We start from the raw sequence: 56,748 nt of genomic DNA, 5'->3' as shown, positions 1-56,748 counted from the left end.
GACGAGACCTACCCCTACTGGCTGTTTGAACCTCCCACAGAACCCTGCCCGCCGTTCGACCTCGACATCCCATAGGCATGGATCGCGTTCGATAAGGCGGTAAGTGATGCCATAACCGGTGTTGGAAACCAAGCCACATACGGGGAACGACGTACCCGGTACTGGCCGCAGTCAACTGACCTGCAGCAGGCGCTGCGACAGTGGGTTTCGGGTTTTCGCGGAATTGTCTGCTGGCAGAATGAAGCCATGTGTGGACGTTACGTAAACGCTAAGGCCCGGGGCGATTTGCTGGCCTACTACGATGCGCAGGAGAACGAAGGCAAGGATAGGCCGCCGTCGTGGAACATCGCACCGACACAGGACGTTCCGATCGTGGCCGAGCGGCTGGACGATCAGGGCGAGCTGCATCGCCGGCTGATCACCGCCCGTTGGGGTCTGGTCCCATCTTGGGCAAAGGACATCAAGATCGGCTCGAAGCTCATCAATGCTCGCAGGGAGACAATTCTGGAGAAGCCTTCGTTCCGGAAGGCCGCGGTGAAGCGACGCATGTGTCTGCCAGCTGAAGGTTACTTTGAGTGGCAAAAGACCCCGGACCGCAAGAAGATCCCGACATACCTGTTTTCGGAAGATGAAGAGCTGCTTAGTTTCGCGGGACTGTACGAGTTCTGGGCGGACCCCTCGGTGCCGGAGGATGATCCAGGCAAATGGCTGATCTCCTGCACGGTGCTGACCACGACGGCCCAGGACTCCCTGGCCGGGTTACCACCGGCCAGCCATATCCGCCGATTTTCGGCTACTACGGCGACCCCAAGTAGTCGAGGCAGCTGCTCGAAAGGTTAGGGCAAGTCAGGAACGGCAGTCCTCGCATCGGCCATCAACGACAAGGTGGGGCTGGAACTGGAGGAAGCATCTTGTGCAGGCAACTTCGCACAGGATCTGACGCTGGCATTTACAGTGCTTACACTTGGGGCAATATGCCTGTCGACACGGCGGGCAGGGGTAGCCCGTCACTTCGAAGCCCATGCCGCAGCAGTAGCCTTTGAGGGCTAGCCTTGTGTCGAATTCGCGGCCGGACTTGGGATGGAACGTGGCTGCGCCCCAAATATCGGTTTCAGAAAACACTGCAACCACACGGGAGTCTTCGCTCACTGCGTCGATATAGAAGTCGGCTTGGCTTCCCCAAGGGGTTCGCCAGGAAAGGCGCCTTGTTGTCGACGTTCCTGAGGAAAGCAGTAGCAGTGGATGGGATTCGCCCAAGCGTTGGCCTGGCCCTGATAACGTCCCGTATGTTGCCAGGGGCTTACCAGCCGCGAATGTGCCACTCCTCGAAGTGGGGCCGCTCTGTGCCCAAGGTGGTGGCCTTGCCGTGGCCGGGGTGCACTACGGCGGTGTCTGGGTAAGCGTCAAATAAGCGCTCCTTGACGTCGGTGATGAGCTGGTTGCATCGCTCGGGGTCCTTCTCGGTGTTGCCCACTCCGCCAGGGAACAGCGAATCGCCGGAGAAGATGTGGGCAGGTCGGTTCGAGTCCTGGTACACGAATGCCACTGATCCCGGGGTGTGCCCACGCAGGTGGATTGCGGTCAGCTCGAAGCCGTCCATTGCGAGGGTGTCCCCGTGCTCCAGCTTCCGGTCTACTGTGATGGGCAAAGCCTCGGCGTCGTCCGCCCCCGCCGCCGTATGGGCACCGTGGGCTGCGGCCAGCTCCTTGAGCGCCCGGACGTGGTCCCAGTGCTGGTGCGTGGTGGCTATCAGAGCCAATTTGGGTGTGACCATAGTGTCGGTTGCGGAATCCTGCAGCAGTTGCTGGATGGCGGAAAGTTCATCGGCGGCGTCGATCAGTACCTGCTCTCCGCTGGCTTTCCCGGTCAACAGATACACGTTATTGTCCAGCTCACTGACTGCAATCCGCCGTATGGTCAGTGCCGGCAGGTCATAAAGAAGTGAGTCCATGGGTTTACCTTTGCTTTGTCCTCGTTGTTGTTGCGCGTAGATTTACCGCTCATATTTGCCGGGTGCGAGGCAGGGAGTACTGCCGGGGCTGTCCGGCTTGGGAGCTAGGTTCCGGTGCGCACATCGTGCTTTAACCATTGACTGGCCTTTCTCCAAAGAGCAGATCAGAAGTCATGCGGTAGGTGGCACTGCCTGATAGCTCGTGGGGTACGACTCAGACTTCATAGCCGAGCGCAGCTTCATATATTTGTCGCGGGTGGATGGCCTCGGCTGCGATCCAGAGCGCGAGGAGTCCGGCATTGCGCTGTCGACTATGCCGGTTCTGATGGTTTGACCGTACTGGCGGATTTCGACTGGGGTGTTGATGAGGCGTGTCCAGTCCTCATGTTTGTACACCGTCATGTGGTTTCCTCGACGGGGGCGTAGTGGCGCGGGGTTGCCGTGCCACTACGCCCAATTTGCTGGATGGGAGGAGAGTTGGGTTTAGTCGACTGCCATTTCGCCCAGCTTTGACCAGCCTTCGACCCGGACGTTGATTATGTCGGGCGTCGCAGAAAGATAGGCAGGAAGTTCGGCGGTGGCCTTTTTGAAGTGATCCGACTGCACGTGCGTGGAACCGGACTCGTCGTCGCGGAAGGCTTCCACTAAAACGTAGGTATGAGGGTCTTCGAGAGAGCGTGACCACTCGAAGAAGAGGCAGCCTTCTTCTGCGTTCGTTGTTTCGGTGAAGTCCTTGGTGATGTCGGCCCAGTTGTTGGCGTGCTCTGGTTTTACAGGGAATTTTGCGGTGATGAAGATCAATCTTGGTCCTTAGGTGAAGCAGATGGGCACGGCGGTCAGCCGTTCCGATGGGATCGTATTCTCAGGCTGTACGGACGGGACGGCTTGGGTCGTCCGTGGGAGACACCCGGCGGGGTTTGCTGACGAGAGTCTGTATGCGGTCTCCGAGAAAGGCTGAAAGCCATCCCAAGCCGGCGCCGATGATGAGGGAAACTGTGGTGGGCCAGAATGACAGCTGTGTTCCGAAGAACACCGCTGTCCCTGCGAAGGCGCCGGGGATAAAGGACAGTGGTGCCCATCCTGCTTGCAGGCACATGGCCAGGGCTGCAACGGCCACACCAATGGCGAGTATGCCGGGGAAGTCCGCCACGGTGGTCAGCAGCGCTACGAGCCACCCATAGGTGACGCCGGAGAGATTGGCCGCCAGTCCCTTGGCAAATCCGGTTGCACCCCCTCCTGCGGCGAAGAAACATGCCCACGCGACGAACGCGACCCAGGTGATGAGGCCAAGTTCTACGCTCACCTGCGTCCATATTCCGGCTAGCACGCCGACGGATAAACCCACGCCTATGTAAGGTTTCATGTCATCTCTCTTTGATGTGTTGGTGTGTTGGATTCCCCCCAAGGTTGTCTGCTAGGGCACGAGGATGGCCCGGCCGCGGACCTTACCCGCGTCGAGGTCGCTGATCGCCTGTTGGAAGTCGTCCAGGGCGTATTTCTGGGTATGAAGCGTGACGGCGCCGCGTGCTGCCAGGGCCATGAGGTCCTGGAGGTCATTGTAGGAGCCGACGAGGTTGCCGATGATGTTGATCTCGGCCGAGACAATGTCGATGGTGGGGACGTTGATGTTCTCGCCGTAGCCCACCACATAGTAATCTCCGGCCCGGCGCAGCATGGCGACGCCCTGGGCGGTCGCGCCACCTTCACCAACGAAGTCGATGAGGGCCTCCGCTCCGTTGCCGGCGGTGATCGCAAGGATCTGTTCGACCTGTGTCCCGTCGGCCAGGACGCCCTCGTGTGCCCCGACCTCCTTGGCAAGGTCCAGGGCGGCAGCGTTACGGTCTACGACAATGATGCGGGCCGGCGTGAGCGCTGTGAGAACCTGGATTCCGATGTGTCCCAATCCACCTGCGCCGATGACGACGCAGGTGTCCCTGGCCGTCAGGCGCTTGGCCGCTTTAGCGGCCGCATGATAGGCGGTAAGGCCGGCGTCGGCCAGGGCCGCGACGTCGGAGGGTTCCAGGGAGTCGTCGATTTTGACGACCGAGCGCGCGGATGTCAGGAGGTATTCGGCGTACCCGCCGCTGGTGTCGATGCCGGGGAACCTGCTCTGCTCGCAATGCACGTCATCCCCTGAGCGGCAGGCGCGGCACAGGCCGCACGTGATGAGGGGGTGAAGGATGACTTTATCGCCTTCCTTCACGTTGGTGACGGCGCTCCCGACTGCATGAACCCATCCGGCGTTCTCGTGGCCGATGGTGTACGGCAGGTGGACCTGGGATTTTTCGGCCCACTGGCCCTCGAGAATGTGCAGGTCGGTGCGGCACACACCGGCTCCGCCGATTTTGACGACGACGTCCAGGGGGCCGGTAACCTCGGGGACCGGCACTTCTGCCATCTTCAGGCCTTCGTGGTAGCCGACTACCTGAACGGCTCGCATAGTGCTCATGAGTGAATCTCCTTGACTTTAAGCGGAAGTAATTCGTGGTGGTCCGTGGCCTCGGCACCCTCTGGCCGGGCGCTCTGGTCCGCTCCGGATCCTTCATAGCGTGTGCGCAGCAGGCCCCGGCAGAAATGCGCATTCCCGTCAATGGAGATGCGGGTCGAGCGGGCCCGGCGCAGCGCCATCGGAACGGCCTCAGGAGGGTAGGGGTAGCCTTCGTGGTTGACCAGGACAATCGAATCCGTCGCCTCGGGCAGGCCGAGCGCTGACCGTCTGCGCAGCAGCGCATCCTTGTTTCTTCCGGCAGGAAGGGCCCAGAGGCGAACTCCTCCCATCTCCGTCTCCACGAGTTCGGGGTTGGCCCGCAGGAGGTCGGTGAGGCAGCGTTCCATGGCGGCGGTGTGGGCCTTGCGGCGGAACGTCCACCGCAGCTCCTCCAGGCTGTCCTCGGCCTCGTGCAGGAACGTCCCGCGGTACCCGGCGTCCGCGGCGAGCCCGGCGTTGATGAGGTCGGAGTCGTGGTGGTCGTCCAGCTCGACGATCACCTTCGTAACCGCCGGCAGCGCCGAGATGGCGTCCTTGCTGTCGGACGCCATGAGGTAGGCGAAATTGGGCGAGCAGAAGGAGGTGGGCAGGCGCAGGTGAACTTCCACCGAGGCGCCGTCGACGCCGGCCCGGACCTGAAGGGAACGGACGAAGCCAAGGTCGGTGATGGGCTCGTCCAGTTCCGGATCGATCACGGAGTCCAGGGCACGGCGGACGTCAGCCTCCGTCACGTCCCAGCCGGTGTCAGCCGCCGGATCGGCGTGCAGGGCTGTCACCGGACGCCTGCCAGGTCGGCGCGCTCCGGCTGTCGTGGTCCCGTCTTTGTCTCGCCAGCATCCGGGAGCTGGAGCTCTGCAGGTACGGGGATGTCGTACATCTTGGCGGCGTTAAGCCCCAGGATCTTTTTCTTCTGGGCGGTCGTGAGCGGGGCGTATTCGGTCATGTCTTCCGGGATCTGGAAGTCGACGAAGCGCTCGATCAGCCAGCGGGGTGTCCACAGGGCGTAGTCGCTGGAGAACTGGATGCGGTCCTCACCGATCCAGTAGATGAGCTCGCCGATGATCTGGGCGAAGTACCGCGGGCGGGTGTGCATGAAGGGCATGGCCACCGCCAGGCCGCCGTGAACATTGGGTTCCTGGGTGGCGATCCAGCAGAAGTCTTCCAGCCGGGGCAGGCCGACGTGCTCGACAATGAAGTTCAGGTCATTAAAGTCCGATGCAGCGTGGTCAACGTCTGCGACGTCGAAGGCGTCCCGGTCCAGGGGGCGGATGGTGGGGCCCTTGTGGACGTGGATGTTCTTGATGCCCAGCTTGCGGCACTCCTCGAAGTACCGGTAGGACCAAGGGTCCGACAGCTTGTAGCCTCGGGATTCGCCGTGCCACTCGGCGGTGTAGAGCTTCACTCCCTTGAAGCCCATCTTTTCGTGGTCGGCGCGCAGCCGGTCAAGGCCAGCTTCGCCGTGGCGGGGGTCGTAGCAGTGGTTGTACGTGAGTTTGCCGGGATTCGCGGCAGCAAGGCCGTAGGCCTCCTCGACTTGCGCGAATCCGTTCTTGTAGAACGCGCCGAGATAGGCCGGCTGGAAGATCGCGTGGTCGACATGACCGTCCTCAAACAGGTCCTTCATGAGGCGCGCGCCGCCCTGGTAGAGGTATTCCTCGTAGGACCACTGTTCCTCATCCGGGGACAGGTTGCGGTGGTAGTCGTAGAAGCAATCGATGAACTGCTTGCCGTGAATGTTGCGCTGGTTCTCCGGACGGGCGTCCCACAACGCGATGTGGGCGTCGACAATGAAATAGTTTTCGCCGTCTTTGCTGTACATGTCTGGTCTCCTTCTCGCGACTGCCGTAGTCGCGACACCATCGAGGCTAGGCCGGGGAAACAGCTGTCAACATGTGATGCGTGTCTCATTTTGAGACGGTTCTCCCCCCTAGGGGATGGGACGACGCAGTAATCTCGAAGTATCGAGACTAGGAGGACGGCGATGATGCCGAACAAGGATGAGGGGCCTGCCAGGCTGACGCACGATCCCAATGCCGGCCAGCTCGGCATTGCTGCCAAGCGCCTCCTCGCTTCCTGGCAGCGAAGCGAGGAATACGGGGTCTCCGCCGAAGTCGTGGACCCCACATGGGCTGGCTCGGCCGGGACCGCCTCCCTGTTTTTCCAGTGCGGCCAGGAAGTGCTCACTGGCCTGTACAGCACGTTGGCGAATGAGCCCGTCAGCCTCATGCTCACGGATGCCGAGGGCCTGCTCCTTAACCGGTTCAGTGGAGACACCTCCCTTTTGCGGGCACTCGATAAGGATCATCTGGCGCCGGGATTCGCGTTTTCCGAAAGAGATGCGGGGACCAACGGGATGGGGCTCGCGCTGGCCGACCGAATCCCGACCCTTGTCCGCGCCGAAGAGCACTATAGTGCCAGCCTCCGGACTTACACCTGCGCGGCAGTCCCGGTATTTGATCCGGTCAGCGGAGTGCTGGAGGGGAGCGTTAATATCACCACATGGTCCCGCTCGTCCCTGCAGCTGCTGCTGGCCTTGGCTGAATCAGCGGCAGGCAACACCTCTGCCCTGATGCTGGCGAGGTCGCAGGGCCGTAAGGGGAAGCCCGGGCCAAGGGGCGGCGTATTCCGCATCCAGCGAGGCAAACTCGAGCCGGCAGCCGGAACAGTGCGCAAAATGTCATCAGCCTGGACAGACGCCCTTAACCAGGGGACGCAGGCGTTGGCGGCCGGACGGGTAGTTGCCGCCGTAGGCGAACAGGGCTCAGGGCGCGCCACACTGCTGGGACAGGCACTGCGGAAGGTGCATCCGGGGAGCCGTATCCTCTCAGCTGCCGCACCCGCGCCCGAGGACGTCGATGCGTGGCTGTCCCTGTGGACTCCCGAGCTTGCCAAAGCAGGCACCGCTGTCATAGTCGAAAACGTGGACTTGTTGCCCGCCTGGGCAGCACAAGAGCTCCATGCTCAGGCCCTCCGCGCACTGCGGTCACTTCCCGTTTCCCACGATGGGAGTCCTCCAACACTCGCGTGGGCCGTCACTGCCGCAGAGCTCGACGCGATCCCGCACCCCCTGGCAGGCATGGTCGACACGGTGATTTCTGTTCCCGCGCTGCGGGAACGTGGTGACGACGTCCTGCAGCTGGCCAGATATGCCGCCCGCCAAACCCGCCTGCGGGACATCGACTTCACCGCCGCCGCTGAAAAGGCGCTGATTGCCCACAGCTGGCCGGAGAACGTCGACGAGCTCTTCACCGTGATCCACGCCGCGGCGGCACGGACGGAGACCATCGACGTCCACCATCTGCCCGCTTACCTTTTGGGCAGGCGCAGCCCGCACCTGAGCCGGATCGAATCCGTGGAACGCGACGAAATCGTCCGGTGTCTTTCCATGCCTGGGGCCACGGTAAGCGGGGCGGCAGCAGAACTCGGCATCAGCAGGGCGACCATCTACCGGCGCATGGCCAGGCTGGGGATCACGATCCCAAAGTAGGCATGCCCTCGTACGGCACCTCGTGCACTCCAACGGGCAGCCTTCGCCGTTGCTCCCAGCACATGTGGACTGTTTCGGCTCAGCATCACATCGGCAGCCGCGAGCAGGTGTGGGGTCCGTGAGCTGTGGTCGGGCGGTGTCCCTGCCGGAGCTGTTGTCCGTGAAGACCTGGTCCAGGGACCTGGCCTTCGAGCTTAGGCGGTGCCAAGTTGGCCACTGCCCGATTGCACGCCTCTTCCCTGCAGGGAAGGACCCTGGTGCCAACAACGGCGTCGAGGAACGGCATGTGCCGCGTTGACCGGTACGCCAACACTGCCATGAAGGAAGGAGGACGATCCATGTCCCCGCCAGGATGGACCCTTAATGTTCAACCGCATCAGTGGCCCTCACTCCGCGGAACGGCAGTCGAGGTCTGGCTGCATGGGCGGCTCTTCGACAGGGCCTGGTGGATGCCGTGATGCCCGATGGATCAGGCCTTTGGCTGGCTGCTGACGGGGGGACAGCCGGGAGTTCATCGGCCTACGTGCCGGAGACCAGATCCGAGCATGCGTACCTGCCCCGGCGATGACACCGTAACGGTGTGCTGTTCCTTTATCGATCGTCATTGACTCCGCGAATCATGTACGCCTATCAGCTGCGAGATCCGATAGCTCACGAGTTCACGCATGACGAGTCCGGTGTTTGTACGCTTAACCCCGTCGGTTGCAAGGATACGTCCGGCCACGCGGTACAGATCGTCGGCGTCGCGGGCAACGACATGGACCAGTAGGTCATTGAGGCCGCTCAGCCCCTGCACCTCAATCACCTCCGGAATGTCGCCGAGCGCCTGGCTGACCGACGTCAGCTTCCGCTGGGTGACTTTAGTGACCACATAGGCACTCAAGGGATACCCCAGGAACGCCGGGTCGATCCGGCGCTCAAATGTCCGCAGCGTCTGCTCTTCGGCATACCGGCCAAGACGCGAACGCACGGTGTTTCGGGCGAGACCCGTGGCCTCGGCCACGGCGATGTTCGTGGCGTCAGGATTGTCGATCAACGCGTGCAGCAGCGCTGCGTCGATGGCGTCGGCCCTCCGTTGCATGCTCAATATGATTACCTTCCTCCATCTTCCAGAAGCGCGACATGCGCATTATGATCATTTTACATGAGCCTGCTTGCGCAATATGCGACTAGGTGCTCGAATTGATAACAGATTCGCACCACCAAGGCTCAGGGTGACGCAGGGAAGACCTTCCACCCGGCGCTGAGGCCGGCTTCACAAGAGCCGTCTTCCTGCCGCGACGGCCACCATCCCAGCGTCGGGAATCATGCCCGTCAATCCACTCCACTCCACCTGTTAAGGCACCACACATGAATCAGAGTCCCGCCAGCGAGGAACGCACGGCCCTCGCCGCTCCCGGATATGACGACCCATATCTCGACACGCTCGCCGCGATCGAACAGCGCGTCCTGTGGCTCGCAACCTCCGTGGTCCACCACGCCAACAGAGTTCGCCCTAACGTTTCAGGCATCAAAGTGGGAGGGCACCAGGCCTCCAGCGCGTCCATCGCCACAATCATGACCTCACTGTGGTTCGGCCAGCTCCGCCCCGAAGACCGCGTTTCCGTCAAGCCCCACGCCTCGCCCGTGCTGCATTCGATTAATTACCTCCTCGGCTGCTTGGACGAAAAGTACCTCACCACGCTGCGCGAGTTTGGGGGGCTGCAAAGCTACCCCAGCCGTTCGAAGGACCCGGACCCGGTTGACTACTCCACCGGCTCGGTCGGCATCGGTGCTACGGCCCCCATCTGGGGGGCCATCTCACGGCGCTACACCGAGAGCGTGAGCGGAACCCCCAATCGCGGGCGGCAGTATTCGCTCGTCGGTGACGCCGAGCTGGACGAAGGTGCCATCTGGGAGGCCATTCTCGATTCAAGCGTCGCAGAGCTGGGCGAAATCGTCTGGATCGTCGATCTCAACCGGCAGTCACTGGACCGGGTCGTGCCTAATATCGCAGCTGGCAAGATCGAGCGCCTGTTCTCGGCAGCCGGCTGGCAGGTGATTACCGTCCGCTTCGGGCACTTGCTGGAAAGCCTCATGGCCCGCCCCGGCGGAGACGCACTCCGCCAGCGCATCGTTAACATGTCCAACCCCGAATACCAGCGCTTGCTGCGCTGCTCTGCCCAGGAACTGCGCGACCGTATTCCAGGCACCGGCGCAGGAAGCGACGCCATCGCCGACCTCATCTCAACAGTGGACGACCATACATTGTTTCGCGCAATCAGGAACCTCGGCGGCCACGATCTGGCCGCGCTGCGTGATGCCTATTCCCAAATTGATGATTCGAGACCTACAGTCATCATCGCCTACACGGTGAAGGGCAACGGCCTGCCGACAGAAGGCCACCCGCAAAACCACTCCTCTCTGCTCACCGTCGACCAGTACCGGGAGCTTGCAGAACGATTCGGTGAAAACGCCGACGCTCCATGGAACCGCTTCGACCCCTCAAGCGTGGCCGGAAGGCTGATTTCCAATACTGCGGAAGGACTTCAGCGCGATGCCGAAGTTCCCGTCGCACCGCCACAGATTCCCACCGATCTCGGGAGGACCCCCTCGGGCACAGCCACCACCCAGGCGGCCCTGGGACGCGCCCTGCTCGACATCAAACGCGCAGCCCCCGACGTCGCCCGGCGCGTGGTGACAGTCAGCCCCGACGTGAGTTCAAGCACCAACCTGGCCGGGTGGGTCAACAAAGTGGGTGTGTGGTCCGTTGAAGAGCGTCAAAACTGGTTCAGCGACGACTCGGAAACGGTCATGCACTGGCGGGAAAATCCCACCGGCCAACACATCGAGCTCGGCATAGCCGAGGTCAACCTCGTAGGCCTGATCAGCGAACTCGGCGCAACCTGGAGCCGCTGGGGCCAACCCCTGTTCCCGATCGGCGTGCTATATGACCCCTTCGTGGAGCGCGCCCTCGAACCATGGTCCTACGGTATTTACGCCGGTGGGCAATCGATCCTGGTCGGGACCCCTTCGGGGGTTACTCTCGCCCCTGAAGGCGGGGCACACCAGTCAATCAAAACTCCCTCCATCGGGCTGGAACAGCCTGGCTGCACAAGCTACGAACCTGCCTTCGCCCTCGAAGCTGAGTGGACGCTGCTGGCCTCCATGGCACAAATGGGACGCCGCGGCGGCAAGTCTGCCTACCTCAGGCTGTCCACCAAGCCAGTTGATCAGCAGCTGGCCGAAATCCCGGAGGATCCGGCGGCCCGCGAGCGTCGACGGCGCCAAGTAGTGGCGGGCGGCTACATGCTGCGAACCGCCAAGGACCCCTGCGCGACCATCGTCACCATGGGCGCACTGGTTCCCGAGGCGATTACCGCCGCCGACCGCCTCGCAGTCCAGGGCAAACCCGTTGACGTGGTGTGCGTGACAAGTCCGGGGCTGCTTTACGAAGCTCTGCAGAGCAGGAACGGTCAGGAGGATAACACAGAGACGTGGATTCTGGATCAGATCCTGCCGCCAGAGCGCGCCGTGCCGATGATCACCGTGCTCGACGGGCATCCGCACACGCTCGCATTCCTGGCCAATGTTAACCAGGTGAAAAGCAGGAATCTCGGCGTAAGCCAGTTCGGTCAGTCCGGGGATATCGCAGATGTGTATCGTTACCACGGCATCGACGTGGACAGCATCATCCGGGCCGCACTCGACGTAATGGAATGACAGCGATGGTGGCGGCAGACGTAACCACCCTCTCACCGAGGCGTGCGGGCATCCCTTTAGATTCTTTGGCCGAGGCACAAGGTTCCTCCTCGACTTGCAACACTCGGAACGGCACAATCACGACCGGTGCGAAGCTATTGTCTGGAGCCTCGAGGCGCTTGGTGTTTCTGACATATTCGGCATACCCGGCGGTAACGTTATACCGCTATATGACGCCCTCAACATTTTGACCAGGCACGAGCAGGGAGCCGGCCATGCAGCTGAGGGCTACGCTGCCGCTTCCGGCCGGGTCACCGGGCTCCGCTCGGCACTGATCTGGTCTGCGGCTGCGCAGACGCGGCCTTTCGGGGTAAGGCGTGCCATGGTAACGCTCCCAAGCAGTAGTGGTCGATGGAAGGTTCAAGCCAACGCTCATGCCTGACGTTGGCTCGGCATTTACGGCACTTTTATCGAGCCCCACCATCTCCACGGTCCGCGAACTGGCCGGTGTAAGCAACGCCGATGCCATGAGGTACCTCCAGGCATGGAAATTGGAGCACCTTGGCGCCGCGGGCAAGATCGCGGCCACCCCGCAGCCCGTCACCGAGCTGCCAGTGCGCATGACCGCAGTGGTCTGGGCTGAGGCGGCAACGGCTGATGACGCCAGGCACTCACAGGTGGAGAAGGCGTGACGGGAAGAGCGCGACCATAACGCCTGAAGATCCACGAGCTGCCACTGAACTGGACAAACTCGCCCTGGCCCTGGCCCTGGCCCGGGAGCCGGACCCGCCGAACCGCCATCCGAGGCTGCGATTTAACCGCGAAACGAAATCTTCCTTCTCCCTCCCCTAGACAGGGGAAGCCACTCATTAACTGTCGTATTTGACGGTACGTTCGAGGGGTTGCCGGGGTGTGTGTTCGGCCGGTTCACGGTGGAATTCGCCATTTTTCATTCCTGCGTTGATTTTGGTGATGTCCTGCAGGATGATGATGTCTTCGAGCGGGTTGCCGTCGACCAGGATCAGATCGGCGTAGAAGCCGGGCAGGACCTTGCCGAGTTCGTTGGGCGTCAGTTCCGTTCAGTAGCCCTGCGCTCGACGTCCAGAACCGTGCTCACAACAAGGGGCCTCCCATGTTGCGAGGACGGGAGAGCCCTTGCGGCTGGGGTGTTGTAGGCTGGCTGCCCGGAGATTAGCCTGCGTAGGGGTCGGCGATGCCGATGTACTGGGTGTAGAGGTATTCCTCGATGCCCTCGAGGCCGCCTTCGCGTCCGAGGCCGGACTGCTTGATGCCGCCGAAGGGCGCCGCGGCGTTGGAGATGACGCCGGCGTTCAGGCCCAGCATGCCGGTCTCGAGCCGCTCGCCCATCCGGATGCCGCGGTTGAGGTCCCTGGTGAAGACGTAGGCCACCAGGCCGTATTCGGTGTTGTTCGCCAGCCGCACGGCCTCGTCCTCGGAGGCGAAGGTGATGATCGGGGCGACGGGGCCGAAAATCTCCTCGGACAGGATCCGGGTCCCCTCCGTGACGCCGGTGAGGATGGTGGGCTGGTAGAAGTACCCGGGGCCCTCGACGGCGGCGCCGCCGATCACCGCGACGGCACCGGCGGACACGGCGTCGGAGACGAGCTCGTGGACCTTGTCCCGGCTCTTGGCATCGATCAGCGGGCCCACCTTGGACCCCGGCTCGGTGCCGCGGGCGGTGGTCATCTCCGCCATCTTCGCGGCGAACTTCGCCGCGAACTCCTCGGCAACGGATTCATGCACGATGAACCGGTTGGCCGCGGTGCAGGCCTCGCCCATGTTCCGCAGCTTCGCGATCGTGGCCCCGGCGACGGCGGCGTCGACGTCGGCGTCCTCGAACACCACGAACGGGGCGTTGCCGCCGAGCTCCATCGAGGTCCGCAGCACCGTCCCGGAGGCGTCGGCGAGCAGGCGGCGGCCGACCTCGGTGGAGCCGGTGAAGGAGAGCTTGCGCAGCCGGGAGTCCTTGATCAGCGGGCCCGTGGTGGCGCCGGCGGTGGAGGTCGGGATCAGGTTCAGGACGCCGGCGGGCAGGCCGGCCTCCTGCATGACGGCGGCGAACAGCTGGGAGGTCAGCGGGGTCAGGTTCGCGGACTTGAGCACCATGGTGCAGCCGGCGGCCACGGCCGGGGCGACCTTGCGGGTGGCCATCGCGAGCGGGAAGTTCCACGGCGTGATCAGCAGGCAGGGGCCCACCGGCTTCTTGGTCACCAGCAGCCGGGACTTGCCGTCCGGGGAGACCGAGTAGCGGCCGAACGCGCGGACTGCTTCCTCGGAGAACCAGCGCAGGAACTCCGCACCATAGGTGACCTCGCCGCGGGCCTCGGCCAGCGGCTTGCCCATCTCCAGGGTCATCAGCAGGGCGAAGTCCTCGGCCCGCTCGGTGACCAGGTCGAAGGCGCGGCGCAGGATCTCCCCGCGTTCCCGCGGCGGGACCTTCGCCCAGGAATCCTGCGCGGCCGCGGCAGCGTCCAGGGCCGCCATGCCGTCCTCGGCACCTGCGTCAGCGATGCTCAGCAGCACCTTGCCCGTCGCAGGGTCCTCGACGTCGAACGTCTTACCGGACGCGGCCGGACGCCACTGCCCGTTGATCAGCAGGCCGGTCGGAACAGAGGCCAGCAGGGCGCTCTCATGCTGGGCAGTTATTGACATCGTTCGATCTCCAAGGGTTTTGAAGGAAGTCGTGCCGGCGCATGGCACGACTTTCAGCAGTTTTGATGCGGTCCGGGTGCCAGGAACAGGGCATGAGGACGTCAAATCTTCTGGTGTACTTTTCACCATCGAGGTGGTGGAGTCGGTGCCGACCCTCTTAGGTCGGCACCGACGCCTTAGGTGAGAATCGGCTAGGCTCGGACGCTGCTCTTGGTGCGGATCATGTCCAGAGCTTGTACGAGGTATCCCTTGAAAACCGGGTAGTTCTCGCTCATCGGGAAGTGTCCGATGGCTTTCATCTCGATGAACTCGGCATCCGGGATCTGGCTGGCGGTGCGGGCTCCGTCTTCAGGGGTGGTGAGGTAGTCGTACTCGCCGGTCATCAGGACCACCGCGCATTTGTCCGTCTGGATTTCGCCCAGCTTGCCGCGCAGATCGTGGTCCACGGAGTAGAAGTACAGGTCACCCTTGAACGCCTCGGAACCCTGTGTGTAGTAGAACCAGGTTTTCCAGCGGTCCGCCTCCGGTGATTGCGGGGCCATGAGGTCCCAGACGCCGCTGCCGCAGACCTGAGCGGCGTTGGCGTGGGGGTGCTGCCACCAGTCAAGGTAGAAGCCCGGTGAGTGGTCCGCCCCCTCAACGGGGATGACGGCGTCGAACCTCTCCGGGAAGCGGTGGGCGAGCTGCAGTGCCACGTTGCCGCCGAAGGAGGATCCCATGAAGATAGGGTCAACCAGTTCCAGCGCATCGACGAGGGCGACGATGAAGTTAGCGTAGTGGTCCGCGCTGAGCTGGTACTCTTCGGTCCACCACTGGGTGTTTTCCGGCGGGTCTGATTTGCCGTGACGGGGGAGGTCGTAGGCGATGACGCGGTAGTTGGCGGTGATCTCCGGGTCCTCCAACAGGCCTCGCCATTGGTGGTTGTGGGCTCCGGCGGTGTGCTGGCAGACCAGGGGCTGGCCCTGGCCGTTCTCCAAGTAGAAGACCTTGTATTCGAGGCCATCCACATCGACGGTGACGTAGTGCCCGGTGACGGGGGAAATTTTGCTCATGTCAGGAACTCCTATGGTCTAGACGGGTGCGCCGGTGGAGCGCAGCAGTTCGATCTGGCGGGTGATGCAGCGCAGGTTCTGCATCAGGACCAGGACGTCGCCCTCCAGCTTCATGTCGCGCTGGAAAGTGGCGGCCCAAATGCCGTGGTACATGGGAGCCGGGACGGGCTTGCCGAATTCACCCCAGGTGTGGGCGCTGGCCCGGATGGCGAACTGGTAGGGCACGTCGATGGGACCCGGGTCCACGGAAATCTGGGCGATGGTGCCGGAAACCACCCGGACAACAAAGGTGTGCGCCTCCATGTCCAGCAGGTAGGAGCAGGTGAAGTACTTTCCGTGGGCCTGGATTTCCGGGTCCTGGTTGTTGGCCTCGGTGAAGCTCTGAACCCAGGCTTCTACAGAAGGGGCACGTGTTGCGACCGTCATTTCGTTGTTCCTCTCATTGGACTCGCGGAGGGTCGGACTTCTCTGTCCGAGCCTCGAAGCGGGGTTCCTGGAGTGCCGTGGCGGCTGTCTCCGGTGGCAACCTTTCGCTGCTTCCATTGCAGCCCCCACGGCCCCGAACGGTCCAATACCGGCCCCCTATCCACCGATAGTCTCAAACTATTGGACCCCGGTTTGGGGCGGAGTTTACAGTTGAAAGATGCAGCAGCCACAGCTAGACCTGCGCGTCCTGCAGTACTTCGTCGCCGTTGCGGAAGAACTGCACTTCGGTCGAGCCGCCGCCCGGCTTCACATCGCGCAGCCGTCCCTCAGCGTCCAAATACGGAAGCTTGAACACTCGCTGGGAACCCCCCTGCTGATCCGGACCAGCCGCAGTGTAGTGCTGACAGGCGCCGGCGATGTCCTGCTGAGCGAAGCCAAGCGCCTCTTATCCGCCGCGCAACGCGCCGTTTCCTTGACCAGGGAGGCCGCCAGCGGTGTGCGGGGCACCCTGATTGTCGGTTTCCAGGCCAACGCTGCTGCTGAACTGACGCCGCGGATCCTCGCCGCGTTCAAGAACAACCATCCGGAAATCCACGTCCAGATGAGGTCTTTCGATTTCGCCGACCCCACCGCAGGGCTTGCCGACGGAAGCGCCGACGTGGCATTTGTGCGGCCGCCTCTGCCGGCGGCTGACTGGCTCGCCATGGAAACACTGTTCATCGAGCCGCGGGTCCTCGTGGTTGCCAGCAGTTCCCGCTTTGCCGGGCTGTCCGAGGTCTCGGTGGAACAGGTCGTTGATGAGCCCTTTGTCGCCCGCAAGGCTCCGGATAAGTGGAGGGATTTCTGGCTCGCGACCCAGGCCCGCGGCGGGCAGCCGGTCCGTCTGGGCACTCAGGTAGCCACCGTCGATGAATGTTTCGAAGCCATCATGGGCGAGCGAGGCATTGCGTTCACTCAGGCCTCCACGCAGCGTTTCTATGACCGTCCCGGGCTGTCTTTCATCCCGGTCAGAGACGTCCCGCCCTCTCCGCTGTCGATTGCATGGCGCACCGACGTCAATGACGAGCTGGCACGCGAGTTCGTGGAGACCGCCCGGACCCTTGCCTCCTTCGGAGGCGTCCCGAACCTCGTCGACCCCCGCCTGGATGCCTCGCTATCCTCTTCGCTCCAGTTCAACTAGCGCCACTGACGAATCGTGGGGGCCGTGAGCGCTGAGAAACTCTTCTCACCTATGAGTTAGACGCTCCTGAGAAAAGACCGGGAACGGGCCGTAACTTCTCCGGTTGCGGTATTTTGGGGGCCTTCTCAAGTGCGGATAGTGGGGAATCCGATGTTTGTCGGGTCTCGCCAAGTCAATTTTTGTGCGTCGGCCCGCTTGTCCTGGAGGAACCGGAGGGTGAGGTCGATGCCTTCGAGCTCGCCGAGCCAGCCCTTGGTTTCGGCGAGCTCGCGTCGGGCCAGGAGGTCGGTATTGATCTCGTCGAGACGGCCGATCATGCCAGGGTCCACCTGTAGCAGGGGGCAGCGGATGCAGGCATGTTCGTGCTCGCACGGGGTGGCGTAGGATCGCCCGCAGTTACCCAGTTCCACTTTGCGCTTGTCGAAATGTTCCTCGAATTCGGCCCATTCCTTGGCGGTCGGGGTCCGGTATTCCCGGGCGGCCCGGGCCGCCCGGCGCCCAGCGAGGTGGGTCTGGTAGTGGCGGATAACGTCTTCCTGGAACACAGTGACGTAGCCGTGGGTGGTCTGCACGTCCAGATGCCCGAGGAGTGCGGCGCCGATGTGGATCGGCAGGCCATGGTAGACGAGGTCGGTGGCGAACATGAGGCGGCGGAAGTCGTGCGGAGTGAACCGGCAGCCAGCCAGTTCAGGGTGCTCAACTGCCAAGCCATCGCTGAGCTTGGCCAGTTCTGCGCGCAGCGCCCCGGGAGTGATGACCTCGGTGCGCTGGCCGATCGTGCGCTGGAACAGGAACGGCTGAGGTTCGGTCGTGATCCGTTCGTATCAAAGCGCGTCGCCAACGGCACGCTGCGGCGGTTCCGGGTGAGGCGGCGGATAATCGTCGCGATGACATGGAACAAGTCGGCGGTCATTGGGATCACACGCTCACGGTCGGTCTTGGACGGGGCAACCACCAGCTGGCGCAGCATGATCGCCTAGCTAGGCAGCAGTTCCGGTGCCGCCCATGGCAGCCGTCATGAGGACCAGGGATGCCCCGCGAGCGGACGGCCCGACACTGCGGATCGGGCGCACCGGGTAGCGGCGCAGCTGCGCCGTCTTGGACAGATCGTCGGCCGCCGCAGCCAGCGGGCCGGGGGTCGATTCCGTCGCCGTTGACCAGGCCGCGAAAGCCCCGCTCGTCTCGCGTGCAACGGGGCGCCCAGGTTGCATAATCGTCGTCCATCGGGACGCTGCGCAGAGTCTCGCGCAGCCGGGCGACCTCGTCGCTGTACTGCTCCCACTGCTGCGGGGTCCGGTTCGTGCGCTTCCCGGCCCGCGTTCACGGGCCGGCGGCCGCGCGCGGCCGCGCCCCACTCGGCCACCGCCTCGCCGGCCAGCTCGGGGCTGTCCGCCCATGCTCCGCGCAGTCGCGGCAGGGTCAGGTCCTTGGCCAGGTGGCCCCCGCCGAACCAGACTGGGCGCACGCCCCTGGGCGGACGCTCGGCCACCGAATAGCCCGCCACCACGTCTTCCCGGCCGGCCGCATAGCGCGGCTTGATCATGGCCCCGGTGCGCCGGAAGCGGCGCACGAACTCGGCCTCGTCCTGCGTCGCCGTGGCGCACGCGCGGACCTTGCGGGCCAGTGACCGGCGCTGGGGTTCCTCCAAGCCTCGACGTTCTGCGGCCTCGCGTTCCCCGGGGCGCAGCAGCTCAGAAGCCTACCCCAGCAATATCCGCCCGAGTTTCGGCGAGTACTACGGCGACCCCCGTTGGCTGGACAGGTTGCGACCCATTCTTTCCACCGAACGACCCCGAACCGAGAGGCATGCCCCATGTCCCAGCCCGTATTCAACCAGCAGCCCCTTGCCTTGCAGCCTTACGCAGCCCAGGACCCTGACGACGGGCAGGAGGATGGGCCGTTTTTCTTCCCTGATTTGGAGGGGGCCGCATTCAGGTCCAGGGCGACGATGTTTGCCATCATCGGAATTTTCTTCTTTGGCGTGATCTTTGGGCCTCTGGCGATCAGGAATACCGGCAAGGCCGAGGCCCTGGGTGTGCGGGCTCCCTTCGGGCGGATCTGTGGCTGGATTGTTTTTATCGGCAATGGCCTGAACATTGCCCTCATGATTCTCGCGGCGGTGTTCGTCCTGTTGTCAGGCGGGCCCGACTCCTGAATCTCATTCCTGCACCTACTCAGCCGTTGACCACGAGAGGCCAACCATGTCCCTGACGGCAGACCAGCAAACCACGAGTTTGAGGATTCCAGACGATCAACGAACCAATGTAAATGCCCGGTACACCAATCGGGTCCTACGCAATGCTGCGATCTTTCAGGCGACGTTTGTGATTGCCGGGTTCAGTATCGGCACCGCCGTTCTCTATGCCTGGCTGAGTTGGCAAGGCGACGGTCCAGTAGGGGTGATCTCAATCCTCTGCTTCATTCTCGGTGCTGGGATGGGAGCTGCGGTGTTCTTCCCTTCCCACTTCCGGTACGCCAGGAAGAAGAGGGCCGAGTTCGTCGCTGCTGGAGGCGATCCCACTGGCATCACCCCGTTCATGTTCGGTGCCATGGGAGGGCGCAGACTGAAGAATGGTTCGTGGGAGTGGTACGCCGAGTCAGGTTCCGGCGGAGATGCTGGATGTGCCATCTGATGGCTCCACGGCAAGAGCTGGGGGGCTAATCGTCCGAACGAAGGTCGCTTCAGCGAAACTTCACCTGGAGGATCTTAGGCTCGCACTCCCACTGCTCTCCGCCGAGACCATGCTCAGGGAGATGGCGGGACGGGGTGTTGGACGTCGAACACCCCTCGGGCGGTGTATCGGTCGACCGATAGCTTCTTGGGCCTCGGTCTCGGCTCCGAGGTCGTTGGTGGTTTGGTCGGCCCGGGGCCCTGGCTTGGTGCGGGGCAATTCCGGCCAGTGTCAGGCGGCAGATGGTCGACCAACTTGCGGCGTCCGAGACGAAAAGGTGCGGGAATGTGTGCCGTCCCTCAAAACTAGGGAAGCCTATAAGCAACGGCACACCTGCGTGGGCTGAAGCGCGTTTTTCCCTCCAACGGCCCACAACAGCTCTCTTCCTTAGCGTTCCGTCTGCCTGACACCGCGCTGTTCGCCCAAATGAACGAATACACCCAGTGGATGATGAGGCGCTTCGAGATCAACTGGGAAAGGGACAACCTCGTCGGCTCATTCAAAACCTCCGACGGATGGGTCAACATCGTCGGCCTCTTCCGTCCGGACCCCCTCGAAGCAGTATGTGATGCTCTGGGCATCGATAACCTCACCACCCGACCCCAATTTGCCACCTCGGAACTCCAGATGGAAAACAGGGAAGCCCTGTGGTCGATTCTGGACCACGAACTGAGCAGGTTCACCACCGACGAAGCCGTCCAGAAACTCAGCGCCCGCAGCGTCCTCTGCGCACCGGTGCTGGACTACGACGAAGTACTGGCCCACCCCCAGGTCATAAACAACGACATCATCCGGACAGTGGACCACCCAACCGCCGGACCCATCAAAGTCATCGACAACCCGATCCGCCTGTCCGCCGCAGGCAGCAGGGAGTACTCCCCCGCACCACTGCTCGGACAACACTCGGAGGAAATCCTGGCCGAGCTCGGCTACTCATCCGCCGAGATCGATGAACTTCGCGTCGACGGCCTCATAAGCAGCCCCTCCCGACCCAGCTTCGCTTAAGGCAACAACGCCATGTCCCCGGCAAGAACTGCCCGGGCAGGGCTCCGCTAACGCCGACGCCGGTGGCAGATCCCACGAACGTCGGAGCATCTACAGGGAGCAGCAAATCGCTGTAAACCGGAAAGGCTTCGATGGCGGCGCACACGCCGTCATCGAAGCCTCCACAACGCCAGCCAGAGCTTGCGAACAAAAATAGAACCAGGAACGCCAATGAATCCCCAGTCTTCATCCTTTCCTGCTCCGGTTTTTATCAGCAGCTGTGACATCCAAAGGGCTGTCCCTTTCCCGGATGCCGTCAAATTGCTCGAGAGTTTCCTCTTGGCAGGCTTTGATCCTGAACGTGATGGCCTGCGTTCGACACTAAAGACCGGCCGGGGACTTTTCCTACAGATGCCCTCCACCTCGGGAAACTACACAGGAACGAAGCTGCTCACCATAAGCCCCGAAAATGCATCCTCCAACCTGCCCGTGATTCAAGGTCTCTACGCACTTTTCGGCGGCCCGGACCAGCGCCCGCTGGCGGTCCTTGATGGTACGGCACTGACAAATCTTCGCACTCCCGCCGTATCTGCCTTAGGCGCCTTACGACTGACCTCACCAGGGCCCAAGAATCTCCTGATTTTCGGTACCGGACCACAAGCCTGGGAACACGTCAAGGCCTTCAGCACCGTACTAACACTGAACCGTGTCGGCATCGTAGGGCGGAACCCAGGTGCTGCAAAGTCATTGTCTGCCCGCGCAGCCGGACTCGGGCTAAAGTCCAAGGTCTGCAGCACCGACGAGGTCGCGAATGCCGATCTGATCATCTGTTGCACCGGCTCAGCCGAGCCACTCTTTGACGGTTCACAGGTAAAAGACACCGCAGTCGTCATCGCCATAGGCTCACATGAACCGGCACGACGCGAACTCGATGACGCCCTCATGGCACACGCGAGCATCTGCGTCGAATCACTGCGCACTTCACAGCTCGAAGCAGGCGACATCATCCAGGCGATGGAGTCTGGCGCGATCGAAGGCCCGGATTGCCTCATCACACTGGCGGACATCGTGTCCGGCCATAAGCGCATCCAACATGGGCGACCCGCCGTGCTAAAGACCACCGGCATGCCCTGGCAAGATCTAGCCATCGCCACCGCTGCCTACGAGGCAATCGCCTCGAAAGTCGGCGACTCTGTCTTGGTTTCATGACAGTTCATGAATGCGCCCCGTACGGGGTGGCGCACGACATTCCCAGGTCTTTGGCTACTCGCGTGGCCTGTTCTCCGCTGTCTGTTGCCATCGGCGGCCCAGGTCCTTGCCGGCGGCACGCTGTTTCCTCAGGTTGTCGTTGATCCGTTCCTGCTTGATCGCCAGCTCCATCTACGCCAACGCGGCCATGGCGGTGAACACTATGCTGCCCATCGGAGTGCCGGTGTCGACGTTGCCGCCTTCGAGGTTCAAGACACCGAGATTGACGCCCCGCCTGCGCAGCTCGTCGGAGAAGCCGATCATACAACGGGGACATGACAGAATATCCATTATCGGCTAAAAGTCGGGCTACGCATTAGCCGTAGTTTTGGCTAGAATCAGACCATGAGAACCGTACCGCTCAGCGAAGCCAAGGACAAGCTTTCCGCCTTGGTGGAGGAAGCCGACAAGACACACGAGATCATCCAGATCACCCGGCACGGTCATCCGTCAGCCGTGCTGATGTCGGCCGCCGACCTGGAATCCCTGCAGGAAACAATCCATTGGCTTTCGCAGCCAGGTATTCGTGAAGACCTGGACCAGGCCAGGCGCGACATCGCCGAAGGCAACACGACCAGCGGTGCTGACCTCCGCCGCGAATTCGGACTGCCGCCGCGGTGACCGGCACAGAATCCGACGACACGGCTGCATGGAAGGTCGAAGGCACGAGTCTGGCCCTGAAGGGTTTCCGCCGGCTGCCGGAGAAGGCGGCAGCAGCGATCGTCGAATTCGTCACCGGCGTCCTGGCCGACAACCCTTATCGGCTGAGCAGACCGCTGACGAACGAACTGCTCGGCCTGCGCACCGCACGTCGCGGCGACTACAGGGTCCTGTTCACCCTCGACACCGAAGCGCACATCCTGTACGTCCACCGCATCGAACACCGGTCCGACGTCTACAAGCCCCGCTAACCAGCCGGAATCAGGCAAGATGCCGCCGGCGCCCCCTCCCCCAGCTCAGCCTGACGAAAGGCCCGGCTATCGGCAATTAAGTAGGACGAGTTCAAACAGATGAGAGAACCGTCCATATGCGCTTTGCCATGTTTCGCAGGTCAGGCTTAGCTTTGGGATGGCACATGCGAAACGAGTGTTACTGCGGCTCGTGCGGCGTAATTTCTCATTGGCCGGCAGGGTTTTTCCAAGTTTGTGGCAACGGCGTTTTGGGAGTTCTTCCTGCGCGGGCGAGCAGGGGACGACGGCTAGGACAGACTAGAATTGACGGATTATGGCCAGTCAGCAGAATGATCTGCCCGCCCAGCCTCGCGCCTTTCGGTTCACCACGCAGGGCATCGCGCCCGTCAACCGTGTCCAGCTGTGGGAGGGCCATAACGCCAAGGCCTTGATTTCGCTCGATATCCGAACCCTCGACGAGTCCCCGCTGCAGGCGGCTGAAGTGAATCTCCAGTTCCCGTCCCTGCGTCTTGCCCACGTGCACGGTACTGCCCAGATTGTGGAGCGTTCGGAATCGTTCATCCGGCAGAACCCCACCGATATGGTGGCGATTTTCTTCGCCCTGGCAGGCGATGCGTTCTTTTACCACCGCGGCGGCCACGAGTCCCTCAAACCGGGCCAAGCCATCATGTACGACGCAGACCTGCCGTTCATGCGCGGCTTCGCGGAAGGGCTTCAGGAACTTGTCCTCACCGTTCCCCGGTCGCTATTCCTGGAGCTGTCCGGGGGGACTGCCCTCAACCGCCCAGTGCGGTTCGATTTCGGACCGGGCGCGGGCCCTTATGGGCAGGAGCTCGCCCGGCGGATCCGGGCAGCGCTGGCGGCCGAGCAGACGACGGACGACGCCGAGGACACCGTCCTTGAACTATTCCGCTCGATCGCTTCAGGCGGCAGCGCCGGCAGTGACGCCGGTTATCTGGCAGCCGCCAAAGGATACATAGAACGGCATCACAACGATCCGGAACTTTCGACGGCGGAGGTGGCTGCCGCCGTTGGCATCAGTGAGCGGCAGCTAGGGCGGGCCTTCGCGGCTGCGGGCCTCACGCCGGGACGATATGTCCTGGGGCTGCGGCTGGACCGCGGCCAGGAGCTTCTGGCTTCGCCGACTGCGGACGGCTTGAGCATTGGCGAGATCGCCGCGAGGGTCGGTTTTCTGTCGCAGAACTACTTCGCACGTGCCTATAAAGAGCGATTCAACGCCACGCCACTACAGACGCGCAAGGCAGCCAGGGCAGGCATACCGCTGGAGTAGCCCGGAAGCTGGAACGAGAGCGTTTTAGTACTGCGCCGACGCTTTTTAGCACCCGCCGGACGCATCAGCGCCGACCAAGCCCACGGGCGATAGTGATCTGCAACACTTCTTGGGAAGGCGCGGTCCGGCTGCATCACCACCGCAAAGCCCGGCGCCGGCCAAAGTGTCCAACCACAACCAATGGAGGTTGTCATGCCAGTTTTCAATGACGGAATCACCGCCACTGCCCGCCCGGAAGGTACCGGCATCGTCACTACCGACGTGCTGATTGTGGGCTCGGGCCCCGCCGGCAGCTCAGCATCCCTGTTCCTTTCCAACCAGGGCATCGCGAACATCATGATCACCAAGTACCGCTGGACTGCGAACACGCCGCGTGCCCACATCACCAACCAGCGCACCATGGAAGTGCTGCGCGACGCCGGCATCGAAGACCAGGTCCTGGCCGAGGCAACACCGCACGAACTCATGGGTGACACGGTCTATTGTGAATCCCTCGCCGGCGAGGAGATTGGCCGCCGCCCTACCTGGGGCACGCGTCCCGATCGGCGGGCCGACTACGAACTCGCGTCGCCTTCCATGCCGTGCGATATTCCGCAGACACTGCTGGAACCGATCATGGTCAAGAACGCGGCGATGCGCGGCACACAGGTCCAGTTTTCCACTGAATACCTGTCCCACACTCAGGATGCCGACGGCGTCAGCGTGCAGGTGCTGAACCGTCTCACCGGACACGAATACACGATCCGGGCGAAGTACCTCATTGGCGCAGATGGTGCGCGCTCCAAGGTGGCCGCCGACATCGAGCTTCCCATGGAGGGGCTGATGGACATCGGTGGTTCCATGAACATCACGTTCAAGGCGGACCTGACCCACCTCGTGCAGCACCGCCCGTCAGTCCTGTACTGGGTGTTCAACCCGGGCTCGAACATCGGCGGCCTCGGCGCCGGCCTGATCCGCATGGTCCGCCCCTGGAACGAGTGGCTGATCTGCTGGGGCTTCGACATCAACGGCGAGCCGCCGGTCCTGGACAAGGACGAAGCAATCCGCATCATCCGAAACCTGGTGGGCGTCGCTGACCTTGACGTCGAAATCCTGGGCTACTCACTGTGGGGCAACAACGAACAATGGGCCGCCCACCTGCAGAAGGGCCGCGTCTTCTGCGCTGGAGACGCCATCCACAAGCACCCGCCGAGCCACGGACTCGGCTCCAACACCTCCATCCAGGATTCCTACAACCTGGCCTGGAAGCTCGCCGCCGTCATCAAGGGCCAGGCCGGTCCCGAACTGCTGGAAACCTACTCCACCGAACGCGCCCCCGTGGCTAAGCAGATCGTAAACCGGGCCAACCAGTCCAGCCGCGATTACAAGCCGATCTTTGACGCCCTCGGGGTCACGGACGCCACCACGGATCAGGAATTCACCGAAAAACTCCAGCTGCGCAAGGAAAACTCGCCCGAGGGTGCCGCACGCCGCACGGCACTGCGAGCTGCCCTCGACGCGAAAGACTACGAGTTCAACGCACAGGGCACGGAGATCGGCCAGTTCTATGAGTCAACGGCTGTAGTCACCGACGGCGGGGAGCGGCCGGCGCTGACAGAGGACGAGCTGTTGCATCACCAGAAATCCACATTCCCTGGCCTCCGGCTGCCACACGCCTGGCTGGGAAACACAAAGTCCAAGTACTCGACCCACGACATTGCCAAGGGCACCGGTTTCACCATTTTCACCGGGATCACCGGTGAAGCATGGGCAGAAGCAGCAGTCAGAGTTGCCGATCGCTTGGGCGTCGAGCTCAAGGCAGTGGTGATCGGTGAAGGCCGGGAGGTCCAGGACCTATACGGAGATTGGCTCCGCCAGCGCGAAATAGAAGAGGACGGCGTCATCCTGGTCCGCCCGGACAAACACATCGGCTGGCGCGCCCACGCCATGGTTCAAGATCCGGAAGCGGCGCTCTCTGCCGTGCTCTCCGAAATCCTGAGCACTGATAAGAACGATTCCGGCCACTTCGCAGAGGAAGCCGAAGCCGTTCTCGCCCCCGCCGGTCTGGGCCGCTGACGACCGACTGCCCAACTGGTGCGAGGCACAAAGTGAAACCGAGAATCACGAAGTCCGCGCACGCACAGCACGAAGCCCAAAGACAAAGGAGTCATCATGACAGTAGAAACCCAGGCAACCGCCGCCGCTTCAGGTGCAGGGGCCACTGCCAGGTTCCGCGAGAACAAGCACTTCGCCGCGGCCACCAGCCAGGAACGCGTCAGCAGGATTGCCGGCCGCGTTATCAAAGCCATCAACGACACAGTGTTGGAAGAAGAGGTCAGCTACGACGAATACAACGCCCTGAAGGCCTGGCTCATTAAGGTCGGCGAAGACGGCGAGTGGCCGCTGTTCCTTGACGTCTGGGTTGAGCACTCAGTCGAGGAGGTAGCCAATGCGAGCCGACACGGTTCCAAGGGAACCATCGAAGGACCGTACTACCTTCCGGACTCGCCCGAGCAGCACTCCCCGGCGACACTGCAGATGCGCGACGACGAGCCCGGCACCCCGCTCCTCTTCCAGGGGCAAGTTACCGATGTTGCCGGCCAGGCCCTTCCCGGCGCCAAGATCGAAATCTGGCATGCAGACGATCTCGGCTTCTACTCGCAGTTCGCGCCCGGCCTGCCGGAATGGAACCTCCGCGGCACTGTGGTGGCGGACCAGGACGGCAACTTCCAGATCAACACCATGCAGCCCGCGCCGTACCAGATCCCCACGGACGGTGCCTGCGGACAGCTCATCGCCGCCGCCGGCTGGCACGCGTGGCGCCCGGCACACCTGCACCTCAAAGTCTCGGCGCCGGGGCATCAGCTCATCACCACCCAGCTGTACTTCGAAGGTGACGAACACGTGGCGGACGACATCGCCTCGGCCGTGAAGCCCGAACTGGTGCTGGCCCCGACCAGCCGCGCCGACGGCGCCGGGCGCGAAGTCACCTACAACTTCGTCCTGGACCCGGAGGAGTGAGAAAAATGACTCAGGAAGCAGTCGCCGCCCCCGTCGACCCGCGTCAGCTGCGGAACGCCTTCGGACAGTTCGCCACCGGCGTCACCGTTGTAACCTGCCGGTCTGACGACGGCGTCCCGCACGGCGCCACGGTCAACGCCTTCACCGCCGTGTCCCTGGACCCGCCGCTGGCGCAGGTGACGCTCACCCGCACCTCGCGGGCCGCGCAGTACCTTGATGGGGCCCCCTTCGCCATCAACATCCTGTCCCAGGACCAGTTGGACGTTGCCTGGCACTTCGCCGGCAAACCGCTGTCCTACGAGCCGGCCTGGACCCTCGACGGAAACGTTCCGGTCCTGCTGGAAAACAAGGCAACTTTGGAATGCACGCCCTGGGCGATCTACGACGGCGGCGACCACATCATCGTCATCGGCGAAGTCCAAAAACTCGAGGTGACAGACCGCGAACCGCTGCTGTTCTTTGGCGGGAAATTCCGCGAAATCGGGCCCCTGACCGGCTCGAGCCACTGGCACCACAGCGGTGACTCACTGGAATCCGGCTGGTTCTCCGGAGCGGATTCCTTCAAAGCCTTCAAAAGCATCTAAACCCCACAATTCTTACCGAAAGGAATCATCATGACCGAGATCCTGGATGACACAGCACCCACCACCGCTCCCACGATGGACGAAAGGACCACACCCGCCAACCGAAAGATGCCGATGACGGGGGACGAGTACATCAACTCGCTCAAAGACGACCGGGAGGTGTGGATCTACGGGGAACGTGTCAAGGACGTCACCACCCACCCGGCATTCCGGAACTCGATCCGGATGGCCGCCAGGCTTTACGACGGGATGCACAAGCCCGAACTGCAGGACAAGCTGATGGTCCCCACCGACACGGGCTCCGGCGGCAAGACGATGTCCTTCTTCCGTACACCGCACAGCGTGGAGGACCTGAAGCAGGACCGCGTCGCGATTGAGACCTGGGCGCGGATGAGCTACGGCTGGCTGGGCCGCTCACCCGACTACAAGGCCGCGTTCCTGGGCACCCTCGGCGGCATGCCCGACTTCTACGAGCCGTTCCAGGAGAACGCCAAGCGCTGGTACAAGGAATCCCAGGAGAAGGTCCTGTACTGGAACCACGCGATCATCAACCCGCCGGTGGACCGCCACCTCCCGCCGGACCAGGTCGGCGACGTGTTCATGAAGGTCGAGAAGGAAACCGACTCCGGTCTGATCGTCTCCGGCGCGAAAGTTGTGGCTACCGGTTCGGCGATCACGAACTACAACTTCATCGCCCACTACGGCCTGCCGATCAAGCGCAAGGAATTCGCCCTCATCTGCACGGTGCCGATGGACGCGCCCGGGGTGAAGCTGATCAGCCGGGCCTCCTACGCCCACCAGGCGGCGGTGATGGGGACCCCGTTCGATTACCCGCTCTCGAGCCGGATGGACGAGAACGACTCCGTGTTCGTCTTCGACAAGGTCCTGATCCCGTGGGAGAACGTCTTCGCCTACGGCGACGTGGAGAAGATCAACAACTTCTTCCCGCAGACCGGCTTCATCAACCGCTTCACCTTCCAGGGCGTGATCCGCCTCGCCACCAAGTTGGACTTCATCGCCGGGCTGCTGATGAAGGCCCTGGAAGTCGCCGGGACGCAGGACTTCCGCGGCGTCCAGACCCGCGTGGGGGAGGTCCTGGGCTGGCGGAACATGTTCAACGCGCTAATCGACGGCATGACCCTGAATCCCGACGCCGGCCCGAACGGCACCGTGCTGCCCAAGCTCGACTACGGCCTGTCCTACCGGATGTTCATGTCCATCGGGTACCCGCGGATCAAGGAAATCATCGAACAGGACGTCGCGTCCGGCCTGATCTACTTGAACTCCTCGGCCCTGGACTTCAAAACACCGGAAATCCGGCCGTACCTTGACAAATACGTCCGCGGCTCCGACGGCGTTGAAGCCGTGGACCGGGTGAAGCTGATGAAGCTGCTCTGGGACTCGATCGGCACCGAGTTCGGCGGCCGGCATGAACTCTACGAGCGGAACTACTCCGGCAACCACGAGAACGTGAAGGCCGAGATCCTCTTCGCCGCGCAGGCCCAAGGCACCACAGACTCCATGAAGGGCTTCGCGGACCTGTGCATGTCCGAATACGACCTGGACGGCTGGACCGTACCTGACCTCATCAACAACGACGACGTCAGCCTCTTCTTGAAGCGTCACTAGTCCCGAGCCGCGAAAAGGTTGCAGGTACGGCACGGCCTTCCGGGCCGTACCTGCAGCTCACTCGTCAGCGAACCCAAAAATCATCCAGTCCATGACACAACACCGGCACCCCTGGAGGGGCTATGACGTTGCAGTTCGAGCATGTAGCTCCCCGTCAGCGGGTGCTCTTCGGCAACGGCAACGCAACCGCGGACCTTGCCGCCGAAGCTGCACGGCTCAAAGCCAGAAATGCAATGGTGATTTCCAGCCGCAGGAACAGCGCCATGGCAGAAACCATCACTGACGGCATCAAGGTCGCCTTGCGCTATCACGAGGTCATCGAGCATGTTCCGGCCACGGTGGCGGATGCGGCCCGCACGGCAGCGGCTGACCACAACGCCGACCTCCTGGTCGCCGTCGGCGGGGGTTCCGCCATCGGCCTGGCGAAGGCAATCGCCCTAACAACCGGGCTTCCCATCATCGCGGTACCCACCGGTTACGCCGGTTCCGAAGCCACCAACGTCTGGGGCATCACGGACGGGTCCTCGGGTAAGACGCAGAAAACCACGGGCGTGGACGAGCGTGTCCTGCCGGTGTCGGTGATTTACGACGTCGGCCTGACGCTTTCGCTGCCCGTGCCACTGTCGGTGGCCTCCGGCTTAAATGCGCTGGCGCACTGTATCGATTCCCTGTGGGCGCCCCGCGCCCATCCCGTGAACACGGCACTGGCCACTGAAGCCATCCGTCTGATTGCCGCGGGACTGCCATTCGTGAAGGCTCACCCCTTCGATGTCGCAGGCCGGGAACAGGTGCTAAGTGGCGCGTACCTCGCGGCAACTGCGTTCGCGTCTGCCGGGGCAGGGATGCACCACAAGATCTGTCACGTCCTAGGTGGTCGTTACAACCTTCCGCACGCCCAAACGCATGCCGTGATGCTTCCCCAAGTCACCGCGTTCAACGTGGCCGCAGCACCGGCAGTGGAAGCACGCATCGCCGCCGCACTGGGCAGCGCCGACGCCCTCGCCGGCCTGGCCAGCCTGTACAAGACACTTGACGCCCCACGCAGCCTCGCCCGACTCGGATTCAGCGAAGAGCAAATACCCGAAGCCGCGAAACTCATAATGCCCCACGTTCCGCCGTCGAATCCCCGCAGCACCGTCGCTGCGGACCTGGAACGGCTGCTGAACTCCGCTTGGAAGGGAAAGACCCCATGATTTTTCTGGCACATCAACTGGGACTGCTGTTCCACATCTCCCGCAAGCAGGACCTGGCCCTGTGGGAGGCCGAGCTGGCGGCCCCCACCGTCACATTGACCTCGTCCGCCTGGGTGGGCTGGCATGAAGTGGACCCCGTGGACTGACGAGCAGAATTCATCGGCGCAGCCCGGTGGCTGGTTGGTTTCTCTGATGACCTCCCGGGGGCCGCCAGTGGCGGTGGCGGAGACAACATGGTAGTCGGGCAGGTTGAAGAGGATGGTGGCAGCGTCGGCTTCGACCCCGTTAGGCTGCTCGCGGCGCGGCGCCGTGGGGACCGAAAATGACCGGACTGCTTTGACTTCTGGTTCCGCGGCGGTCCGAGCGCATGGCGGGATTGCCTGTCGTGGATGAAGCCGATGTGCCAATGGTGCCGAGTTTGGCCCGCTGCTAAGCGTGGCTCGGAGGACCTTCACGGGAACCGTGGACTGTTGCTGAGAGCACGAGTGTTAGATTCCAGATCTATCTTCCTGTTCTCCCCATGACGGGCGCCTTCTCCCCATGACGGGCGCCTCTACCAACATCAGAGAGAATTTGGGAGGAACATGGACATCATCCACGGACCGGGCGATCGGCATCGATAGCTCTGAACGCGACGCTTGTTGATCCCGTCAAAGCCAAGAACCGCACACTCCACCAGCTCGAACAGCTCGGATATGCGGTGACCGTCACCAGCTCCAGCCTGACGACCACATTTACGTGTTAGACACACTCATCCCAGCATCGTTGCTACGAGTCCGTGGCTTCCAAGTGGAGGAGCAAACTGCGGAGGACCTTTGCCAGCTCTTCCCGTTCCGGTCGAGAGAAGAAAGCGGTGACGCTCTCCTCGTAGTCTGAGACGGACCGGAGGACGGGAAGGATCAGGTCCCTGCCCGTGCTGGTCATCCGGATGAAAGCACCGCGCCCGTCCTGGGGGTTGCTCTCCCTGGTGACCAGTCCGGAGTCGACAAGTTTGTTGATCCGCTTGGTGGTTCCGGCGGCCGACGTGATCAGGTCGCTGGACAGTTCCGACGGCGTCATGGGCCGTCCGGTCCTGGTCAAAAGCGCCAGGATATCGAATTCGGCGCGGGTTATGCCGCATTCTGCAAGCACGCGGTCACTTTGGAGCTGGATAAGGTGGGCAAGTCGTCGGATCCGCCCGACGATCGCCGCCGGAGCACTGCTGATGTCCGGATCGATGCGCCGCCACTGGTCCTGGACGGTATCGATATAGTCGCCGGTCGGTGTCATTGCTTCCCCGTCGCCATGGCGGTGCCGAATTTGTCTTCGAGGAAACGGTCGCGGGGGGTCATCATCCAGCCGCCAGCCAGCATGAGCACGCCGGTGAGGGCGAAGACGATCAGCCCGGCGGTCCACCCGCCGGTCGCCGAGAACATAGCACCGCCCAGCAGTGGTCCGAGGGTGCCGAAGAGGTAGCCGACGCCCATGGCGAATCCTGCGAGGGCCGCTGAGCCGGCGGCTGTGCGGGTGCGGCGGTTGAACATAGTGATGGCCAGCGGGAAGGCGCCGCCGCCCAAGCCCATGATCAGGGCCCAGAGCAGGGGCGTGCCGGGTGCAAAGATCAGGCCGAGGTAGCCAATGGGCGCAACGAGGCTGAGAACTGCCGCCAGCGGGAAAACGCGCTTGAGCCTGGTCGCCAGGATCGGCACGACGAAGGCCATCGGCAGGGTCATAAAGGTGAAGATGGAGAACGCGGCACCGGCGGCGTTCAGGTCCAGGCCGCCGTCCTTGAGAATGGTAGGGAGCCAGGCCAGCATCCCGTAGGTGTTCAGCGAGGCCATGGCGTAGAACAACGCGGTGCCCACAGCGATGCGGCTTGTGACCAGCTGGGCCAGGCCCAGCCGCGGACCGGATGCCGCGGTGCGTGCGGGAGTCCCCGCCGTGCCTGCGGCGGTGGCGGTCCTGCGCAGCCGGACCAGCTGGATGATCCAAGGCAGAGCGGCGGCAAGAGAGAGAACAGACCAGGCCGCAATTGATACCCGCCAGCCGGCCGCATTGTTCAACGGCACGGCGGTCATGGCGGGCAGGGTTGCACCGGCCTGCATCAGCAGCGCGAAGACGGTGAGCATGACCGCCTGGCGGTCCGGGAAGTATTTCTTGACCAGGGGCGCGCCCACGACGTTGCCGAAGCCCATGCCGAACAGGGCCACAACGCTGAGCACAAAGAACAGCGGGACGTTGTCGGTCAGGGCACGGCCGAAGGTGCCGGCGGCTGCCAGCAGCATGGCCAGGGCTGCCGTCAGCTCCGGTCCGCGGAAGCGGATCAGCACGGGGGCTAGGAAACCGGCGACGCCGAAGCTCAGCGTGGGCAACATCCCCAGCAGGCTGGCGCCCGTGACACCGAGGGCGAGCTCGTCACGCAGGACAGGCAGCAGGGGCGAGAGTCCGGTGACTGCGTGGCGCAGGGTGATGCCAAGCAGGACGATGCCGATGATGAGGAGGATCCGTCCGCGCCACAGGGTGGCGGGGCGGCCGGCGGCTGGCCGGTCCGCTGCCAGTGTCCCTGCAGTGGGCAAGCCCGTGGCGGGGGCCTGCGCTGCAATGTATCGAGTGCTCATTAGACGGCGGCTTTGGAGTCTGCGTCGATGGGGAACATCTGGCCTGAGATGGTGCGGGCGTGCGGGCCGGCGAGGAACAGGATCAGGGCGGCGATGTCGTCCGGGTTGATGAACTTCTTCACGGACTGGTTGGCCATCGCGGAGTCGATTTCTTCCTGGACGGTGCGGCCGGAGACGGAGGCGCGGCCTTCGAAGACGCTCATGATGCGGGGGCCGTCCACGGCGCCCGGGTGAATGGTGTTCGAGGTGATGCCGAACGGGCCCAGCTCCATGGCCAGGGTTTTGGCGAAACCGACCAGGCCCCACTTCGTGGTGGAGTACGCAACGCGGTTGGGGTAGCCGAAGCGGCCGGCCAGGGAGGACATGGTCACGATGGACGCGGCGTCGGATTCCTTCAGGAACGGGATGGCCTGCTGGGTGACGTTGAAGGTGCCCTGCAGGTTCACGCCCACGACGGCGGCGAACGCGGCAGGGGCGTAGTCCTCCACGGGGGCGGTGGGGCCGGCGATGCCGGCGTTGTTGACCAGCACGTCCAGTCCGCCGAGTTCGGCCTTGACGTCTTCGAACAGGGCGGTGACGGCATCGGGGTTGCTGACATCGGTGACCGACCCCGTGATGTTCTCGAATTCGCCGGTGACAGCGCTGACGGCGTCGGCGTTGATGTCGGCGATATGAACCCGGGCGCCGGCGGCAGCGAAGGCCTTGGCGGTGGCCAGGCCGATTCCATTGGCTCCGGCGGTGATAAGTACGCGTTGTGACATAACAGTTTCCTTAGTCGATGCGCCGGGGGCAGCGACGTGGGCTGTCGGGGGCGGCGATTCCTTGTACATGCATAAGGATACAACTATTTCGCCGGTGAACTATATGAGCTGAGTCACCGGGTGCCCAACGCCAGAAAGACCAAGGCACCCCACCGGCGTGAGCGGCGGGGTGCCCTGGTCTTTGTCGGCGTGCAGTGAAGGGCTGTACCTATCCGTCTGATCCGACCTCAAGTCCGAGCAGTCGGATCGCATTTTCGCGCATGATGAGTGGGCGGACCTCGGGCTTGATGGCCAGTTTCTCAAAGTCGGCGATCCAGCGGTCCGGCGGAATCATCGGGTAGTCAGAGCCGAACAGGACCTTGGTCCGCAGGAGTGAGTTCGCATACTGCACCAACTGCGGCGGGAAGTACTTCGGGGACCAGCCGGAGAGGTCGATGTAGACGTTGGTGTGCCGCGCCGCGACGGCCAGGGCCTCGTCCTGCCAGGGGAACGAGGGGTGGGCCATGATGATCTTCAAGTCCGGGAAGTCCACGGCGACGTCATCGAGGACGATCGGGTTGGAGTATTTCAGCCGGATCCCGCCAGAGCCCGGCATGCCCGAACCGATTCCGCTCTGCCCCGTATGGAAAAGCGCGGGAACCCCCAGTTCCTGAATTGCCTCATACAGGGGGTAGGCCATGGGATCGTTTGGGAAGAATCCCTGCAAATTTGGGTGGAACTTGAAGCCCTTGACACCAAATTCCTCCACCAGGATCTTCGCTTCCCGCACGCCCTCCCCGCCGCGGGCAGGGTTGATGCTGGCAAAGGGAATAAGTACATCCGAATGCTCTGCGGCCTGGCGGGCAATTTCACGGTTGGAGATAGGCGGATGCCCGGTCTGGGATTCATGGTCCACGGTGAACACGACGGCGGCCATGTTGCGTTCACGGTAGTGCGCGGCCACGCTTTGGACGCTTAGCGGTTCGTGGGAGGTTCCGAAGTGCTTGCGGGCGGCTTCTCGGAAGTCCTCGGGCATGTCGGTGTGGCCGTGGCCGTCGGCTTCGATATGGACGTGCATGTCGATGGCGACGAGGTCGGAAATATTCATCGGATTTACGTTTCTGGTAGTAGTCACGCGGCGAACGCCTTCTTAATGAGCCGCACCGTCTCGCCAACATCGTCTGGCTTCACGAGCACGCCCGGGTCCAAAGCGTCCCCCATCACGGCACCCTGGATAACACGCTTCAGCGGGATTTCGAGCCGCTTGCCCGATGGGTTGCGGGGAATACTGGGGACGAAAACGATGTCATCGGGGACGTGGCGGGGCGACAGTTCCGTGCGGAGCGCCCGGCGGACAGCCGCTTCCAGCTGTGTGGTATCGGCGCCCTCCTGGGCTTCGATAAGCAGGGCCAGGCGGCCCATGCCGCCCGCCGGGTCCTCAAAGTGGAGCACCATGCTGTCGTTGACCTGCGGCAGACCGTCGAGCACGGCGTAGAACTCGGCCGTGCCCAGGCGGACGCCGCCGCGGTTCAGCGTGGCGTCCGAACGCCCGGAAATCACCCAGGTCTTGCGCTCCGTCTCGATCAGCCAGTCGCCGTGCCGCCACACGCCGGGGTACGCGCCAAAGTAGCTGTTGATGTAACGCTCGTTGTCCTTGTCCCCCCAGAAGAAAACCGGCATGGAGGGCATGGGCTGGGTAGCCACCAACTCCCCCGCGGCGCCGTGCAGGGGGCGCCCCTCCGGATCCCAGGACTCCACGGCGACGCCCAGCGGCCGGCAGGACATTTCGCCCGCATAGACGCCGGTCAGTGGGCTGGCGCCCAGGAATGCGGCACAGATATCAGTGCCCCCTGAGGTGGGGGCAAGCACCAGGTTCGGGCTGACGGCGTCGTACACCCAGCCCGCGACGTCCGCAGCGAGCGGCGAGCCGGAGCACTGAATCTCGCGGAGGCGGCTGAGGTCCCAGGTCTTGCCGGGCGTGAGTCCGGCGTGGGCGCAGGCCGCGAGGTAGGCGGATCCCGTGCCCAGGTACGTGGCTTCGGTTTCGGCCAGCACCGCCCACTGGGACCATTCGCCGTCGAGCGCTGGCCAGTTGGGGTCCCCGTCCATGAGGACCACAGCGGCGCCGGTCAGCAGGGTGGAAATCCCCAGGGTCCAAACCATCCAGCCAGTGGTGGTGAACCAGAACGCGGTGTCCTTCGGGCCCATGTCAAAGTGCAGACCCATGGCCTTGAAGTGCTCAAGCAGCAGGCCGCCGTGCGAGTGCACGATCGCCTTGGGCTTGCCCGTGGTTCCGGACGAGAAAAGGACGGTTAAGGGGTGGGAAAACGGGACGGCCTCAAAGCGGATGTCGGCGTTCTCACATGTGAAGTCGGCGTAGGCAATGGTGTTAGCCGGCAGTGCGCAGTCCTTGTCGAGGTACGGCAGCAGCACCACCTGGGTGTCCGGCAGCTCCATCCGGATCCGCACCAGGTCGTCGGCCCGGGACAGGTCCTTCTTGCCCCAGCGGTAGCCGTCGATGGCGATGATCAGTTTCGGTTCCAGCTGCGCGATCCGGTCCACCACAGATTTGGGGCCCATTTCCGGCGGGACGGAGCACCAGATGGCGCCAAGGGCCGTGGTGGCCAGGTAGGCCGCCAGCGTCTGCGGAATGTTGGGAAGATAGCCCGCCACCCGGTCCCCTGCCACGATGCCCTGCCGGATCAGGCCCTGCTGGATGCGTCCGATCTCCTCCAGGAGCCGGCCGCCGGTCCAGTCGGAACTGCCGGCGGTCTGGCTGCGGGATTTAACCATGTTGTCGTGCTGGCGGCCACGGAGTGCACGGACGATGTGTTCGGTGTAGTTGATGGTGGCGCCTGGGAACCACTCCGCCCCCGGCATCTTCCGGTCGCCCAGGACGGCTTTGTAAGGGGTGTGGGAGATGATCTCGAAGTGGTCCCAAACTTCTGCCCAGAATTCTTCGAGGTTGTCCACGGACCACTGCCAAGCGTCCTCATAGGAGGCGAACGTCCTGCCGGTCTTCTGCTCGACGTCGGCCAGGAAGCGCCCCATCCGGGAGCCGGACCATTCTTCACGTTGTGGGGCGGCACGCAGCAGGGTGCCGGTTTCAACTGAACGCATGCGTTTTTCCTTCTATGTCTTGACGTCGAGCGTGCGGGATCCGCTTAGGCGGCGGGGGTGGAGGGGGCCAGGGCCGTGTCTGCTTCGGCAGGCGGCTGGGTCCGCTTCAGCGATACACCGAGCGAGACAATGCACAGGGCGGAGGCCGCCAGCGGGATGGCGAAGAGGAAGAAGATCCGCTCCGGCTGCCAGCCGCCGGAAATCAGGTAGCCCACCAGGATGGGGGCCACGATGGACACCAGGCGTCCCAGGCCGATCATCCAGCCGATACCGGTGGCCCGCGCCCGAGCGGTGTAGATGTCAGGTGCCACTGCATAGAAGCCGGCGATCCCGGCAGTGGTGAGGATACCGAGGAACAGTGCAACGACGACGGCGACGCTGACCTGGGTGAAAACCACGCCGAAGAGCAGGTAGGTGACGGCGGCCAGGCCAAGTGCCCAAACGAGCAGGGGGCGGCTGCGGTATTTGATGGCGAGGCCGCTGAAGATGAAGCAGCCCAGGATGCCGCCGGCGTTGGCGATCACACCGATCGTCACGCCGAGGGAATCATCACCGGAGGCGCCGGCCACAATCTTGGGCGTCCACGTGTTGGCGAAGTAGTACGCCGCCACCAGGCAGGCGTAACCGATCCAGAGGGCCAGCGTGCGGAAACGCGTGGGACGGCTCAGGATCTCAGCCACCGCGCCCTGCTGGCGCACAGCTGCCGGGAGCGCGGGCAGGTCAGCCAGCGCCGGGCGGCCAATCTTGGCCAGGATGCCGTTGATCCTGGGCAGGGCATTCGCCGGGCGGCGGGTGAGGAGGTAGTCCAGGGATTCGGGCAGGAAACGCCAGGAGATGAGGAGCATCAGGACCGTCAGTGCCGCACCAACAATGAAGACGGAGTGCCAGCCGAACGCGGGAATCATGGGGCCGGCCACCAGGCCGCCGACCGTGGCACCAAGCGGGTAGCCGGCGGCATAGATGCCGATGATGGTGCCGCGGCGCTTGTCCGACGAGTACTCAGAGACGAGGACGTTCAGGTTGGCCATCATTCCGCCGACACCGAGACCGGTGATGATCCGGAATGCCATCAGCTGGACAGCATCGGCGGCGAAGACGGAGAGGACCATGCCGATGCTGATGATGACCAGCGAGATCAGGGCCAGCTTCCGGCGGCCGATCTTGTCCGCAAGCGGAGTCAGGAAGATCGAACCCGCAGCCATCCCGAACAGGCTGGCGCTGAGCAGGAAGCCGAGCGTGACGGGGTCGATCCCCCACACCCTGGAGAGGCTGGGGGCCGCATATGCCATGACGGCCACGTCGAATCCGTCAATGAGGATCAGTGTCAGTGCGATCACTACGGCCATTACCTGGAATCGGGTCATCCGCGACTGGCGGATCTCGGTCAAGACGTCCATGTCTTCTTTCTTGCTGCCTAAAGATGTGGGAAAGGTATGCAGTGAGCCTAATCACACGACATTCATGCGTCCACAGAAACGTTATAGATTCTGCCTAGCGAAATAGCCTCCGGGCGCCGGATTTACGTGACATGGCGGTGTATTGGTAGCGGTGCGTAAGGGTCTGGGGGCTGGTCAGGTGCCATGGTGCATGTCAGTATTCTGCTATGCAAAATATTGAAACCCCGTCCAGGCTCGAATCCGTTGACCGGGCGCTCCAGTTGCTGATCATTCTGCGCGGCGGGGAATCCATCAGCGTCAAAGCTGCCGGGGAGCGGCTGGACGTGGCTCCGTCCACGGCACACCGGCTCCTTGGCGCACTGGTGGCCAGGGACTTTGCCGTCCAGGACCGGGAAAGGCGGTACCGTGCCGGTCCGCAGCTGACCCCGCATGGGGAAGCCAACTTCTCGGTGAACCAACTGCGGCAGGTTGGCCGCCCGGCCCTGCAGAAGCTCTATGGGAACATCAATGACACGGTCCAGCTCATGATCCTGACGGGGCCGAACATCCGCTTCATTGACGGCATCGAGTCCGAAGCCGCGCTTCACGTCAAAGCCAGGATGGGCGACCTGATGCCGGCATACTGCTCCGCAGGCGGCAAGGCGATCCTCGCCGAACTTGGCAACATTGAGCTCGAAAAGATCTACCGCGGCGGCCTGACACCGTGGCCCACGGCCCGCATCCACGCCATGCCTGCGCTCAAGCGGCAGCTCGCGACAGTCCGCAAGGCAGGCTACGCAACGAATTTCGAGGAAACGGAGCAGGGAGTCAGCGGCCTCGGCGTCTGCATCAGGGACCCCGCAGGAAAGCCCATCGCCGCCTACACCACGGCCATCCCCACCGCACGGTTCCAGAAATCGATGGTTGCCGACCACGTGAAAGCACTCCAGGAGGCCGCCTCGATGACGGAAAAGGGTTTGCTGGCAGGAGCGGCCGTGGCGCAATAAATTGTGCAGAGCGGAATCTGTTCAGATTTCGTTGCGCATACCGGGATGCCGTTCCTACGCTGTGAATAAGTGGCACACACCACACTTGGGCCTGATCAACGAGGACAGGCGTTACAGAAGGACATTCCGCACATGGACGTTGACCTGGAGGAACTGGCTGCGATTATCGAGCAGCTGGACAAGACCGAGTTCACTGATTTTTTGTATGAGAAAGGCGACCTGCGGCTGCACGTACGCAGGGGCGGCTATATTCCGGACGGGACAGTCCCGTCCCCTGCGGCCGCCGTCGCCGCTGCTGCCCCGGCTGCAGCGCCCACCATGGCCGCCGCGGCGGCAACACCGGCGGTCGCACCTGCGCCTGCGGCACCAGTTCCCGCCGTCGTACATTCCGCTGCGTCAAACGGTCACTCCCCTGCCATCAGCCCCGACGCGCTTCCGGCCGGGCACATCCTTGTGACCGCGCCGATGCTCGGCACCTACTACGGGGCACCCAAGCCGGGTGAGCCCGCTTTCGTCCAGGTGGGTGATACCGTGTCCGCCGATGCCGTGCTGTGCATCGTCGAAGTCATGAAGCTCATGAACTCCGTGACCGCGGGCGCAGCCGGCGAAGTTGCCGCCGTTTTCGTTAAGGACGGAGACCTGGTGGAGTTCGAGCAGCCACTGTTCGCTATCCGGGCCACCTCATGAACCACCGGATCTTCGTGGCCAACCGCGGCGAGATCGCGGTCCGCATCATTGAGGCCTGCGACCGGCTGGGATACGACACCGTCCTCGGGGTCTCCACGGCGGACAAAGACACTCTTGCTGCCAAGCGGGCCGGCCGGGTCGTGACTATTGGCGGGCCGCGGCCTGCCGACAGCTACCTGAACATGAACGCCGTGGTCCAGGCTGCCCTGTCTACCGGCTGCACCGCGGTCCACCCTGGCTACGGTTTCCTCTCCGAACGTCCGGCCTTTGCCGAAGTGTGCGCTGAGAACGGCCTGACCTTCGTGGGTCCGTCACCTGAGGCGCTGCGCGCACTGGGCGACAAGCTGACAGCCCGGCGGCTCGCCGAATCCGTGGACGTTCCCGTCTCCGCCGGCGGCACCGCGCAAACGGCCGAGGAAGTCCAGCAACTGGCCGAACGCATCGGCTACCCGATCCTCATCAAGGCAGCACACGGCGGCGGCGGCCGCGGCATGAAACTCGTCGAGAGCAACGCGGAACTGGCCGAGGCCTGGCAGCTGGCATCCTCCGAGGCGGAGGCATCCTTCGGGGACGGCACCGTGTTCCTGGAACGGTTCGTCCAGGACGCTAAGCACGTGGAGGTCCAGATCCTCGGAGACCGCCACGGCCACCGCGTCCACCTCGGCGAGCGGGAATGTTCCGTGCAGTACCGCTACCAGAAGGTGGTGGAGGAGGCACCCTGCACCGCACTCCCCGAGGCCACCCGCGCACTCATCTACCAAAGCGCCCTCCGGATCGCCGAGGCCCTGGATTATGTCGGGCTGGGAACCGTGGAGTTCCTCTACGACGTGCAGCGTGACTCACTGGCCTTCCTCGAGGTGAATCCGCGCGTGCAGGTGGAGCACCCTGTCACAGAGGCGATCACCGGCGTCGACCTGGTCCGCGAACAGCTGCTGGCGGCCCTTGGCGAGCCACTGTCCTTCACCCAGTCAGACATCACCCTGACCGGAAACGCCATCGAATGCCGCATCACCGCGCAGGACCCGGAGAACGACCTGCGGCCCTCACCGGGAACCGTCACGCGCTGGCGCCCTTCTGCCGCCGGCGGACTCAGGCTCGATACGCACATCTACGAGGGCTACCGCTTCCCGCCGTTCTACGACGCGCTGATGGCCAAGCAGATCGCCTGGGCACCGGACCGCACCGCCGCCATCGAACGGATGGAACAGGCCCTGGCAGCCTTCGAAATCGAAGGCGTCACCACCTCACTGCCGCTGCTGTCGCGGATCCTAGCCCACCCGGTTTTCCAGGACAACACGGTGACCACCCACTGGCTGAATGACCTGATGACGGAAAAGGTGAACTCATGACCGACGTCAACCTCGTCGACGTCTCCCTGCGGGACGGCAACCAAAGCATCTGGGGTGCCACCGGCGTCACCACCCGCATGGTCCGGGGCGTCGCACCGCTGCTGGACCAGGTAGGATACCACGCCATCGAACTGGTCTCCAGCACCCTGATGGCCACCGCCGTGCGGTACCACCAGGAGGATCCGTGGGAACGGCTGCGGGCCGCACGCGACCTGATGCCCAACACGCAGCTCGGCTTCCTGACCACCGGCAAACGGTTCATCTCGTTCCACCGCACCCCGGACGCCGTCTTCGAACTGGCCTTCAGCCTGCTGGCCCGCAACGGCGTCAAACGGCTCTGGGTGATTGACCCCATGCACGACATGGAAGGTGCCAAGCGCACCGCCGAGATGGCCAAGCGGGTCGGTTTCGAAGAGGTCATCGGCGGGATCTGCTACACCACCAGCCCCGTCCACACCGACGAATACTTTTCCACAAAGGCCAAGGAACTCGACGACTGCGACGCGATCGACAGCATCTACCTGAAGGACCCGGCAGGGCTGCTGACGCCGGACCGGGTGAAGAGCCTGGTGCCGCTGCTGCGGTCCAGCCTCGACAGCACCCGGCTGAACGAGATCCACTCGCACAGCACCACCGGCCTGTCCCCCATCACCGTCCTGGACGCAGCGGACCTCGGCATCGAGACCATCCACTGCGCCCTGCCGCCGCTGGCCAACGGAAGTTCACATCCGGAAGCCCAGCGGCTGGTCCACAACCTGCGGGCCCGCGGCCACAACGTCAACGTGGACCTGGATGCCATGGCCAAAGCGTCCGCCTACCTGCAGCGCCAGGGGCGGATCAAGAACCTGCCCTCGGGCAGCCCCAACGAGTACGACGAAGCCTACTACCGGCACACCATTCCCGGCGGGGTGCAGTCCACCACCCGCCGGCAGCTCGGTGAAATCCGGCGCGCAGACCTCTTTGACCAGGTAATCGAGGAGTCCGTCCAGGTCCGTGAGGACCTCGGCTGGCCCATCGTGATGACACCGTTTGCGCAGTACATCGTCACGCAGGCCACCCTCAACGTCATCACCGGAGAGCGGTACAAGCAGATCTCCGATGAAGTCATCGACCTGCTCCGCGGCGACTTCGGGCCCTTGCCCGGGGCGGTCAACCCCGAACTGATGGACCGAGCCATGGCCACCAAGCGCGGACAGCAGCCCGTTAACGACGGCAGCGACGTCACCATCGCGGACTTGCGGCGGCGCTTCGGGGCCACCATCAGCGACGAGGAGCTGCTGCTCCGGGCGGTCATGCCGGCCGAGCAGGTGGACAGCATGTACGCCGCGAAAAAGAATTCGGCCACCTCAACGCTGCAGCGGCTCCTGGCAGCAATGAATGACCGGCCCTCCACCTCGGTGTCCGTCAGCGACGGCACCACGAAATTTTCCATTCAACGCGGTCCTTCCGAAAACGCCGCACAGGGGGCTACAGCATGAACGATCTGATACAGAATTCCCGCGGCTGGGTACTGGATGTCGATGGCTGCCTGATGCGCACCAAGCGCGCGGGCGGTGCCGGCGGGGAAGCCATGCCGCGCGCCGCGGAGCTGGTGGCAGCGCTCTACGCTGCCGGACACGCCGTGGTTGTGTGCACCAATGCTTCGGAGAAGACCCCGGCCGAATACGCCTCCCACCTCCGTTCGCAGGGAATCGGAATCCGCGACGAGGATTTCGTGACTGCCGGCAGCGCAGCCTCCGAGTACATTGCCCACCGGCACCTTGGGGCCCGGGTGCTGGCGCTCGGAGCGGAGGGCCTGAGCGCCCCGTTGCGCAGCCTGGGCGTGAACCTGGCCGATCCCGCGCAACCGGAACTGGCCGACGTTGTGGTCGTGGGGGCCGCAAACGGCTACAGCACCGAACAGATCAACGCGGCGAGTCTGGCCGTCGACGCCGGCGCCCCGCTCTACACCACCGTGGACGTGCCGTGGTTCCATGGCGGCCTCGGCAAATCGGTGTGCGTCTCGGCAGCCATCGCCAATGCCATCGGCTGGGCTGCCGGAGCAGTGCCGCAGGTGCTAGGCAAACCCTCAGCCGCGTTGGGCGAAACCCTGGTCCGCCGGCTGGGCCTTCCCGCCGCAGAGGTCACCGTGGTGGGCGACGCCACCGTCGAAATTGACCTTGCCCGGTCCATGGGCGCCAACAGCGCCGTGGTCCTCTCCGGTGCAACCTCTGCCGAACTGCTTGCCACGCTCGAAGGCGCCGCCGGGCCGGATCTCGCCCTGGCAGACGTCGCCGAACTGCTTGAATTCCTCACCCCCTCCCTTTCACTGTCGCAAGGAGCCACATCATGACCGAAACCACCCCGGGCAGCGCAGCACGCTTCCCGTTCTTCAACGAAGCCACCACCCCGGCCGGCGGTGAGGGCTGGGAGTCGATGTACCCCTATTACCTCGTCCCCTCGGAGGAAACCACCGAGCACGAGAATGCCCAGTTCTGGTTCGCTGACACCATGCACTGGTCCCGCGGCTGCCACCCGTTCGACAGCATCGGCGCCGAAGCCGTGTACCTGGGCGTTGGAACGTTCAGCACCCGTATCTTCGCCCTCCCGGTGTCGCTGGGCCTGGATGTCCGCGTGGTCAACGGGTACGTCTACATCTCACCGCTGGGCGTTGAGGACCCGGCGCGGATCCAGGAGCGCGTAGGCATCTTCCAGGAGCGGGCCGGCTACTACTACGCCAACTGGGACGAGCTCTACGGCAAGTGGAAGACCAAGATGGAAGGCGCCATCGATTCCCTGCGTACCATCGAGTTCCCCCGGCTGGGCGAATACGATCCCGCCGAGGTTGTCACCGAAGCACGCGGCCGGTCCTCCGCCATGGCAGTCATCGAGAACTACCACCGGCTGATTGATGAATTCTTCTCCATCTGGCAGTACCATTTCGAATTCCTGAACCTGGGCTACGGCGGCTATATCACCTTCTTCCAGTTCTGCAAGCAGGCGTTCCCGCTGATCAGCGAGCAGTCGATCTCCCGCATGGTGGCCGGCGTCGACGTCCTCGCCTTCCGCCCGGACGACGAACTGCGCAAGCTCGCCGCGCTCTCCCACGAACTCGACCTGAACCCCATCATCACCGGTGACAGCGGCCCGGACGCCATCCTGGCTGCGCTGGCCGAAACCACCAATGGGCGGACCTGGCTGGCGGCGTTCGAAGAGGCCAAGGACCCCTGGTTCAACTACTTCGCCGAGTATGGCTTCACCCACGACCAGGAAACCTGGGCCAGCGACCTTTCCATCCCCCTGCAGGGCATCTCCCGCTACGCTGTCAAGATTGCCATCGGCGAGGACATCTCCCGGCCCATCGAGCGGCTCCGCGAGGAGCGGGACGAGATCGTGGACGAATACCGCGCCCTGCTCACCGGCGACGAGGCACGCCAGTTCGACGAACTGCTCGGCCTCGCCCGGAAGGTCTTCCCGTACATCGAAGAGCACAACATCTACGTGGAGCACTGGTCCCACAAGGTGTTCTGGGAAAAGGCCTGGGACCTGGCGAACTTCCTGGTTGATGCAGGATTCCTCGACACCGCCGAGGACATGTTCTACCTGAACCGCTTCGAGCTGGATACCGCACTGTTCGACGTGGTGGACTCCTGGGCGATCGGCGTTCCCGCCCGCGGCAAGAAGCGCTGGCAGGCAGAAATCGAACGCCGCCGGCCCATCGTCGCGGCGCTGCAGGCCGCCAGCGCCCCGCCCGCCTACGGCATTCCGCCGCAGCAGGTCACGGACCCGTTCGCCGTGATGAACTACGGCGTCACCACCGAACGCGTGCAGGACTGGCTGGGCGCCACCGACGGTGCCACGGACAAGCTCAACGGCATCCCCGGCTCCCTCGGTATCGTTGAAGGGCCCGTCCGGGTGCTGCGTTCCGAAAAGGACCTGCCGCTCCTGCAGCCGGGCGAAATCCTGGTGGCTCCGATCACCGCGCCGTCCTGGGCTGCGGCTTTCGCCGTCGCCACCGGAGTCATCACCGACATCGGCGGCATGATGTGCCACGCCGCCATCGTCTGCCGCGAATACGGCATCCCGGCCGTGGTGGGCACAGGCTTCGCCACCGCCCGCCTGACCACCGGCCAAAGGGTCCGGATCGACGGGAAGGCAGGCACCGTCGTCGTCCTTGAACCCGCACCCGAAACCACCCACGAAACTGACACCGCCGCAGCGGTCAGCTAGGAGATTGACCGTGTTTATCCGAGAATTCAACGACCCCGGCTGCCAGGACGTCCGGGAAGTGGGCGGCAAGGCCGCCGGCCTGGCCCAGATGACCGCCGAGGGACTGCCCGTGGCACCCGGCTTCGCGGTGACCGCCGCTGCGTACCGCGCCTACCTTGAGGCGGATGGCTTGAAGGAATTCACCCGCAGCGTGCTGGAGGGGCTGGGCACCGGCCGGGACCAGGCAGCGTTCGACGACGCCGGGCACCGTATCAGCGAACGCTTCACCGAGGTGCCGATCCCGGCAGCGGTGGCGGACGCAGTGCACGAGGCTTACGCGAAGCTGTGCGAGGAAACCGGCGTCGAGAACATCGCTGTGGCCGTGCGCTCCAGCGCCACGGCGGAAGATTCCGTAGGCGCCAGCTTCGCCGGCGAGTTCGAAACCTGGGTGGACATCATGGGAGCGGACGAGGTCCTGAAATACGTGCATAAATGCTACGTCAGCGTCTTTGCCGGCCGCGTCCTGTCCTACCTCGCCGAGAAGGACATCGACCCGCACGCAATCGAAATGGCCGTGGTGATCCAGAAGACCGTCCGTGCCCGGGCCGCCGGCGTCATGTTCACCATCAGCCCCACCAGCGGTGACCGGTCCAAGATTGTGCTCGAAGCCAGCTGGGGCCTGGGACTGTCCGTGGTGGGCGGCGAGGTCACGCCGGACCGCTTTGTGGTGGACAAGGTGGGCCTCGGCATCGCGGACCGGGTTGTGGGCAACAAGATCATCGAATACCGCCGCGGTGACGCGCCGGTGGACGTTCCTGCAGACCGCCGGGACGTGCTGTGCCTGCAGGACGAGGAGGTGGTGGCCCTGGCGACGCTCGGCAAGAAGCTGGAGCGGATCCACCAGGCACCCCAGGACATCGAGTTCGCCGTGGACGAAGAACTGCCCGAAGGCAGTAACTTGATACTCCTCCAGTGCCGACCGGAAACCGTCTGGTCCAACGCCAACCGCACGCCGGCCTTCGACGCCACGGCAGGCATGATGTCCTGGATTACCGGCAGCATCTCAGGTGCCACGGCCGCGCCGGCAGACGCACACGGGGCCTCACACCAGCACTGAGGCTGACGGTCCTGGATCCTGGTATCAGATGGCTGGAGCCGGCCGCACTGCTGCGTGGCCAGCTCTGCCGACAAGTGCTGGACCCTGGTTCACTTCAACGATGCCGATATTGCCTACGCGGCGGAAACACGCAAGGAGCTGTTCGCGCACTCTATAGATGAATACTCCCAGGTAAAGCACGTCATGATCACGAACCTGGACTAACCCCGATTTTTCATGACGGCCGGTGATGACCGCGGATTGCGGCAGGCGCGGTGGCCAGCGGTTGTTTTCTGTTTTCGGGCAGTGCGGTGTGGCCCGTTGGTTCGTCTTGGGGTTGGCGCCGGTTCCACTTCCGGTGGCGGAGCTGTTTGTCGGGACGGGATGAGGGTCTGTTTCAGCTTGGGGAGAGTAACTGTCTGAGATGGCCGGTGTTGCCCAGGAGCAGTTTCAGGAGGTCCTTTTCCGGTGCTGATTCCGGCAGCAGCAGCTGGTTGCGGCGGGCGCGGGTGATGATTTTCCCGGCGGTCGCGAAGAGCCGGTAGCGCCAGCGTTTGATGTCCCAGGCTTTCGCGTGATGGCCGTCCGGGAGGGCCGCGAGCTGGAGCCAGGAGACCAGGTTGAAGGCGAGGGCGGCGATATTCGCCCACGCCTGGTTCGCGGCGAAATCGAAGAACGGCAGCTTGCCCAGGCCGGTGTTTTTCAGGGTTTTGATCCTGTTCTCGCACCTGCCGCGGGCGCGGTGCCGGGCATCCAGGAAGGGGCCGTGCCAGCGCGGCGAGTTGGTCAGGAACGCGGTGATCCGGTGCCCGTCCGCATCGAGCAGGGTCGGCTGCGCTCCTGGGTGGAGTGGCTCCGCACGCAGGAACAGTTTCGTGCCCGGCGGGTAATCGGTCAGCGGGATGACATCGGTGGCGTTGATGACCCACGCGTCGGTCCGGTCGGCCCCGGCCTGGTCCAGGGCCGGCTGCCAGTACTCTTTGTCGCTGATCCAGTCGACCATGTGTGCCTTGCCGAACGGCAGAGTGTAGCTGGTGGAGAACTGCACGCCCAGGCTGTGCAGGTGCCAGAGGAACTTCCTCGAGGCCCCGGCGCTGTCGGTGCGGACCAGGACCTTCTCCCCGGCCAGTACCCCGGTTCCGTCGTAGAAACACTCGGGCAGTTGGGCTGCCGCGGTGTGGAAAACCCGGATGTGGTCCTCGGCGCTGTTCGCTCCGGCGTTGCCGGGCCGCAGCACGGCGGCGAGGATCTCCCCGGATCCGTTGCCGGCACCGTAATCACAGGAGGCGATGAAGGGGGCGAATCCGTATCCGCCTTTGTAGGTGCCGGCGACGTTTTCCTTGTCCGAGTGTGAGGTCACCAGGGTCGCGTCGATGTCGATGATGAGCGGGTCCGCGGCTGTTGCGGTCAGGGCAGGGTTCCGGCTCCCGGCGGCGTTCCAGGCCCGGGTGCGCAGTTCCCGGGTGAGGGTCTCAAACCCGTAGCCGAACAACTCGGGATTCGTGACGGTGCGTTCGAAGAACCGGGAGACGGTCGCGTTCGAGGGCAGTTGACCGAAGACCCCGGGCGAGGACCGCAGGATGTCCAGGTCCGAGGCGTGTTCGCCGCCGGCGGCGAGCATCGCGGCCAGGGATCCCACCAGTCGGCCAGGGCGGTGCCGTGCGCCGGAAGCAACGAACTGGCCCAGCCGCTCTTCGCAGAGCCTGCCGAATCCCAGAGCGTCCATGAAACCGGTGAGGACCGAAACTCCGGCGTGGGAGATCAGCGACTGGCCGGTGAAACTGACCGGCACGGAGGGGAACATGCGACTATACTTTTGCATCGAAAGGGTGCTCCCTCGCTCGGCAAATAACGGTCTCGACAACCACTATTTTCCCAGCTCAGAGCACCCTTTCCCTGCTTAAACACGCCCGGCCCCCGGCGCCCCATGAAAACCCCGGGCTAAGCGGCGTCAACCCACTGAAAGAACCAAGTCAACGACGGGGAGGTGAATCCGGGTTAGCCCGATCCGCCTCCCCGCCTATTAAAGATCCTGTAGCCGAGAGGAAATCAATGGAATTTGTGTCGATCATCGCTAACTATCGCTTTGAAGAGAAGTAGGAGATGGAAGAAGGACCCAACGCTGCCGTCGACGCTGCCTGCCGGCAAGGGTGGGGTTAACCTCTGTTGGTGGACACCTGAAGTAGCGGGATCCTAGGGTTCTGCGGGAAGGTGTTCTTGTGAGCACGACACGACGTAAATTCACTCCGGAGTATCGGCGGGAGGCTGCGCGCCTTGTGATTGACACGGGCAGACCGGTCGCGCCGGTAGCCCGCGAACTGGGTCTGGGCGAGCAGTTGCTGGGCCGGTGGGTGGCTCAGGAACGGGCGAGGATGGCGGCTCCGGAGGAGTCCGCGGCAGCCGAGGCGGGAAGCTCTGAGCTGGAACGTTTGCGGCGGGAAAACGCGCAGTTGCGGATGGACAACGAGTTCCTGGGAAAAGCCGCAGCCTTCTTCGCTTCCAAGCAGCAGAATCGGAATGCTTCGAGCTGATGGAGGCGGAGAAGGCTAACTACCCGATCCAGCGAATGGCCCGTCTTTTGGGGGTGTCCCGGTCCGGGTTCTACGCCTGGCGCCGACGAAGTTCCGAGGCGTCGGAGCGGGCCGTTGTGCGGGCGGAGCTGGATGCGAAGGTCCGGCGGGCTCATGCGGATTCGTACGGGATCTACGGGGCCCCTCGGGTCCAGGCCGCCCTGGCCAGGAACGGGACCGGCGTTGACCGGAAGACTGTAGCCTCCTCGATGCGACGGCAGGGCCTGGAAGGGATCTCTCCGCGGCGTTTCCGGCCAGTAGCGTCGATCGGTGAGGCGCGCGTCCATTCCATCCCCGATCTGGTGGCCAGGAAGTGGGATACCGGGGCTCTTGATGCGGTGTGGATCTCGGACATCACCTACCTGCGCACCGATGAAGGCTGGGTGTATCTGTGTGCTGTCCGGGACGCCTGCTCGCGGCGGGTCATTGGGTGGGCCATGGACTCGGTCCAGACCACTGCTCTGGTTGAGCGCGCACTGCGCATGGCTTACATCCTGCGCGGCGCGGGCCCGGCCGGTGTCGTGTTCCACGCCAACCGCGGCACCCAGTACACCTCTACCCAGCTCAACGATGTTTGCACCGGACTGGGCATCCAACAGTCCGTCGGTAGAACCGGGGTGTGCTGGGACAATGCGATGCAGGAATCGTTCTGGTCCACCCTGAAGACCGAGTTCTACGACCGCCGCCGCTGGACAACCAGGCACGATGCGATCCGGGCAACGGGCCGCTGGATCGAGGAGTTCTACAACCGTGCCCGGCTCCACTCAGCCCTGGGCTACACCACGCCTGTGGAACACGAACGACTCCTCACCGCGAATAAACCTCAGCCGGCACAAGCCGCCTGATCAACTGTCCACGATTTGCGGGTAACCCCAAGGGCGGGAGGACAAAGCTGGGAGTTCTGGTTACGCGGCATACATTTGATCATTTTTCCGTGTCCCTAACGTCCAAGGTGCCTTCGGCACCGTACGGGAACAAGACCACGCTTGAAACAAACCACTACAAAGGGTTTTTGCGATGATGAGAATGCTGATTATTGGACCTCCGGTTCCGGGAAAGGAACGCAGGCGGAGCGGATCTGAGCGCCTCGGCGTCGTGGCCATCTCCACCGGCGATATCTTCCGTGCAAACGTAAAGGGCGAAACGCCGCTTGGCATTGAAGACAAGAAGTACATGGGCGCCGGCGACTTCGTTCCGGACAGCGTCACGAACAAGATGGTGGGCGACCGCCTCAGCGAGTTCGACGTCGAAAACGGCTTCCTGCTGGACGGCTACCCCCGCACCACCGCCCAGGTGGACTACCTCGATGAGATCCTCGCCAAGGACGAAGAGAAGCTCGACGTCGTCCTACAGCTGGCTGCCGACGACGAGGAACTGGTCCACCGCCTCCTGGGCCGGGCAAAGGAGACGGGCCGGAGCGACGACAACGAAGCTGTCATCCGCCACCGCCTGGACCCCTACCACGAGCAGTTGCCAAATACGCCGAACGCGGCATCCTCACCCAGCTGGACGGCATCGGCCCCATCGACGAAGTGACAGACCGCGTGATCCAGGCACATCGCATCTCTTCACGAGGTGGCCGCCTGAGTTCGACCCTCCGAACAGCGCTGAGTTAGCTGCGGGCGTTCCTGGAGCCTGGCTAGGAGTTTCGTCGAGTTAGAGCACACCCCAATCTGACGTCAGACGGCTGGCTTATACTCGTCAGAATAGGCTACGGTTCCGCTTTTCTTGACACTCGGTGTGGAGGTTCTTAGATTCAAACCTGACACGGAGTAGGAGATGCCATGGCTGGACAGCGAATCGGGTATGTACGAGTCAGCACCTTGGACCAGAATGAACAACGCCAGCTCGATGGAGCGGTTCTCGACAGGATCTTCCTTGATAAGGCCTCGGGCAAGGACACCGCCCGCCCTGCGCTGACAGAAATGTTGCGCTTCGCCCGTGAGGGAGACACTGTTGTAGTGCACAGCATGGACCGGCTGGCACGGAATCTGGATGACCTGCGTTCCGTAGTCAAAGCGCTCACCGGAAAAGGCGTGCAGGTGGAGTTCGTCAGGGAGCACCTGCTCTTCAGTGGCGAGGACTCCCCTATGGCGAATCTCATGCTCTCGGTCATGGGGGCCTTCGCTGAATTTGAACGCTCCCTGATCAAGGAACGCCAGCGAGAAGGCATTGCCTTAGCCAAGCAGCGAGGTGCCTACCGCGGGCGCAAAAAGACGCTTACACCCGAGCGGGCCACCGAGCTGGCGCAGAGGGCAGCCGATGGAACACCTAAATCGGTCCTCGCGAAGGACTATGGAATCAGCCGGGAAACGGTGTATCAATACCTCCGCCAGGCCGACCGTTCCTGATCTGCCATCCGTTTCTGACTGCTGACGTACGCAGACTACTACCCAACATATGGGTGCTTATCGGCGTTGCGGGCGTTCGGAAAGCTCAGTCTTCTGGTTCTATGCCGGGTTCGGCCCATTCGAGTGCTGCCACGACGTGGCCTTCATTGGGCAGGACACGCTTCTCGTCTGCCGGGAGTTTGTCGTAGGTGTAGGCAGCGACCGCCATCGGTGAGGTTGAGCGGCCGAGGCTGTAGCGTACGCTGCGTTCGTTCTTGGCGCCGCAGATGAGAATGCCGATTGTTTCGTTGTGGTGCTCGCGGCGGAGCATGTCATCGACGAGGGCGACGTAGAAGTTAAGTTTGCCGGCGAACTCTGGCTGAAACTTCCCTGTCTTGAGTTCGATGACGACGTATCTGTTCTGGTCCATGTGGAAGAACAGCATGTCGACGTAGTAGTCGTCGCCGTCGACGTCGAAGTGGACTTGCCGCCCAACGAAAGCGAATCCTGGTCCGAGTTCGCGCAGGGTTTCGGTGATTCGACTGGTCAGAGCCAGTTCCAGTTCGCGTTCAGCGACCTCCCCCGACAAGCCCAAAAATTCGAAGTTGTAAGGGTCCTTCGCGATTTGTTGGGCAAGCTCGGTGTCTTGCGCAACAAGCTGTTGCGCGAAGTTGGACGGAGCTGCACCGGTCCTTTCAAGGGTTCGGTTCATGATCATGTTCAGCAGGACATTCCTGGACCACCCGTATTGGACGGCTGCTGCAGCGTACGAATTACGTTTTTCCTGTGTGTCCACCTTGTCCAGCAGGACAGTGACGTGGCCCCACGGCAATTGCGCAACAGCTTGTTGCGCAATTGGTCCGCCTTGCCAGGCTCCGGCGAACGTGGTCATGTACTGGATGTTGCGCGGCGAAAGGCCTTTCATCTCCGGGAACTCTCTGCGCAAGTCCTCGGACAGCTTCTTGATAACTCCGCTCCCCCAGCCCTGCTGTTCCTGCTGCCGCCGGACGCCCTGGCCGATCGTCCAATACAGCTCGATCAGCTGGGTGTTAATGGTTCGGAGCGCCGTCGTCCTGGCTGCCTTGACGGTCGCTTTTAGGTCCTCGAGCAGTTCCACGTAGCCAGCGGGCAGGTCCAGTTCGCGCGAGTCTGTCATCATTCCACCCTAATGCGAGCCACCGACAGGCACGGTGGACTCAATTGTCCAGACGCTGTCTGGACAATTGAGCCTACGGGTTTCTAGCAGGCGGTTGGGTCGCCGAAAGGCAGGGAGGTGCCGGCGATGAGCCAATGTGTTCCGTCCCAGTGCATTGAGTACCGGATCTTCCAGTTCGAACATGTTTGGCCGGTCCCGCGGTAGGCATCGGCCGCGTTCTGGATGGTCTGAAGATTCACATCGGCGTTCAGATCGTCGGCTGACGGCGTGCCGGTGACATCAATGACCTCAGCTTTCGTCCAGTAGGAGGAACCGAGGTCCTTGCTCCATGTCGAGGCGTCCCCGAAAGTGGCCTGCAGCTCGGGCGTGAGGAGTTTGAAGGCTGCTGTGTAGGCGGCTCGATTGATGCCTTGACCGTGAAGGAGCAGGCTTTGGCCTACGCTGCGGGCTTGGTCATGGTCTGCCGAGACGGTAAAGGGAAAGAATCCGGAACCTGGCGCCGGAGCGTTTCCGCAATCCTTGAACGCCACAGGGGTGGACCTGGATTTCCACTCGTTGACGGCCGCGGCAACACGGGGTGCGGTTACCGCGTAGGCGATGCCTTCGGCCCTGGTGTACTCATCAAATTCGATGGTTACAACAATGCCGGCTACCTGGCCGTCTTGGGTGATGAGTGGTCCTCCGCTGTTGCCATGGTTGATAGCAGTGTCTGTTTGGATCAGGTTTCGGAGAACCCGGTCCCCTATGTCCTGTTCGGTGTCGAGGGCGCTGACTGTTCCTTTGGTGAAGGTGAACGGGCGGCTCAACGGGAACCCCAGGGCTGCTACATCGGTCCCGACCGGGGGCTCGCTGCTTCTGAGCTGAAACTGATGGCCTTGGATCGGCCGGTCGGTTCTGACAAGAGCGATATCCGCTACATCATTCGTGCCAACAACGGTGGCATTCACCGATGTTCTCCCGAAGGCTACGCTGATCGAGGTAGCATCCTGGACAACGTGCGCTGCAGTAACCACCAAGTCAGGTTCGATAAGAAAACCAGTTCCTGTACGCCAGGATTCACACGTCGTGACAGAGAGCTGGCCCACGCCGGGCTGGACATCAGCAACGACATCAGGCCATGCACTCGGTGACGGGGCGGCGCTTGTGCTTGTCGCTGCTGCGGTGGTCGGTGCGCTTTCGGTGGGCGGAGTGGGTTGAACGGTGCTTGTCGGCGGCGATGTCTGCGGGGACGTGCCGGATCCGTTAGTGCAGCCTGTAGCCCAAAGACATAGGCTCAAGGACGTGACAACCGTGCAACGGATGAAGGGGTTTGGTTTGTTGCTCATCAACTACCTCCCAAGGCTGAGAAGAACAGCTGCCCGAGCGACCCCTCTGTTGTGTCCGCTCCTGCAACTGCCCACAATAAATATGAGTCGGGTAAGCCGCCGTCAGATGCGCTTGATCATGGAGGGAAACGGGAGACCTTTCCCATGATTCAAACCAACGGCCGTTTACTCGACTCGTGTCCCAGCAAGCACATCGTAACCCCGAGGGATCCTGTCTATCTGGAAAAGCTTTCCTGGCGGGCGAGTCGACAGCAGGGCCGCAACAGGATCTTTCCCTGGTAGCCGGTGACCGGCAGCAGCGTCCCATGCCCCCCTGCGACTTCAATTTTTGCCGTCATAGTCCAAAGTTCCTTGGACGATTGCTTCGGCCAATGTGCCGCAGCTTGTGGCACTATGGGCTTCGCATCACTTCCTTGTCCTGACGGGATGCTCATCTTCCAGCGATGGAGCTTTGAGGGTTATGGCTGGGTCGTTCTGACGTCGGGAAACCAGCCGTGGGGTGCTTTGCGGGGTTCGAGGTGTTCGGGGTCTCGGTGTTCTTTCATGTCGCAGTTGTAGAAGGGTCCCTGCGGGTCCAGAAGGACGCGCATGTGGTGATCTGCATGATCCCTCCACCAGACACTCATACCGGTCGCTGGATCCAGGCGCAGGTGCTCCCATGAACGCCACAGAGCCGCTACACGGGAGACGGCTTCCGGGTGGAAATACCAGTCGATGCACCACTTGGCGGACTTTCCCGTGACGCTGCGGACATAGGTGGGTAGCAGCTGCTCATGGAGGAATTCTTCGGCTGAGCCGTAGACGAGCTCCGGTTCTTTCTCCGCGCTCTGGTCAGCTGCAGCTGCAGCCGGGGCCGGTGTGTCCGTGTCGTAGAGGTCAAAATCAGTTGCCACGTGGGGTGCCCTTTCCTACTTCGTGACCCAGGGATTGGCTGCCGGTGCAGCTGGCACTAGGTCGGCGGGTTCTTCGGGCCGAGGGCTGTACTTCTTTATGGATGCCTCCACCGTTTCCTTGTGGGGTCCGGTGTACCAGGGCGTCGTGCGGACGAGCGTGGCGGGTGCGCCGGAGGCGAGGACGACGGCGCGGCCACGGTCCAGTTCGGCGAGGTTGGAAACGTCGAAGATGCGTTCCTTGCCCTCCTGGCGGGAGCGGCTGGAACCAGACTTGCCTGAGGAAGTGGAGACGTTGATGTAGCTGTAGTCTCCGATCAGGTCCGAGAGAGCACGGAGGAAGCCTTCTTCTGCGACGCCGCCGCCGTAGACCTTCACGTTCGCCGCTGACCAGATTTTCCGCATGTTCGCCTCTCCCCACAGCTCCACGCCCTGGGACCAGGACTGCAAAATCCCCATGACAATCAGGCCCTTGGAGCCGTAGTGGCTGAACTGGTCCGGCAGGGATGCCCAGCGGACGACGTTGGCCAACTCATCGAGAGCAAACAGCGCCGGCTTCGGGAGCCGGCCGCCGCTCCGCTCGGCTCGCTCTTCCATGGCCTCAGCTATGGCCACCGTCAGCGCTGTGGTGAGCGGTGCGGCTGAGCCGGCACCTTCCTTGGAGAGGATGTAGATCGTCTCCTGCGACGCAGCGAAAGCATGTGGGTTGAATTGGCGGCGGGCATCCGTGGCCACGGTTGTCCCGCCGGTCGGAGCGACCCAGCGCAGCGTGTTCCGGCTCTTGAGGCATTGGATCATCTTCTCGGCTGTGCCGAAGATACCGTCACGTTGCTTGTCAGCCAGTTCAAGTGTGGATTCAAGGCCCTTGTACTGCAGCTCGTAGTCGTGCTGTTTCAGGATGTTGATCGGTTCGCGGTTCACCTGTTCGGTGACCCAGATGTAGACCTGGGTGATGGGCAGGTCGCCGAGTGCGGCGGCGAGGAAGTACGAGGACAGAATGTCTTCGGCCTTGGGGTCGAAGTAGGCGTCGGGCTTGGACCCGGGGACGCGGGAGCCGACCGAGAAGTGCTGGGTGAGTTTGTACGCCTTCTCCTCGTCGGTGACGTAAGAGAGTGGGTTCCACCACCAGTTCGGTTCTTCCTGGGCGATCTTCTGCGGATCGAACACCCACACCGGGGCGACGGCCTCGCGGACGCCACGGGTGCCGTCCACGACGTCGCGCTTGTTCGACGTTGAAACCACGGCACCGGGTGCGTCCAGAATGGCGGGCATGACCCGTGAGGTCGACTTACCGGTACGGGGACCCCAGATATCGAGGGACAGGTCTTCCCAGGACTGGATGAACTTCTGCCCCGTGGAGACGACCTTGCCGACCACGATGCCGGGAGTATCAGTGACACCCAGACGCTCAGCGGTCGCCCTCGCTCCCTTCTCCGAGAACGCGGCCAGCGACTTACCTCGTCCAAGGTACCGGGCGGCCTTATCGACCCGGGCACGCTTGGACGCACCCTTCCGCCAGGCCACCAGGACAACAATGGTCAGGGCCAAAACCACGCCAGCCAGCAAGCAGACCACAACCGTAGCCTCCGTGGGCCACGGCACACGGCCCTTGGCCAATCCGGCGATCAGATCAATGGGATGGGCTGGCGGGGCGGCGATGCCTGCCATCCACGACCCGAGATGCAAGGCACCGTAGGTTCCGCCGCCGAAGACGACGATGAACCCGATGGCCAGCCACACCAGCAGTGCTTCACCCATGCCCATCCCTTTGCGGTTTGGTGCGCTCACAGGGCGCCTCCTTCCATGGGCAGAATTGGTGCTGCCGTCTCCAGCAGGGTTTCCGGGGCTATCTCTATTCGCTCAGGTT

The 56,748-nt window shown here is 63.2% G+C and carries 54 protein-coding genes and 2 pseudogenes (1 of these 56 only partly in view); 32 read left to right on the top strand and 24 right to left on the bottom strand.

Annotated features, from left to right (window positions below):
* Both EU811_RS21360 and EU811_RS21355 read left to right on the top strand, forming a co-directional pair.
* Positions 1-75, top strand: partial view of a helix-turn-helix domain-containing protein gene (locus EU811_RS21360; RefSeq protein ID WP_160147679.1) — the end only. The gene continues 1,512 nt to the left of window position 1, outside the view; 75 of the gene's 1,587 nt are visible here — the last part of the coding sequence; its start codon lies off the left edge, out of view; it ends in the stop codon at positions 73-75.
* A 171-nt stretch (positions 76-246) separates the two neighbouring features.
* On the top strand, positions 247-840 hold the full coding sequence (locus tag EU811_RS21355; RefSeq protein WP_142940278.1) for an SOS response-associated peptidase: 594 nt from the start codon (positions 247-249) through the stop codon (positions 838-840).
* A gap of 460 nt (positions 841-1,300) precedes the next feature.
* Here the strand turns inward: EU811_RS21355 and EU811_RS21350 are convergent, their stop codons facing one another.
* The 6 genes from EU811_RS21350 to EU811_RS21320 all read right to left on the bottom strand — a co-directional run bounded on the left by EU811_RS21350 (position 1,301) and on the right by EU811_RS21320 (position 6,258).
* On the bottom strand, positions 1,301-1,951 hold the full coding sequence (locus EU811_RS21350) for an MBL fold metallo-hydrolase (RefSeq protein WP_142940277.1): 651 nt from the start codon (positions 1,949-1,951) through the stop codon (positions 1,301-1,303).
* A gap of 483 nt (positions 1,952-2,434) precedes the next feature.
* On the bottom strand, positions 2,435-2,752 hold the full coding sequence (locus EU811_RS21340) for a putative quinol monooxygenase (protein WP_142940275.1): 318 nt from the start codon (positions 2,750-2,752) through the stop codon (positions 2,435-2,437).
* A gap of 61 nt (positions 2,753-2,813) precedes the next feature.
* A complete protein-coding gene (locus EU811_RS21335; protein WP_142940274.1) occupies positions 2,814-3,314 on the bottom strand; it encodes a DUF1097 domain-containing protein in 501 nt (166 codons plus the stop codon).
* Between the two features lie 51 nt (positions 3,315-3,365).
* Complete coding sequence (locus EU811_RS21330; RefSeq protein WP_202979336.1) at positions 3,366-4,400, bottom strand: NAD(P)-dependent alcohol dehydrogenase; 1,035 nt, start codon at positions 4,398-4,400, stop codon at positions 3,366-3,368.
* The gene (locus EU811_RS21325) at positions 4,397-5,215 is read right to left on the bottom strand and encodes an iron-sulfur cluster assembly protein (protein WP_165450220.1); all 819 of its coding nucleotides are present in this window, start codon (positions 5,213-5,215) and stop codon (positions 4,397-4,399) included. Before EU811_RS21325 ends, EU811_RS21330 begins: the two co-directional genes overlap by 4 nt.
* Complete coding sequence (locus EU811_RS21320) at positions 5,212-6,258, bottom strand: amidohydrolase family protein (RefSeq protein WP_142940273.1); 1,047 nt, start codon at positions 6,256-6,258, stop codon at positions 5,212-5,214. The genes EU811_RS21325 and EU811_RS21320 overlap by 4 nt, the downstream gene beginning before the upstream one ends.
* A gap of 162 nt (positions 6,259-6,420) precedes the next feature.
* On the opposite strand from EU811_RS21320, the gene EU811_RS21315 reads away from it, so the two are divergent.
* Positions 6,421-7,926 (top strand): GAF domain-containing protein, encoded by a 1,506-nt coding sequence (locus EU811_RS21315; RefSeq protein ID WP_142940272.1) that lies wholly within the window; start codon positions 6,421-6,423, stop codon positions 7,924-7,926.
* A 601-nt stretch (positions 7,927-8,527) separates the two neighbouring features.
* Here the strand turns inward: EU811_RS21315 and EU811_RS21310 are convergent.
* A complete protein-coding gene (locus EU811_RS21310) occupies positions 8,528-9,007 on the bottom strand; it encodes an Lrp/AsnC family transcriptional regulator (protein WP_142940285.1) in 480 nt (159 codons plus the stop codon).
* 269 nt (positions 9,008-9,276) lie between these two features.
* On the opposite strand from EU811_RS21310, the gene EU811_RS21305 reads away from it, so the two are divergent.
* The 3 genes and pseudogenes from EU811_RS21305 (at position 9,277) to EU811_RS21295 (ending at position 12,299) form a co-directional block, all read left to right on the top strand.
* On the top strand, positions 9,277-11,628 hold the full coding sequence (locus EU811_RS21305) for a transketolase-like TK C-terminal-containing protein (protein ID WP_142940271.1): 2,352 nt from the start codon (positions 9,277-9,279) through the stop codon (positions 11,626-11,628).
* Positions 11,629-11,722: 94 nt separating this feature from the next.
* Positions 11,723-11,920 (top strand): annotated as a pseudogene (locus EU811_RS24410) (thiamine pyrophosphate-binding protein); the annotation flags it as partial.
* Positions 11,921-12,041: 121 nt separating this feature from the next.
* Entirely contained in the window at positions 12,042-12,299 is a 258-nt protein-coding gene (locus EU811_RS21295) for a DNA-binding protein (RefSeq protein WP_142940269.1), read from the top strand.
* A 499-nt stretch (positions 12,300-12,798) separates the two neighbouring features.
* Here EU811_RS21295 and EU811_RS21285 read toward each other — a convergent pair whose 3' ends face one another.
* The 3 genes from EU811_RS21285 to EU811_RS21275 all read right to left on the bottom strand — a co-directional run bounded on the left by EU811_RS21285 (position 12,799) and on the right by EU811_RS21275 (position 15,758).
* On the bottom strand, positions 12,799-14,280 hold the full coding sequence (locus EU811_RS21285) for an NAD-dependent succinate-semialdehyde dehydrogenase (protein WP_142940284.1): 1,482 nt from the start codon (positions 14,278-14,280) through the stop codon (positions 12,799-12,801).
* A gap of 191 nt (positions 14,281-14,471) precedes the next feature.
* The gene (locus tag EU811_RS21280; RefSeq protein ID WP_142940268.1) at positions 14,472-15,332 is read right to left on the bottom strand and encodes an alpha/beta fold hydrolase; all 861 of its coding nucleotides are present in this window, start codon (positions 15,330-15,332) and stop codon (positions 14,472-14,474) included.
* An 18-nt stretch (positions 15,333-15,350) separates the two neighbouring features.
* Positions 15,351-15,758 carry a hypothetical protein gene (locus EU811_RS21275; RefSeq protein ID WP_142940267.1) on the bottom strand — a complete coding sequence of 136 codons (408 nt, stop codon included), beginning with the start codon at positions 15,756-15,758 and terminating at the stop codon, positions 15,351-15,353.
* A gap of 217 nt (positions 15,759-15,975) precedes the next feature.
* Here EU811_RS21275 and EU811_RS21270 point away from each other — a divergent pair, with 217 nt between their 5' ends.
* A complete protein-coding gene (locus EU811_RS21270) occupies positions 15,976-16,938 on the top strand; it encodes a LysR family transcriptional regulator (RefSeq protein ID WP_142940266.1) in 963 nt (320 codons plus the stop codon).
* 125 nt (positions 16,939-17,063) lie between these two features.
* Here EU811_RS21270 and EU811_RS21265 read toward each other — a convergent pair whose 3' ends face one another.
* The gene (locus tag EU811_RS21265) at positions 17,064-17,645 is read right to left on the bottom strand and encodes a tyrosine-type recombinase/integrase (protein ID WP_238703503.1); all 582 of its coding nucleotides are present in this window, start codon (positions 17,643-17,645) and stop codon (positions 17,064-17,066) included.
* On the opposite strand from EU811_RS21265, the gene EU811_RS24405 reads away from it, so the two are divergent.
* On the top strand, positions 17,631-17,918 hold the full coding sequence (locus tag EU811_RS24405; RefSeq protein ID WP_238703502.1) for a hypothetical protein: 288 nt from the start codon (positions 17,631-17,633) through the stop codon (positions 17,916-17,918). The genes EU811_RS21265 and EU811_RS24405 overlap by 15 nt on opposite strands.
* Here the strand turns inward: EU811_RS24405 and EU811_RS24400 are convergent, their stop codons facing one another.
* On the bottom strand, positions 17,919-18,149 hold the full coding sequence (locus EU811_RS24400) for a hypothetical protein (protein WP_238703501.1): 231 nt from the start codon (positions 18,147-18,149) through the stop codon (positions 17,919-17,921).
* Positions 18,150-18,751: 602 nt separating this feature from the next.
* On the opposite strand from EU811_RS24400, the gene EU811_RS21255 reads away from it, so the two are divergent.
* From EU811_RS21255 to EU811_RS21240, 4 genes are all read left to right on the top strand, one after another.
* Complete coding sequence (locus tag EU811_RS21255; RefSeq protein WP_238703500.1) at positions 18,752-19,093, top strand: hypothetical protein; 342 nt, start codon at positions 18,752-18,754, stop codon at positions 19,091-19,093.
* 46 nt (positions 19,094-19,139) lie between these two features.
* The gene (locus EU811_RS21250; RefSeq protein WP_142940265.1) at positions 19,140-19,571 is read left to right on the top strand and encodes a LapA family protein; all 432 of its coding nucleotides are present in this window, start codon (positions 19,140-19,142) and stop codon (positions 19,569-19,571) included.
* Positions 19,572-19,943: 372 nt separating this feature from the next.
* On the top strand, positions 19,944-20,615 hold the full coding sequence (locus tag EU811_RS21245) for a CoA transferase (protein WP_342211725.1): 672 nt from the start codon (positions 19,944-19,946) through the stop codon (positions 20,613-20,615).
* A 318-nt stretch (positions 20,616-20,933) separates the two neighbouring features.
* Positions 20,934-21,803: an ornithine cyclodeaminase family protein gene (locus tag EU811_RS21240; protein WP_160147677.1), complete on the top strand. Its 870-nt coding sequence runs from the start codon at positions 20,934-20,936 to the stop codon at positions 21,801-21,803.
* Between the two features lie 171 nt (positions 21,804-21,974).
* Here the strand turns inward: EU811_RS21240 and EU811_RS24670 are convergent, their stop codons facing one another.
* Positions 21,975-22,106: a hypothetical protein gene (locus tag EU811_RS24670; RefSeq protein ID WP_342211724.1), complete on the bottom strand. Its 132-nt coding sequence runs from the start codon at positions 22,104-22,106 to the stop codon at positions 21,975-21,977.
* Positions 22,107-22,187: 81 nt separating this feature from the next.
* On the opposite strand from EU811_RS24670, the gene EU811_RS21230 reads away from it, so the two are divergent.
* The 9 genes from EU811_RS21230 (at position 22,188) to EU811_RS23610 (ending at position 30,596) form a co-directional block, all read left to right on the top strand.
* Positions 22,188-22,463: a type II toxin-antitoxin system Phd/YefM family antitoxin gene (locus tag EU811_RS21230; protein WP_142940262.1), complete on the top strand. Its 276-nt coding sequence runs from the start codon at positions 22,188-22,190 to the stop codon at positions 22,461-22,463.
* Positions 22,460-22,753, top strand: coding sequence for a type II toxin-antitoxin system RelE family toxin (locus EU811_RS21225; RefSeq protein WP_142940261.1), 294 nt, complete (start codon positions 22,460-22,462; stop codon positions 22,751-22,753). The genes EU811_RS21230 and EU811_RS21225 overlap by 4 nt, the downstream gene beginning before the upstream one ends.
* A 313-nt stretch (positions 22,754-23,066) precedes the next feature.
* A complete protein-coding gene (locus EU811_RS21220; RefSeq protein ID WP_142940260.1) occupies positions 23,067-24,044 on the top strand; it encodes an AraC family transcriptional regulator in 978 nt (325 codons plus the stop codon).
* A 192-nt stretch (positions 24,045-24,236) separates the two neighbouring features.
* Complete coding sequence (locus EU811_RS21215; protein WP_142940259.1) at positions 24,237-26,099, top strand: FAD-dependent oxidoreductase; 1,863 nt, start codon at positions 24,237-24,239, stop codon at positions 26,097-26,099.
* Between the two features lie 96 nt (positions 26,100-26,195).
* A complete protein-coding gene (catA, locus tag EU811_RS21210) occupies positions 26,196-27,044 on the top strand; it encodes a catechol 1,2-dioxygenase (RefSeq protein ID WP_142940258.1) in 849 nt (282 codons plus the stop codon).
* A 5-nt stretch (positions 27,045-27,049) separates the two neighbouring features.
* A complete protein-coding gene (locus EU811_RS21205; RefSeq protein WP_142940257.1) occupies positions 27,050-27,628 on the top strand; it encodes a flavin reductase family protein in 579 nt (192 codons plus the stop codon).
* A 30-nt stretch (positions 27,629-27,658) separates the two neighbouring features.
* A complete protein-coding gene (locus EU811_RS21200; protein ID WP_142940256.1) occupies positions 27,659-29,257 on the top strand; it encodes a 4-hydroxyphenylacetate 3-hydroxylase family protein in 1,599 nt (532 codons plus the stop codon).
* A gap of 122 nt (positions 29,258-29,379) precedes the next feature.
* A complete protein-coding gene (locus tag EU811_RS21195; RefSeq protein ID WP_142940255.1) occupies positions 29,380-30,450 on the top strand; it encodes a maleylacetate reductase in 1,071 nt (356 codons plus the stop codon).
* Entirely contained in the window at positions 30,447-30,596 is a 150-nt protein-coding gene (locus tag EU811_RS23610; RefSeq protein ID WP_160147676.1) for a hypothetical protein, read from the top strand. Before EU811_RS21195 ends, EU811_RS23610 begins: the two co-directional genes overlap by 4 nt.
* Positions 30,597-31,218: 622 nt before the next feature.
* Here the strand turns inward: EU811_RS23610 and EU811_RS21190 are convergent.
* From EU811_RS21190 to EU811_RS21165, 6 genes are all read right to left on the bottom strand, one after another.
* Complete coding sequence (locus tag EU811_RS21190; RefSeq protein WP_142940254.1) at positions 31,219-31,719, bottom strand: MarR family winged helix-turn-helix transcriptional regulator; 501 nt, start codon at positions 31,717-31,719, stop codon at positions 31,219-31,221.
* On the bottom strand, positions 31,716-33,047 hold the full coding sequence (locus EU811_RS21185; protein ID WP_142940253.1) for an MFS transporter: 1,332 nt from the start codon (positions 33,045-33,047) through the stop codon (positions 31,716-31,718). Before EU811_RS21185 ends, EU811_RS21190 begins: the two co-directional genes overlap by 4 nt.
* Complete coding sequence (locus tag EU811_RS21180) at positions 33,047-33,808, bottom strand: SDR family oxidoreductase (protein WP_142940252.1); 762 nt, start codon at positions 33,806-33,808, stop codon at positions 33,047-33,049. Before EU811_RS21180 ends, EU811_RS21185 begins: the two co-directional genes overlap by 1 nt.
* Before the next feature lie 208 nt (positions 33,809-34,016).
* A complete protein-coding gene (locus EU811_RS21175; protein ID WP_446698073.1) occupies positions 34,017-34,922 on the bottom strand; it encodes an amidohydrolase family protein in 906 nt (301 codons plus the stop codon).
* Positions 34,919-36,907 (bottom strand): acetoacetate--CoA ligase, encoded by a 1,989-nt coding sequence (locus EU811_RS21170; protein ID WP_142940251.1) that lies wholly within the window; start codon positions 36,905-36,907, stop codon positions 34,919-34,921. The genes EU811_RS21175 and EU811_RS21170 overlap by 4 nt, the downstream gene beginning before the upstream one ends.
* A 44-nt stretch (positions 36,908-36,951) precedes the next feature.
* On the bottom strand, positions 36,952-38,304 hold the full coding sequence (locus EU811_RS21165; RefSeq protein ID WP_142940250.1) for an MFS transporter: 1,353 nt from the start codon (positions 38,302-38,304) through the stop codon (positions 36,952-36,954).
* A 206-nt stretch (positions 38,305-38,510) separates the two neighbouring features.
* Between EU811_RS21165 and EU811_RS21160 the strand changes: the two genes are divergently transcribed.
* The 8 genes from EU811_RS21160 (at position 38,511) to EU811_RS23605 (ending at position 46,835) form a co-directional block, all read left to right on the top strand.
* Positions 38,511-39,290 (top strand): IclR family transcriptional regulator, encoded by a 780-nt coding sequence (locus tag EU811_RS21160; protein ID WP_142940249.1) that lies wholly within the window; start codon positions 38,511-38,513, stop codon positions 39,288-39,290.
* A 132-nt stretch (positions 39,291-39,422) separates the two neighbouring features.
* Positions 39,423-39,977 carry an acetyl-CoA carboxylase biotin carboxyl carrier protein gene (locus EU811_RS21155; protein ID WP_142940248.1) on the top strand — a complete coding sequence of 185 codons (555 nt, stop codon included), beginning with the start codon at positions 39,423-39,425 and terminating at the stop codon, positions 39,975-39,977.
* Positions 39,974-41,326, top strand: coding sequence for an acetyl-CoA carboxylase biotin carboxylase subunit (locus EU811_RS21150; protein ID WP_142940247.1), 1,353 nt, complete (start codon positions 39,974-39,976; stop codon positions 41,324-41,326). Before EU811_RS21155 ends, EU811_RS21150 begins: the two co-directional genes overlap by 4 nt.
* Positions 41,323-42,804: a pyruvate/oxaloacetate carboxyltransferase gene (locus EU811_RS21145; protein WP_142940246.1), complete on the top strand. Its 1,482-nt coding sequence runs from the start codon at positions 41,323-41,325 to the stop codon at positions 42,802-42,804. Before EU811_RS21150 ends, EU811_RS21145 begins: the two co-directional genes overlap by 4 nt.
* Positions 42,801-43,658 carry an HAD-IIA family hydrolase gene (locus tag EU811_RS21140; protein ID WP_142940245.1) on the top strand — a complete coding sequence of 286 codons (858 nt, stop codon included), beginning with the start codon at positions 42,801-42,803 and terminating at the stop codon, positions 43,656-43,658. Before EU811_RS21145 ends, EU811_RS21140 begins: the two co-directional genes overlap by 4 nt.
* Positions 43,655-45,535, top strand: a complete 1,881-nt coding sequence (locus tag EU811_RS21135; protein WP_142940244.1) for a PEP-utilizing enzyme — start codon at positions 43,655-43,657, stop codon at positions 45,533-45,535. Before EU811_RS21140 ends, EU811_RS21135 begins: the two co-directional genes overlap by 4 nt.
* A 10-nt stretch (positions 45,536-45,545) precedes the next feature.
* The gene (locus tag EU811_RS21130) at positions 45,546-46,631 is read left to right on the top strand and encodes a PEP/pyruvate-binding domain-containing protein (protein ID WP_142940243.1); all 1,086 of its coding nucleotides are present in this window, start codon (positions 45,546-45,548) and stop codon (positions 46,629-46,631) included.
* 54 nt (positions 46,632-46,685) lie between these two features.
* Entirely contained in the window at positions 46,686-46,835 is a 150-nt protein-coding gene (locus EU811_RS23605) for a hypothetical protein (RefSeq protein ID WP_160147675.1), read from the top strand.
* A gap of 172 nt (positions 46,836-47,007) precedes the next feature.
* Here the strand turns inward: EU811_RS23605 and EU811_RS21125 are convergent, their stop codons facing one another.
* Positions 47,008-48,432: an IS1380 family transposase gene (locus EU811_RS21125; protein WP_142940242.1), complete on the bottom strand. Its 1,425-nt coding sequence runs from the start codon at positions 48,430-48,432 to the stop codon at positions 47,008-47,010.
* Positions 48,433-48,829: 397 nt separating this feature from the next.
* Here EU811_RS21125 and EU811_RS21120 point away from each other — a divergent pair.
* The 3 genes and pseudogenes from EU811_RS21120 to EU811_RS21110 all read left to right on the top strand — a co-directional run bounded on the left by EU811_RS21120 (position 48,830) and on the right by EU811_RS21110 (position 51,531).
* Positions 48,830-50,025 (top strand): IS3 family transposase gene (locus EU811_RS21120; protein ID WP_142940241.1). Its coding sequence is split into 2 segments (ribosomal slippage): positions 48,830-49,097 and positions 49,097-50,025, totalling 1,197 coding nucleotides; the frame shifts between segments, so codons are not numbered across the junction.
* Between the two features lie 181 nt (positions 50,026-50,206).
* Positions 50,207-50,796: pseudogene (locus EU811_RS21115) on the top strand (adenylate kinase).
* A 168-nt stretch (positions 50,797-50,964) separates the two neighbouring features.
* Positions 50,965-51,531 (top strand): recombinase family protein, encoded by a 567-nt coding sequence (locus EU811_RS21110; protein ID WP_142940240.1) that lies wholly within the window; start codon positions 50,965-50,967, stop codon positions 51,529-51,531.
* An 85-nt stretch (positions 51,532-51,616) separates the two neighbouring features.
* Here EU811_RS21110 and EU811_RS21105 read toward each other — a convergent pair whose 3' ends face one another.
* The 4 genes from EU811_RS21105 to EU811_RS21090 all read right to left on the bottom strand — a co-directional run bounded on the left by EU811_RS21105 (position 51,617) and on the right by EU811_RS21090 (position 56,669).
* Entirely contained in the window at positions 51,617-52,666 is a 1,050-nt protein-coding gene (locus tag EU811_RS21105) for a PDDEXK nuclease domain-containing protein (RefSeq protein ID WP_142940239.1), read from the bottom strand.
* Positions 52,667-52,749: 83 nt separating this feature from the next.
* A complete protein-coding gene (locus EU811_RS21100) occupies positions 52,750-53,991 on the bottom strand; it encodes a S1C family serine protease (RefSeq protein WP_142940238.1) in 1,242 nt (413 codons plus the stop codon).
* Between the two features lie 458 nt (positions 53,992-54,449).
* Positions 54,450-54,884, bottom strand: a complete 435-nt coding sequence (locus EU811_RS21095) for a DUF4913 domain-containing protein (protein WP_142940237.1) — start codon at positions 54,882-54,884, stop codon at positions 54,450-54,452.
* Between the two features lie 15 nt (positions 54,885-54,899).
* On the bottom strand, positions 54,900-56,669 hold the full coding sequence (locus EU811_RS21090; RefSeq protein WP_142940236.1) for a type IV secretory system conjugative DNA transfer family protein: 1,770 nt from the start codon (positions 56,667-56,669) through the stop codon (positions 54,900-54,902).
* Positions 56,670-56,748: the final 79 nt, after the last annotated feature.

Origin of the sequence: Arthrobacter sp. TS-15 (genome assembly GCF_006964045.1) — a bacterium.
Classification (GTDB): Bacteria; Actinomycetota; Actinomycetes; order Actinomycetales; family Micrococcaceae; genus Arthrobacter.
The sequence above is the reverse complement of the archived record's forward strand: the minus strand, read 5'-3'. Positions and strand labels throughout refer to the sequence as shown.

What these genes read in the sequence shown, in the direction of transcription:
- EU811_RS21355 (WP_142940278.1), top strand. Translation starts at nt 247, where the DNA reads ATGTGTGGACGTTACGTAAACGCTAAGGCCCGGGGCGATTTGCTGGCC.
- EU811_RS21350 (WP_142940277.1), bottom strand. Translation starts at nt 1,951, where the DNA reads ATGGACTCACTTCTTTATGACCTGCCGGCACTGACCATACGGCGGATT.
- EU811_RS21335 (WP_142940274.1), bottom strand. Translation starts at nt 3,314, where the DNA reads ATGAAACCTTACATAGGCGTGGGTTTATCCGTCGGCGTGCTAGCCGGA.
- EU811_RS21330 (WP_202979336.1), bottom strand. Translation starts at nt 4,400, where the DNA reads ATGAGCACTATGCGAGCCGTTCAGGTAGTCGGCTACCACGAAGGCCTG.
- EU811_RS21320 (WP_142940273.1), bottom strand. Translation starts at nt 6,258, where the DNA reads ATGTACAGCAAAGACGGCGAAAACTATTTCATTGTCGACGCCCACATC.
- EU811_RS21315 (WP_142940272.1), top strand. Translation starts at nt 6,421, where the DNA reads ATGATGCCGAACAAGGATGAGGGGCCTGCCAGGCTGACGCACGATCCC.
- EU811_RS21310 (WP_142940285.1), bottom strand. Translation starts at nt 9,007, where the DNA reads ATGCAACGGAGGGCCGACGCCATCGACGCAGCGCTGCTGCACGCGTTG.
- EU811_RS21305 (WP_142940271.1), top strand. Translation starts at nt 9,277, where the DNA reads ATGAATCAGAGTCCCGCCAGCGAGGAACGCACGGCCCTCGCCGCTCCC.
- EU811_RS21295 (WP_142940269.1), top strand. Translation starts at nt 12,042, where the DNA reads ATGCCTGACGTTGGCTCGGCATTTACGGCACTTTTATCGAGCCCCACC.
- EU811_RS21285 (WP_142940284.1), bottom strand. Translation starts at nt 14,280, where the DNA reads ATGTCAATAACTGCCCAGCATGAGAGCGCCCTGCTGGCCTCTGTTCCG.
- EU811_RS21280 (WP_142940268.1), bottom strand. Translation starts at nt 15,332, where the DNA reads ATGAGCAAAATTTCCCCCGTCACCGGGCACTACGTCACCGTCGATGTG.
- EU811_RS21275 (WP_142940267.1), bottom strand. Translation starts at nt 15,758, where the DNA reads ATGACGGTCGCAACACGTGCCCCTTCTGTAGAAGCCTGGGTTCAGAGC.
- EU811_RS21270 (WP_142940266.1), top strand. Translation starts at nt 15,976, where the DNA reads ATGCAGCAGCCACAGCTAGACCTGCGCGTCCTGCAGTACTTCGTCGCC.
- EU811_RS24400 (WP_238703501.1), bottom strand. Translation starts at nt 18,149, where the DNA reads ATGCAACCTGGGCGCCCCGTTGCACGCGAGACGAGCGGGGCTTTCGCG.
- EU811_RS21255 (WP_238703500.1), top strand. Translation starts at nt 18,752, where the DNA reads ATGTCCCAGCCCGTATTCAACCAGCAGCCCCTTGCCTTGCAGCCTTAC.
- EU811_RS21250 (WP_142940265.1), top strand. Translation starts at nt 19,140, where the DNA reads ATGTCCCTGACGGCAGACCAGCAAACCACGAGTTTGAGGATTCCAGAC.
- EU811_RS24670 (WP_342211724.1), bottom strand. Translation starts at nt 22,106, where the DNA reads ATGATCGGCTTCTCCGACGAGCTGCGCAGGCGGGGCGTCAATCTCGGT.
- EU811_RS21230 (WP_142940262.1), top strand. Translation starts at nt 22,188, where the DNA reads ATGAGAACCGTACCGCTCAGCGAAGCCAAGGACAAGCTTTCCGCCTTG.
- EU811_RS21220 (WP_142940260.1), top strand. Translation starts at nt 23,067, where the DNA reads ATGGCCAGTCAGCAGAATGATCTGCCCGCCCAGCCTCGCGCCTTTCGG.
- EU811_RS21215 (WP_142940259.1), top strand. Translation starts at nt 24,237, where the DNA reads ATGCCAGTTTTCAATGACGGAATCACCGCCACTGCCCGCCCGGAAGGT.
- catA (WP_142940258.1), top strand. Translation starts at nt 26,196, where the DNA reads ATGACAGTAGAAACCCAGGCAACCGCCGCCGCTTCAGGTGCAGGGGCC.
- EU811_RS21205 (WP_142940257.1), top strand. Translation starts at nt 27,050, where the DNA reads ATGACTCAGGAAGCAGTCGCCGCCCCCGTCGACCCGCGTCAGCTGCGG.
- EU811_RS21200 (WP_142940256.1), top strand. Translation starts at nt 27,659, where the DNA reads ATGACCGAGATCCTGGATGACACAGCACCCACCACCGCTCCCACGATG.
- EU811_RS21195 (WP_142940255.1), top strand. Translation starts at nt 29,380, where the DNA reads ATGACGTTGCAGTTCGAGCATGTAGCTCCCCGTCAGCGGGTGCTCTTC.
- EU811_RS23610 (WP_160147676.1), top strand. Translation starts at nt 30,447, where the DNA reads ATGATTTTTCTGGCACATCAACTGGGACTGCTGTTCCACATCTCCCGC.
- EU811_RS21190 (WP_142940254.1), bottom strand. Translation starts at nt 31,719, where the DNA reads ATGACACCGACCGGCGACTATATCGATACCGTCCAGGACCAGTGGCGG.
- EU811_RS21185 (WP_142940253.1), bottom strand. Translation starts at nt 33,047, where the DNA reads ATGAGCACTCGATACATTGCAGCGCAGGCCCCCGCCACGGGCTTGCCC.
- EU811_RS21180 (WP_142940252.1), bottom strand. Translation starts at nt 33,808, where the DNA reads ATGTCACAACGCGTACTTATCACCGCCGGAGCCAATGGAATCGGCCTG.
- EU811_RS21170 (WP_142940251.1), bottom strand. Translation starts at nt 36,907, where the DNA reads ATGCGTTCAGTTGAAACCGGCACCCTGCTGCGTGCCGCCCCACAACGT.
- EU811_RS21165 (WP_142940250.1), bottom strand. Translation starts at nt 38,304, where the DNA reads ATGGACGTCTTGACCGAGATCCGCCAGTCGCGGATGACCCGATTCCAG.
- EU811_RS21160 (WP_142940249.1), top strand. Translation starts at nt 38,511, where the DNA reads ATGCAAAATATTGAAACCCCGTCCAGGCTCGAATCCGTTGACCGGGCG.
- EU811_RS21155 (WP_142940248.1), top strand. Translation starts at nt 39,423, where the DNA reads ATGGACGTTGACCTGGAGGAACTGGCTGCGATTATCGAGCAGCTGGAC.
- EU811_RS21150 (WP_142940247.1), top strand. Translation starts at nt 39,974, where the DNA reads ATGAACCACCGGATCTTCGTGGCCAACCGCGGCGAGATCGCGGTCCGC.
- EU811_RS21145 (WP_142940246.1), top strand. Translation starts at nt 41,323, where the DNA reads ATGACCGACGTCAACCTCGTCGACGTCTCCCTGCGGGACGGCAACCAA.
- EU811_RS21140 (WP_142940245.1), top strand. Translation starts at nt 42,801, where the DNA reads ATGAACGATCTGATACAGAATTCCCGCGGCTGGGTACTGGATGTCGAT.
- EU811_RS21135 (WP_142940244.1), top strand. Translation starts at nt 43,655, where the DNA reads ATGACCGAAACCACCCCGGGCAGCGCAGCACGCTTCCCGTTCTTCAAC.
- EU811_RS21125 (WP_142940242.1), bottom strand. Translation starts at nt 48,432, where the DNA reads ATGCAAAAGTATAGTCGCATGTTCCCCTCCGTGCCGGTCAGTTTCACC.
- EU811_RS21110 (WP_142940240.1), top strand. Translation starts at nt 50,965, where the DNA reads ATGGCTGGACAGCGAATCGGGTATGTACGAGTCAGCACCTTGGACCAG.
- EU811_RS21105 (WP_142940239.1), bottom strand. Translation starts at nt 52,666, where the DNA reads ATGACAGACTCGCGCGAACTGGACCTGCCCGCTGGCTACGTGGAACTG.
- EU811_RS21100 (WP_142940238.1), bottom strand. Translation starts at nt 53,991, where the DNA reads ATGAGCAACAAACCAAACCCCTTCATCCGTTGCACGGTTGTCACGTCC.